Origin of the sequence: Paractinoplanes abujensis, assembly GCF_014204895.1 — a bacterium.
GTDB classification, from domain to species: domain Bacteria; phylum Actinomycetota; class Actinomycetes; order Mycobacteriales; family Micromonosporaceae; genus Actinoplanes; species Actinoplanes abujensis.
In genome coordinates this window covers 56,938-114,608 of the sequence record NZ_JACHMF010000001.1, presented here as the reverse complement: position 1 = coordinate 114,608, position 57,671 = coordinate 56,938, and the positions used below count along the sequence as shown (strand labels likewise).

The window sequence follows — 57,671 nt, the reverse complement described above, 5'->3', positions numbered from 1 at the left end:
GAGATTGTCCACGGAGGCGTGCGCGCGGGGCGGAAGCGATCCATTCGAGCTCATCCGCCACCCTTTCGACTCGATGCGATCGGTTCTAACAGAGCGCATTCACGCTTCACAAGAACGACCGCCCGGTTAGGAGGCGCTAGGGGTTCTGGCGACACCCGGGCGATAACCACACTATTTGCGAACAGGAATGCCTCGAGACGTCCCCAGAAAAGGCGGGCAGAATGTCGGCTCTGATCTTTCCCGGAATCGGCCCGATGCGCCTGGACGACTCGGCGCGTTACCTGACGACCCATCCGGTGGCCCGCGGGCTGGTGGCCGAGGCGGACCAGGTGCTGGGCTACCCCCTGATCGACCGGTACCGCGAGGCGGAGTCCCGCGGCGACGAGGGTGCCTTCCCCGAACCGGCCCGGATCACGTTCCTCACCGGCTGCGTGGCGCTGGCCCGCGGGGTGACCGAGGACGGTGAGCCGCCGGTCGCGTACGCGGGCGCCAGCCTGGGCGGCGTGGCCGCCGCGGTGCAGGCCGGGGCGCTGTCGTTCGCGGACGCCGTGCGGCTGACCGCCGAGTGGGGGCGCCGGGCGAACGCCTACTTCGCCCGCGAGCACCGCGACATCGTCACCCAGTCGTTCGCCCGGGTGCCGGCCGACCGGCTCGCCGAGATCCGCGCCGAACTCGACGCGCGAGGCGAATGGAACGAGGTGTCCTGCCAGGTCGATCACGACTTCTACCTGCTGTCGATCCGCGAGCACGGGCTGGACCAGCTGCAACGCCGGCTCCGAGCGGCCGGCGGCCTGCCCCTCTACGTCATGCGGCCACCGATGCACTCGCCGGCGTTCCAGGCGTTCCGCGACGAGATGGCGGCCGAGCCGGTGGCCGGCCTGACCTTCACCGACCCGCACACGCCGGTGGTGTCCGACCACGACGGGTCGCTGGTGACGACGGCGGACGGGATCCGGACCCTGCTGCTGGACGCGGCCACCCGGCCGGTGCGCTGGCCCGCGGTCGTCGACACGCTCCGCGGGCTCGGCGTCCGGCGGGTGATCGTCGCCGGGCAGGACCGGCTGTGGGGCCGGGTCGAGATCATGACGAACGCGTTCGAGGTGGTCGCCGTGAAGCCGGACACCGCGATGCGGCCGCGCCGCCGCTCGGTGATCGCCTGACGGGTCAGCGCATCGTGGACAGCGTGCTCCAGAGAACCTGCGGCGTGGCGAAGTTGTCGATGTGCAGCGCGTCGTCGACGAAGCGCACGTCGTACGTCCGCTCCAGCGAGGAGAGCAACTCGACCACGCCCAGCGAGTCGAGGCCGAAATCTCGCAGCTGGGTGTCGGCCGCGAGCACGTCGTCCGCCTCCATCAGTGAAAGATGCTTACGAAGCAATTGCTCGAACGGCTCGTCCCACATCGGAAATCCCCATTCCGGTTCTTTCGATTCGCACTGCTGCGGTCACCGTAATCGCTGTCCCGCACCTGCCAGCCACCCCTAGTCACCCCATTCATCGCGGAGGCCGGAATGACCGAGACACCCATCGCCGCACCCGGCCTGCACGAGCGGTTCCTCCGCGGCCTCGCCCGGTCGCCGCACCGGACCGCGCTGTGTGCGGACGGCGAGAGCCTGACGTACGAGGCGCTGCACGCGCTGGCCCTGCGCCGGGCCGGTGCGCTGGCCGCCGACGGCTCACCGGTGGTCGCCGTCCTGGCCGACAAGGGCGTGACCGCGTACGCCGGGATCCTGGCCGCCCTCTACGCCGGGGCGACGGTGGTGCCGTTGAACCCCCGCTTCCCCGCCGAACGTACCCGGTCGATGCTGAGCGCCGCCGGGGCCGGGGCGGTCGTCGCCGACGACACCGGCCGGGCGGCCCTGGCGCGGACCGAGCTGGACCTGCCGGTGCTGCCGGAAGGCGCCCCCCTGAACGCGCCGGCCGTGGTCCGCCCCTCCGATGTGGCCTACGTGCTGTTCACCTCCGGCTCGACCGGTCGCCCCAAAGGGGTTCCGGTGACCCACGCCGCCAACCAGCACTACTTCGGCCTGCTCGACGCGCGCTACGACTTCGCCCCGGACGACGTGTTCTCGCAGTATTTCGGGCTGAGCTTCGACTGCGCGATGTTCGAGCTGTTCTGCGCGTGGGGACACGGCGCGGCCGTCCATCCCGTTCCGCCGGCGGCGCACCGGGACCTGCCCGCGTTCGTCGCCGAGCGGCGGATGACGGTGTGGTTCTCGGTGCCCAGCGGCATCGCGCTCACCCGGCAGATGGGCGGCCTGCCGCCGGGCTCGATGCCGTCGCTGCGGTGGAGCTTCTTCGCCGGCGAGGCGCTGCTCTGCGCGGACGCCGCGGACTGGCAGGCCGCCGCACCCCGGTCGCAGGTCGAGAACCTCTACGGGCCGACCGAGCTGACCATCACCGTCTCCGGGCACCGCTGGTCGCCGGGCACGTCGGCGGCCCTGGCGGTCAACGGCGTGGTGCCGATCGGACGGATCCACGCCGGCCACGAGATCTTCCTCGACAGCGGCCGCGACGCGCAGGGCACCTCGGCCCGCGAAGGCGAACTGTGCGTCAGCGGACCCCAGCTGACCCCCGGCTACCTGGACCCGGAAGACGACGCCGGGCGCTTCTTCGAGCGGGACGGCCGCCGCTGGTACCGCACCGGTGACCGCGTACGGCTCCTCGACGACGGCGAGCTGCTCTACCTCGGCCGGATCGACTCCCAGGTACAGATCCAAGGCTTTCGCGTCGAACTGGCCGAGGTGGACCACGCCGTCCGGCAGTGCCCTGGAGTGACCAACGCGGCGACCGTGACCCGCCCGGCCCCGAGCGGTGGGCTGGAACTGCTCGTCTACTACACCGGTGACCGGGTGCACCCGGCCGTGCTGCGCCGCGAACTGTCCACGAGGCTGCCCGAGGCGATGCTGCCGAAGGCGTACCGGCATCTGCCCGAGTTCCCGCTGAACGCGAACCGCAAGATCGACCGCCGCAAACTGGCCGGCGAGGCCGCCCGGAACGGGTGAGGGGTCGTACCGCGATCATCCGATTGATTGATTTTGCGTCGAGCGCGATGGGCGATGTGGGACGGGTGGTACGAACGGGAAGCTTTTCCCATGACCACAACGAGAACACCCCGGACCACCCGCGGGCCGGTCATCGAAGTCAGCGAGCTCCGCAAAGCGTACGGCGGTCGGACCGTGGTCGACGGCGTCTCCTTCAGCGTCGAGGAGGGTGAAGTCTTCGGGATCCTCGGCCCGAACGGCGCCGGCAAGACCACCACCGTCGAGTGCATCGAAGGCCTGCGGGTGCCCGACTCCGGCCAGATCCGCGTAGCCGGGCTCGACCCGGTCGCCGATCACACCGAAGTCACTCACGTGCTGGGCGTTCAGCTGCAGGAGAGTGCCCTGCAGGCCAAGCTCACCGTGCGCGAGGCGCTGGAGCTGTACTCCTCCTTCTACACCCGTCCGCTCGACTGGCGGCCGCTGGCCGAGCGGCTCGGCCTGACGGCCAAGCTCACCACCCGGTTCGGCAAGCTGTCCGGCGGGCAGAAGCAGCGGCTCTTCATCGCGCTCGCGCTGATCGGCTCGCCGCGCGTCGTGGTGCTCGACGAGCTGACCACCGGGCTCGACCCGCGCGCCCGGCGTGACACCTGGTCGCTGATCGAAGACGTCCGTGACAGCGGCGTAGCCGTCCTCCTGGTCACCCACTTCATGGAGGAGGCGCAGCGGCTCTGCAACCGGATCGCCCTGGTCGACAAGGGGAAGATCAGCGCGCTGGACACCCCGGCCGGACTGATCGGCAAGTCGTCGACATCCACGGTCATCTCCTTCACGCCGTCGCAGCCGATCGACCAGGAGATCCTGGCCGCGCTGCCCGGGTTGGCGACGATCGAACGCCAGGACGCCCGGATCACGCTGCGCGGCACCGAGGAAACCGTCAACGCGGTCATCTCGCTGCTCGCCCAGGCCCACATCCTGACCCACCAGTTCCGGGTCACCGACGCCACGTTGGACGACGCCTTCCTCGATCTGACCAAGGCGTGACGACCACCCCGACTGGAGAATGACATGTCTGACCAGGTGACCACCATCGCGCCGCCCGCCCCGCCCGGCGGCCCCTCGGCCCGCTCCGCCGTCCTGCGCTCGGAGATCCGGCTGTACGGCCGGGACATCTCCAACGTGCTGCTGTCGATCGTCTTCCCGCCGCTACTGCTGGTGATCCTCGGTCTGGTGCCGTCGTTCCGCGAGGTCAACCCGGACCTCGACGGCCTGCGGGTCATCGACTTGTACGTGCCGGTGGTGGTGCTGATCTCGCTCATCACGGCGGCACTGCTGATCTTCCCACCGATCCTGACCAGCTACCGCGAGCTCGGCATCCTGCGGCGCATGTCGACCACCCCGGTCCGGCCGTCCACCCTGCTGTTCACGCAGATGTGGCTGAACGGCGTGATGGCGCTGGTCACCGCGGTGCTCTGCCTGATCGTGGGCTGGCTCGTGTTCGACGTGGCCCTGCCCCGCCAAGTCTTCGGCTACGTGCTGGCGCTGCTGCTGGCCGGGGCGGCCAGTCTCGCCATCGGCGCCCTGGTCGCCGCCGTGGCCAAGGCCGCCCGGCACGCCACCGGCATCGGCGTGGCGGTGTACTTCCCGGCACTGTTCTGCACCGGCCTGTGGATCCCGGTCCGGGCCATGCCGGAATCACTGGGCAACGTGGTCGAGTTCACCCCGTTCGGGGCCGCGGCCAACGCGCTCGGCCAGGCCGCGGCGGGCGACTGGCCCGACTGGAAGTTCCTGGCTGTGCTGGCCGTGTGGGCCGTGGTCACCTCGGCCGCCGCCATCCGCTGGTTCCGATGGGAGTAACAGGACGGTGATGCAGACTGAGGGCGTGACGAACCCAGGCACCAAGCTCGACCGCCGGTGGGAGCTCGCCCTCAGGTGGCACCCCTACTACCTGCTGGCCACCAGCGTCCTGCTGGCGTCGTCACAACTCGACCTGACCCCCGGTACGGACCAGCGCCTGATCACCGTCGCGGTGATCGTCGCGGCCGTCGTCCTGCAACTGTGGTGGGACCGGGCCCGTCGCTTCCGGACAGGCCCGGACACCGCCTCGGCCACCTACTTCGCGCTCCGCTGGCTGATCAGTGCGGTGCTCACCGCGCTGAACCCGTTCTTCGCGTTCTATGTGGCCACCGGCTACATAGACAACACCGTGCTGCTCCGCGGCCGGCGCTGGCAGGCGGCCGGCACCTTCGCGCACTCACTGCCGATGGCGGCCGCGCAAGCCGGCGGGCTGCCCTTCTCCGACACCGGCCAGTGGATCATCTTCTTCGGGTTGCTGCTGGCCAACAACGTGCTGCTGACGATGATCGCCCACTTCGTCCAGAACGAGGAGGAGCGCTCCGAGGCCCGGGCCGCCACCATCGCCGAACTGGAACGGGCCAACACCGCCCTGGAAGCGGCGATCGAGGAGAACGCCAGCCTGCACGCCCAACTGTTGCTGCAGGCCCGCGAGGCGGGTGTGCTCGAGGAACGCCGGCGATTGGCGGCGGAGATCCACGACACCATCGCCCAGGGCCTGACCGGCATCATCACCCAGCTGCAGGCGGTGATCGGCACGAGTGACCCGGTCGCGGCGCGGGAACACCACGACCGTGCCGCCGAACTGGCCCGGCACAGCCTCGGCGAGGCCCGCCGGTCGGTGCACAACCTGGCCCCGCTGAGCCTGGCCCACGACACCCTTCCGCAGGCCCTGCGCAGCACGGTCGTCCAATGGGCCGAACGCCACCACACCCGGGCCGAGTTCACCCTCACCGGCACGGTGCTGGACCTGCCCGACGAGACCGCCGCCGCCATCCTGCGGATCACCCAGGAAGCGTTGGCGAACGCGGCCAAACACGCCGGCGCGTCCCGGGTCGGAGTCACCCTGAGCTACATGAACGACGAAGTCACCCTCGACATCCGCGACGACGGCTCGGGTTTCGACCCGCAACGGCTGCCCCGGCGCGACTGGACCGGCGGCTTCGGGCTGGAAGGAATGCGGACGCGGGCCGAGCAGAACTCCGGCAGCCTCACCGTCGAATCCGAGCCCGGCTACGGCACGGCTGTCTCCGCCCGGCTGCCGGTGCGCCGGCAAGAGTAGGGCGAGTAGGGGGTGCCCCACCCGGTACCCCGGCGCGACGATCTCAGTCAATGCGGAACGGTCGTCGGCCCGACAAGGAGCAGCCTGCCATGGGACACCACTTCTCACTGATCCTGCACAGGGAAATCACCGAGCAGGAATGCGTCACCCTCAAGGAGAAGAGCGTCGCGAACATCTCCTTCGCCGGCGACGCCCTCCCCACCGATGCCGCCGTCTCCGTCACCCGGGTCACCTTCGACGACGACGTCACGCCGACTCTCGCCGAGGCCATCGAGGCGGGTTTCGAGGCGGTCAAGAACATCCCCGACATCTCCATCCCCGGTCTGAGCGTGCCGGCCCAGCCCCCGGCGGCTGAAGCCGACACCGACGAGGTGCCCGCCGAGGTCACCGAGGCGTCGCGCTCATGAGCCCGCGCCGCGAAGAACTCACCATCGACGGCCTCAAGCCCATCCCGGACGAGGTCCTGGTGGCCAACTACTCGCCGGAGATGCCGTCCGGGTACGAGGATCCCGCCGAGGAGCGCCGCTACCGCAAGGAACGACTCGTCGGCGCCCTGCGCCTGTTCGCCGAATACGGCTTCGACGAAGGCGTGGCCGGCCACATCAGCGCCCGCGACCCGGAGTTCCCGCACCTGTTCTGGGTCAACCCCTTCCTCATCCCGTTCGCCCACGTCAAGGTCAGCGACCTCTCGCTGGTGGACGAGGACGGCAACGTGCTGAAGGGCAAATATCCGATCGCCCGGGCCGCCTTCGTCATCCACGCCTGCATCCACAAGCACCGCCCGGATGTCGTCGGGGCGGCGCACGCGCACTCCATCTACGGCAAGGCGCTCTCCGCGACCGACCAGTTCATCGAGCCGCTCACGCAGGACGCCGCGGTCTTCTACAACGACCAGGCGTCGTTCGACGACTACACCGGCGTCGTGGTCGACCTCGACGAGGGCAACCGGCTGGCCACCACCCTGGGCGACAAGAAAGCCATCATCCTGCGCAACCACGGCCACCTCACGGTGGGCAAGTCCGTCGACTCCGCCGCCTACTGGTACATCACCATGGAGCGGTCCGCACAAGCCCAGCTCGCCGCGAAAGCGGCCGGCGAGGTGCACGAGATCAGCCCCGAGTACGCCAAGTTCACGTATGACCAGACGGGAATGGACGAAGCCGGTTGGTTCCAGTTCCAGCCGCTGTACGAGCGCATCGTGCGCGCCCAGCCCGACCTGCTCGACTGAGGAGGAGTACGCATGAGTATCTCCGAAGCCCGGCCCGAGTCAGAAGCCACCATCGCGGCGCTCATCGGCGGCCCCGAGTCATTGCCCGAACAGCAGCGCCGGGCCGTCGTCACCCCCGGACAGCTCAAGGTCAAGGTCCCCCACTACGGCGGCTACGAACACTTCGAACGCGACGACTCGCTGGCGGACGACCTCGGCGTCGCCTTCCGCTGGACCGGCCGGACCCGCGTCGCAGAGTAGCCAGAGTCTCCAGGGCGGCGCCCGCCGAAGGCGCCGCCCTACGCCACCGGCTTTCCGTGGTGGTCGTAACGCGCCACCATGGTGCGGACTGCGTCGTCCACCACCGTGACCACCTGTTCCGGGGTCACTGCCCATCCCGGGACCACCAGCCTCGGCCAGAACAGGTAGTTGGAGATCATCCCGAGGAACTGCGTGGCCGCCATTTGCGGGTCCGTGATGTCCGCCGTCCCCGCGTCGTGCTCGGCCACGAGGTAGGTCTGAACTTTCTCGAAGTACGGCAGCTTGCCCTCGGCGAAGTGCGTCTTCGCCAGCTCCGGGAAGCGGGGCAACTCGGCGATGACGATGCGGAACAGGTCCGCCATCCCCGGCCGGCCCAACAGCGCCGCATAGCGCTGTCCGAGCGTCGTCAAGCCGGCTGACAGGTCCCCCACGGACGGCACCTCGGAGTCATCACTGTCGGCCCAGGAGTCGATGACGATGGCGTCGAACAAGGCTGCCTTCGTCGGGAACTGTTTGAACAAGGTCGCTTTCGAGACGCCGGCTTCCTCGGCGATGCGCGCCAGTGACGCCCGGTCGTAGCCCAGCTCGAGGAACAGCTGCGTGGCGGCCTGCACGATGAGCCCGCGCTTCTGCTGGGCCACCCGCTGGTGGTAGGTCGTCATGCTGTCATCATAGTGAGGTGAGTGGGTTGACTCACCATAGCCGCTGACGTACCGTCCTCATGGTGAGTCGACCGACTCACCATGTGCTTCGCGGCCGGAGGACAGCATGTCCCGCTTCACTACTCAAACCGTCCTCGTCACCGGCGGTACCGGTGGGCAAGGAGCCAGCCACGTCCGCGCCTTCCACGCCGAGGGCGCCAACGTCGTCATCGGTGACATCGACGCCGAGCGCGGTGCTGCCCTCGCCGGCGAACTGGGCGACAAGGCGCTTTTCGTACGCCTCGACGTGGCCGACGAGAAGTCGTGGGCCGCAGCCGTCGCGGCGACCGAAGAAGCTTTCGGCGCGCTCACCGTGCTGGTCAACAACGCCGGAGTGCAGAACCCGCCGGCCCTCATCGAGTCGACCGACCGAGCCACGTGGGCCCGCATCCTCGACATCAACCTCACCGGCACGTTCCTCGGCATCAAGACCGCCGCACCGGCGCTGCGCCGAGCGGGCGGCGGGGCGATCGTCAACATCGCCTCCACCATGGGCACCGGCGGCACCGCCTTCTATGCGCCCTACGTCGCCAGCAAGTGGGCGGTCCGGGGGCTCACCCAGACCGCCGCCCTGGAACTGGGTCGCGACAACATCCGCGTCAACACCATCCACCCCGGTGTCGTCGCCACCGCTTTCATCACCGAACCCGCGGCCGGCGCCGACGCCCCGATCGCCGACTTCTACGACCCGGAGCCGTTCGCCGTCCCGCGGCTCGGGCAACCCGCCGACATCACAGCGACGCTGTTGTTCCTGGCCTCGCCCCACGCGGCCTTCATCACCGGCGCCGAGCACATCGTCGACGGCGGACTGCTCCTCGGCCCCGCCCTGAAGAACGAGGCCGCATGAGTTCGCTTTCCCACCTCCCGCCGGAGATCAGACGGGCCATCGAGATCACACCCGCGGCCGGCACCCGCGAACGGATCGTCGACATCACCACCACCGGGCGGCGTACCGGGCGACCACGCCGCATCGAGATCTTCTTCTACCGGGCTCGTAGCGCCACCTACCTCTGCAGCGGCGCGGGCGGCGGCCCCACCGGCTGGAACGCGAATCTCCGCGCGAACCCCGCCTTCACCTTCCACTTGAAGAACGGCATCAAGGCCGACCTGCCGGCGCACGCCACCACCGTCACCGACCCGGCCGAACGCGCGGCGGTCCTCGCCGCCATCGTCGACGACCTCAACCAGCCCCACGATCCCGGCACCATCCGGCCGACAAGCCTGGCGGACTGGGCGGACAGCAGGCTGATGCGCGTCCACTTCGACTGAGGTCGCACGGTGTCGCCGGCGCGTCTTATCACCCAGGCCGGCCGGTCAGGGACTGGTGCAGGAGATGCTTCCGGGCGCCGTGCCGCTGCTTCCGCCGGCCACGAACCCGAAACTGGTCGAGGCGCCGGCCCCCAGAGCCCCGTTGTACGCGGCGTTGCGGACGGTGACCGTGCCGCTGGTGCCGGTGTTGACGCCGTTCCAGACGTTGACCAGGCTCTGCCCGCCAGCCAGCGTCAGGCTCACGGTCCAGCCGCTGAGCGGGGCGGAGCCGTTGTTGGCTACCGTCACCTCGCCCTGGAAGCCACCGTCCCAGCTGCTGGTGGTGCGGTAGGTCGCGGTGCAGGCCCCCGGTTGCGGGGTGACCGGCGGCGTGCTCGGCGGCGGGCTGGTGGGTGTGCTCGGCGGCGTGGTGGTGCCGGGCACCGTGGTGGAGGCGGCGTTCAGGGCATTGAGGACGGCCGAGTATGCGGCCTTCGGATTACTGTTGCGGTCGAACAGCAGCGGGTTCTCGCTGCCCCGCCAGGAATCGCTGTCCCGGATGCCCCAGGTGGTGATGCCGACGCACCGCGGGACGTTCATGCAGGCCTGGGTGAGCCCCTGGTACTGACTGGCCGACGCATTGGTGACGTCGGCCTCGGTCAGGGCCACGTCCACGCCCAGCGCGGCGAAGCTCGACAGGGTCGTCTGGAAGTTGCCCGGCAGTGAGCTGCCGCCGGTGAAGTGGGTTTGCAGGCCCACGCAGTCGATCGGCACGCCCCGGGACTTGAAGTCGCGGATCATGTTGTAGACGCCCTGCGTCTTGGCGTACGTCCAGTTCTCGATGTTGTAGTCGTTGTAGCAGAGCTTGACCGACGGGTCGGCGGCGCGGGCGGCCCGGAAGGCCGCCTCGATCCAATCGTTGCCGGTGGCCTGCAGGTTGGAGTTGCGCCGGCTGCCGTTCTCGGCGAAGGCCTCGTTGACCACGTCCCAGTAGGCCAGTTTGCCCTTGTAGTGGGCCATCACACCGTTGATGTGGTCGATCATGGCCTGGCGCAGGGCGCTGCCGCTGAGACTGCTCCAGAACCGGGGTTGCTGCGCGTGCCAGGCCAGCGTGTGCCCGCGCAACCGCATGCCGTGCTGAACAGCCCAGTTGTAGATCGCGTCGCCCGCGGCGAAGCTGAACTGGCCGCGGCTGGGCTCGGTCGCGTCCGGCTTCATCTCGTTGACGGCCGTCATCATGTCGAACTCGCGGTTCGCAATCGTGAGGAAGCCCTGGTCGTTGAGGCGGTCCCGGCCCATGGCGGCGCCGAAATACCGGCCGCTCCGCTCGGCCGCCGCCTTCAGCGTCGTCCCGGGTGGGCCGGGGAGATCGGCGTGCGCGAGGGTGGCCACGGCGGCCGACGCCACCACGGTCACCACGGCGAGCGCGCCACCGGCCAACAGCCGGGCGGTCCCGCGGGTGCGGCGTCGAGGGTGGACGGGCACTTCGTTCATCTGTCAGCTTTCCTTTTCGAGGTGTGGTTGCCTCTGCCGGGCTCGGCCTCCGGGCGGCGCGGCGATCAGGCCACTGAGCAGTTGGCGCCGTTCAAGGTGAACGCGGTCGGGGCGGCGGCGTTGCCGGTGTGGCCGGCCTGGAAACCGATCGTCAGGGACGCGTTCGGTGCGAGATCGCCGTTGTAGGAGACGTTCCTGGCCGTCAGGTGACCCGAGCTGGGCGAGTAGGTGGCGTTCCAGCCGGAGGTGATGGTCTGGCCGCTCGGCAGCGTGAAGGCCAGCGACCAGCCGCTGATGGCCGTCGTACCGGTGTTGGTGATGGTGAGGTTGCTGGTCAGGCCGGTGTTCCAGGCGGTGACCGTGTCACTGACCCGGCAGCTGCCGGCGGGCGGCGGTGGCGTGGACGGGCCGGGCGTCGGCGGCTCGGACGTCGGCGGAGGCGACGTCGGCGTGCCGGCCTTGCTCACCCGGTAGACGACGGTGCCGTGGGACGGAACACTGGCCGAGATGGCACCGGTGGTGGTGCCGGTGGCGTTGCTCCAGACGTCGCGCAGCGTGAACGAGCTGCCCGGCAACCCGATCGCCGCGGCCGTGGTGCTGATCGTGGTGGCGCTGCCGCTCTGGTTGAACAACGCCACCGCGACGTCCCCGTTGGCCAGTTTCTTGGCCAGCACCCGCCGGGACCCGTCGTTGGACACCTGGGTCGCCTGCACCGCCAGGCTGTCCTGGTTGATCGCGATCAAGTTCGCGTTCTTGAGGATCGTCTGCGTCGCCGAGGACATCGACCGGATGTCGTTGCCCGCAATCAACGGCGAGGCCATCATCGCCCACAACGCGAAATGACTACGCTGCTCCGTGTCGGTCAGCCCGGTCCGGCCGACCTCCATCATGTCCGGGTCGTTGAACGCTCCCGGCCGGGCGTTGCCGGCCAGCGGCACAGTGATGTCGACGATGTTCCGGATGCCCATCGGATATCCATTGGTCTTCCCGGTGTCCCACTTGTTGGTGATGTCCTCCGTGGTGCGCCACAGGTTGGCCACATCGCCCCAGTTCCGCTGCGGACCCGTGCAGCAGTGGAAACTGTTCGGATTGATGCTGTACACGATCGGCCGGCCGGTCGCCGCCAACGCATCGCGCATCTTCGCGAACGTGGCCACCTGATCGTTGATCGTGCCGCTGCCCGAGCAGTAGTCGTACTTGAGGTAGTCCACCCCCCACGCGGCGAACTGCCGGGCGTCCTGCGCCTCGTGACCCTGACTGCCGGTCGACCCCGGATAACCACCCGTGCCCTGGGCGCACGTTTTGGTGCCCGGCACCTCGTACAGGCCGAACTTCAGCCCCTTGCCGTGCAAGTAGTCCCCCAGCGATTTCATCCCGCTCGGGAACCGCGACGGATCACCCTGCAAATTACCGGACGAATCCCGATTCGGATTGAACCAGCAGTCGTCCACCACGACGTACTTGTATCCGAGATCACTCAGGCCGGACGAAACAATGGCGTCCGCCATCTGCCGGATCAATGTCTCATTGATATTGCATCCGAACGTGTTCCAGCTGTTCCACCCCATCGGCGGCGTCCGCGCGACGCCGTTCTCCAGCGCCTGCGCAGGGGGCGCGGACAGGGCGAAGACAGCCACGGCGGCGACCAGGGAGCCGATCGCCGAGCCGGCGGCCCAAAACCGGCGACGGGTCCGAGAAGTCATGGGGTTTTCCTCCGTGTGAGAAGCAGGATTCCGCGCGCGTACGGGGTGGACGGAGCACATACGTACGCTCGGCTTCGGATCAGCCTCCGGGAGCGCTCCCATCGAGACACGTAAATATTGCCAAAAGATTTCCGGCATATCAAACCGTCGATTGAGGCCGCACGCGCGTAACACATTTTCGGCGAGCAGAATTGCCGCCATGTGGACGGCCCGCCTCCGGACGTGCCTCTGACGGCGCTCGCGGCAGCCCCGCGCCTGACGACGAACTTCATGAAAATTTGTACGAACTATCGGCGACGGGTTCGCGATCGAGCGCTAGTGTCACGTCCACTAGTCGGCGGGCTGACCGAAAGGTGTCGTCGTGACACAGGACTCTCCTCAGGTGGTAACCGATGTCCTCGTCGTCGGATCGGGCCCGGCCGGAGCGGCCACGGCGCTGTTCCTGGCCACTTACGGCACCCGGACCCTGCTGATCACCAAGTACGGCGCCCTGTCGGACACGCCGCGCGCGCACATCACCAACCAGCGGACCATGGAGACGTTGCGCGACATGGGCCTCGAGGACCAGCTGATGCGCGAGGCCACGCCCTGGGAGAACATGGGCAACACCACGTACTGCACAAGTTTGGCCGGCGAGGAGCTCGGCCGGGTGTCCTCATGGGGCACCGACACCGTCCGGCACGCCGACTACCTGCTGCAGAGCCCGTGCACCATGCTCGACGCCCCCCAGACCATCACCGAACCCGTGATGATGCGGGCTGCTCAGGCCCGTGGGGCCAAGGTCCGATTCGACAGTGAATACCTCTCCCACGTCCAGGACGCCGACGGCGTGACCACCACGGTCCGCGACCGGCTGACCGGCGGCGAATACACCGTCCGCTCGAAGTACTTGGTCGGTGCGGACGGCGCCCGCAGTAAGGTGGCCGCCGACCTCGGCCTGCCGTTCGAAGGCCCCGGCGCGGTCGGCGGCGCGCTGGGCATCATCTTCGAGGCCGACCTGAGCCGCTTCGTCGCCCACCGGCCGTCGGTCCTGTACTGGATGGTGCAGCCCGGTGCCGAGAAGGAGGGAGTCGGGCTCGGCGTCCTCCGGATGATCAAGCCGTGGACCGAGTGGATGCTGATGTGGGGCTACGAGGCCGCTGCCGGTCCGCCCCAGTTCACCGACGAGTTCGTCCGTGAGCTGGCGGTCAAGCTGGTCGGCACCGACGATTTCACCATGCGGGTGACGTCGACCTCGCCGTGGACCGTGAACCATCACTACGCCACCACGATCGCCGCCGGCCGGGTGTTCTGTGCCGGTGACGCGGTGCACCGGCACCCGCCGACCAACGGGCTGGGCTCCAACACCTCGATCCAGGACGCGTACAACCTGGCCTGGAAGCTGCACCACGTGGTCCAAGGCCGGGCCGAACCGGCGCTGCTCGACTCCTACGACGCCGAACGGGCACCGGTCGCCCGTCAGATCGTCGAACGGGCCAACCAGAGCATCGCCGATACCGGCCGCATCCTGACCGCGCTCGGCGTCGAGGACACCACCGACGGGGATGTGCTGGAGCGGCAGCTGGCCAAGCGCAAAGAGCCCGGCGCGGAAGGCGCGAAGCTCCGGCAGGCTTTGCGTGAGGCCATCGCCTACAAGTCGTACGAGTTCAACGCGCACGGCGTCGAACACAACCACCGGTACGCCTCGGCTGCGGTCGTCAAGGACGGCACCCCGATGCCGGAGTTCACCCGCGACCACGAGCTGTACGCTCAGCCGACCACCTGGCCGGGGGCCAAGCTGCCGCACACCTGGGTGACCCGCGCGGGCCACCGGGTGTCCACGCTGGATCTGGGTGGGCACGGGGCGTTCAGCGTGTGGACCGGCGTCGGTGGCCAGGCGTGGATCGACGCGGCGGCCGCACTCACCACGGAGACCGGTCTGCCCATCACCGTCGTCTCGATCGGGCCCGGCCAGGAGCTCGAGGACCCGTACGGAACGTGGGCCGAACTGTCGGAGATCGCCGACGACGGGGTCCTGCTGGTGCGGCCCGACCTCTATGTCGCAGCCCGGCACGCAGCCGGCCCACCGTCGGCGGCCGAGGCCGACCGCTGGCTCCGATCGGTCGTGGCCCAGGTCCTCGGCAAGACCGCCTGATCCACCACCGCGGCCTCGCTGGCGACGGCAGCATCGGCCGGTCCGTTTACCTCGCCGATTCGTCGGCCTCGGTACAACACAACCTCAAGACGCGGTCGCGCCCCACGAGCCCGGCCGAGCATCGATCTTTGCTGCCGATGTAATCCGCGGCACCCGCGCCGACAAGTACCCGCTGTCCAAGTGAGCTACTTGCGGAGGTGCCATGCAAGATCCCGAGGCACGGGTAACGGAACTCTTCCGGCGACATGCCGACGACATCCACGCGTACGCCTCGTGGCGGGTCGGCCGCCAGGACGCCCCAGACGTGGTGGGCGAGGTCTTCCTCGTCGCATGGCGGTCGCTCGACCGGATCCGTACGGGTGAGGAGCGGGCGTGGCTTTTCGGCGTCGCCCGCAAGGTGGTGCTGTCCCGGCACCGGCAGAGCGCCGCGTCGACGGCGGTCGAGGGTCGGATCGCCCGGGAGCCGGTCGGCGGCGGCCGGCTCGACGACGACGTCGCCCTGCGCGATCACGTACACCGGGCGCTGGCGGCACTGCGCGAGGCGGATCGCGAGGTGCTGATCACCGGGATCTGGTTCGACCTGAGCCCGGCTGAGGCCGCCAAAGTGCTGGGCATCTCACGGCCCACCTATCTGGTGCGCCTGCACCGCGCCCGCAATCGGTTCCGGGCGGCCTACGAATCGACCGCGCCCAAGCCCACCCGCAACCCGTTGGCAGTGTGAGGAGAACCCATGAACATCGACGAAATGGTCCGGGCGGCGCGCCCCGAGCCCCCCGCCGGATGGGCGCAGAGCAGCGGCGGCCAGCGCGTCCTGGACGACGTACTGAAGAACCGCCGCGTGGCGACGGTACGGTCGCGCCCCGCCACTCGCCGGCTGGTGCTGACCGGCCTGGCCCCGGCGGCCGCGGCCGCGGTGGCCGGCGTGCTGGTCCTCGGCCAGTCCGGTCCGCCGGCGCCCTCCCCGACCGGCCCGGACGGGGCCGCGCCGAAGACTGCCCGCGACCTCCTCCTGGTCGCCGCCGAGCGGTCCGCCGCCGCCGACGACGGGCGGTACTGGCTGGTCGTCCGGGAACACGGCGAGCTCCGTCAGCTCGGTCCCGCGAAACGGCCGTACCACATGCTGCTCCGTCTCCAGGACGAGCAGTGGCAGGCGACCCGGGCCGCCGACACCAGCCAGGTGTTCTTCCAGCGGCTCGCCGCCACCCCGGTCACCGCCGCGGACCGGGCCGCCTGGCAGGCCGACGGCTCCCCCACCCGGTGGACCGACGGGGGTGTGGCCGTCGAAGGCGCGGCCGGCCCGCGGACGCGCCGCGACATCGACCACCCGAACCGGAGCCGGACCTATCCGCTCGGCGGCACGTCACTGACCGCCGCGCAGCTCGAGGCTTTGCCGACCGATCCGGCGGCGCTGCGCAGGTGGCTGCTGAAGCTCTTCAAGGACGTCGGCATGGCCGAGCAGACCGACTACGCGCTCTTCTGGAGCGGGCGGCACCTCGCCTTCGACCTACCGGTCCCGCCCGGGGTGCGGGCCGCCGCGTACCGGATGCTCGCCGACGTCAAGGGTGTCACCCTGCTCGGTCCGGCCACCGACCGGCGGGGCCGCCCCGGCCTGGCGGTCGCCTGCACGCGCACCGGCGACAACGGCAAGGCCGGCCAGACCTCGCTGATCATCGACCCCCGCACCGGCCAGGCGCTGGCCGAGGAGGACCGGACGGCCGGCGAACTGACCCGCTACACGATCCTGCTGCGGACCGGCTACACCGACGAGGCACCGGTGCGGTAACCCGGAGTTGCGGGCCCCGTCGTGGGTTCCGGCGAGCCAAAGGTTCTTGCTCGCCATGGCATGCGCACTTCCGAGCCGGCGCACCGGAAACTCCTCAGCTGTCCGGCTGACGGGTTGCGGTGCCCGGATCGGTGCTCTGCTCGAGGGCCGTCCACCACTCCTCCAGCTCATCGACCCGGCTCTGGAGTGCGGCGTTCGCCGCCCGGGCCGTCGCCAGTTCCTCGGTCAGGGCACCGATCGGCCCGGAGGCGGTCAGGGCGTCGAGCCAACCCGCGACCAGCCGATCCTCAGCGGCGACCCGGCGGAGCGCGGAAGCGACCACCTCCGGTGACAACTCAGCCACGAACTCTCTCGGGAGCGTGAGCAGGCGAGCGACCTCGCCGAGGCTCCGCGCGGCGCTCATCTGGCGCCGAAGGCGCTCGGCGGACGGCACCGCCGGCTCGGCCGGTGTCGCAGCCGCGACCGGCTTGGCGGGAGAAGGAGCGGGCTTCGACACAGGCGCGGGCGTAGGTGCCGGCTCCGGGTCAGGCTCGGCCTCCGACGGGAGTTCGGGAAGGTCGTCTCCCACCCAGGTGTAGGCCAGAGTGTCGCCCTTCTGCCGTCGGACGACATTTGGCCACTTGGGCAGAACCGCCAGCGCGCGGGGCCCGTGCCGGGCCCAGGTCTCGTTCCGGAGACCGAGCTCGGCCAGACGCTCCCGGATCTCTCGCACCTTCAGCGGGACCGACGACTCGGCCAACAGGTGAAGAACCACCGCGAGGGGCTCTTGGGCGAAGACGGCGTGGAACAACCGGGAGTCGGACAGAGCCAGGAAACGCAGCGAACCCCTCGTCGCGACGTGAACGCCGGCGCCCCGTGGGACAAGCTCTTCCTCACCGGTGTCATCCCACTTGACCTGATAGTTCGTCCCGTCATCCGCGAGGATCGATCCGGCTCGGGTTCGGCGCACGCCGAACGAATCGGACACCCGGACAAGACCCTGATCTGCGCTCACGAATGCGACTGTAATGGTTGTCGTCCCGGCCGGGGCGCCGGCCGGAGCCAGCCCGTCCCCGGTGCTTCCTGGACGCGCCACAGGGTCACGCTGACGGAAGCCGGTCCCAGAACGCCGCCAGGGTCGCGGCACCGGCGAGCAGCACGTCGATCGAGACCCGTTCGTTGCTGTCGTGCCAGTGGTCCTCCGGCAGACCGGTGCCGAAGTACACCACCGGCGCGCCGACCCTCTCTGTGAGCCATACCGCCGGGCCACCGCCGGCGTTGCCCATCCGGCCCGCGGCACGCCCGAAGCCTTCCTGCATGGCCTCCGCCAGAACGGCGACCGCGGGCAGATCGTCAGGTGTGCGGTAGGGGTCCTGCGCGGTCTCCGGGGACACGGTGAGCCGGTGGTCGAACCGCTCACTGACGGTGCCGGCAACCCACTGCCGCAGTTGTTCCGCGATCTCGGCCCCGGTCTGATCGCAGACGTACCGGATGCTCAGATCCGCCGTGGCCAGCGACGGCACCGCCGCCCGCGACGGCCCGATCGGGTCACCGCTGATCATGCTGGTCACCTCGATCGCGGGACGCGTCCACAGCCGTTCCAGCACCGTGTACCCGGCCTCGCCGCCCACGCTGCGGGTCCGGGACCGCTCCAGCCAGTCGGCGTCGCTGTACGGCAACGCGGCCAGCTCGTCGCGGAACCGCTGCGACGGCTCGACCACACTGTCGTAGAAACCGGGCACGGCGATCCGGCCCTTGTCGTCGTGCAGCTGAGCGAGCAGCCGGCTCATCTCGAGCACCGGATTGGGTGCCGGCCCGGACACCGCCCCGCTGTGCACGTCCTGCAGGGGCCCCAGGATCTCCAGCTTCGCCAGCATCGTGCCGCGCATGCTGACGCACACCGCCGGATGATCGGCCCGCCACAGCAGTGTGTCCGAGAAGACGATCAGATCGGCGCCGACCCGCTCACGGTTGTCCTCCAGCAACTGCCGCAGGTGCGCCGAACCAGTCTCCTCCTCACCCTCCACCAGCACCTTGATATTCACAGCGGGATCGGCGCGGCCGGTAGCAGCCAGATGCGCCCGCACACCCCACACGTGCGCGAGAGCCTGGCCCTTGGCGTCCGACGCGCCACGCCCGTACAGGTATCCGTCACGGACCTTCGGGTCGAACGGCGCGGTCTCGTCCCACTCCTCGTCCTTCGCGGCACGTACGTCATGGTGGCTGTAGATCAGCACCGTGGGGGCATCCGGCGCGGCGCACCACTCGGCGTACACCGCAGGGCCGTCCTCGGTGTCCCACACCTCCACCGACGGAAAGCCCGTCTCACGCAACGCAGCCGCCAGCCAATTCGCCGACCGCTGCAGATCGACCAGATGCTCCGGCACTCCGGCGACCGACGGAATCCGGATCCACTCCGCCAGTTCGGCAACCACGGCATCCCGATGTTCCGCCAAGAAATCCCGCACAGTCGTGGTCACTGGTGATCCCCCATCCGCCCGCCTGGGCCACTGCGCCTACAGGCCACGATCGTCTGCCGTCCGCGCCCGGCTACCCCCCGACGAGAGCCCTTATGCATGCCCAGGTCGATCACATGGCGCGTCAGCCGATGGCGCGGATCCCAGGCTCACGATGAGGTGCCTCGCCCGGGGTCCGCGCGCAGCCTGGCCAGGGCGAGCTGGGCCTCCACTCGTGCGATCAGTTCCCGCGCGGTGAACGGCTTGACGATGTAGTCGTGCGCGCCGGCCGCCAGCCCGGCGACGGTCGAGCCCGGATCGGCCAGCGCGGTCAGCAAGATCACCGGCGTCGCGCGGTGCCGGGGGTCCGTACGGATCCGGGCAAGCAGGGCCAGCCCGTCCAGCTCGGGCATCATCACGTCGCTGAGCACGAGGTCGAAGCCCCGCTCGACGAGCGCGTCCAGCGCCTGCCGGCCGTCGGCGACCGCGGTCACCTCGTAGCGGTCGGAGAGGAGCCGCCGCACGTAGTCGCGCATGTCCGGGTTGTCGTCGACCAGCAACACCGTGGGTTTACGGCCGGGCAGTCCGGGTGCGGGCGGCGCGGCATCCTGGATGCCCGCCGGCAGGTCGTGCCCGTTGAGCCACAGCTCCGCCTCCTCCGCGAAGGCGCGCCGATGCTCGTTTCGGGCTTCCGGGTGATCGTCGGTGGTCGGGTCGGCCGGCCGCCGCTGGTTCAGCGGCAACCAGACGGTGAACCGACTGCCCACCCCGAGTGTGCTCCGCACCCGGACCGTGCCGCGATGCAGGCGGGCGAGCTGCTGCACCAGCGCCAACCCGAGCCCCGACCCTTCATGGCTGCGGGCTCGTGCCCCGCGGACCCGGTGGAAGCGGGTGAACAGCAGCGGCAGCTGGTCGTCGGCGATGCCGATGCCGGTGTCGGCGACCTCGAGCTCGACGTGATTCGGAAGTGGTCGCAGAGCGACGGTGATCGACCCGGTGAAGGTGTGCTTGAGCGCGTTGGAGATCAGGTTGAGGACGATGCGTTCCCACATCTCCGGGTCGACGGTTACCGTCCGCGGAAGCGGAGGACAGTCCACCACCAGCTCCAGTCCGGCCTTCTCGACCGCGGACCGGAACACCCCGGCAAGGTCGGTGGTGAGTGCGGCCAGGTCGACGTCCTCCAGCCGCAGCCGCCGGCGGCCCTGTTCGAGCTGCGCGAACTCCAGGAGGGTGTTGACGAGCCTGAGCAGGCGCAGCGCGTTGCGGTGCGCAACCCGGACCGCGGTGTGCACCTCGTCGGGCCGCAGGTCCGCGACCGGGGTGTCGAGCAGCTGCTCGAGCGGGCCGAGGGTCAAGGTCAACGGAGTGCGGAATTCGTGACTGACGCCGGCGAAGAACTCGGTCTTGTCCCGGTCCAACGCCGTGAGTGCGGCGATCCGCTCGCGGGCCTCCTGACGACGCCGGGCAGCGGTCAGGGACGCGCCCACCTGCTCGGCGACGAGCTCGAAGAACGATCGGTACGCCACGGCGAGCGGGATCCGGGCGCTGGCCCCGAGAACGACCACGGCCGCGGTGGAGCCGTCCGAGTGCCGGCCGGCCGGCAGCACGAGCGCCTTGGTGGGCTGTTCCGGATAGGGCCCGCACACGAGGCCGCGAAACCCGTCAGGCAGCCCGTCCACCACGCGGGGCTCGGCCCGCCGCACCACAGCGGAGATCGGCCATGCCGTCGCCTCGGACACCGACATCCGGCGCGGGGCGGCGACACTGCCCGGCTCCAGGCCGACTGCCGCCGCCAGGTGCAGCTCGGCACCGACGCGGTCCACCAGGTACAGCAGCGCGAACGGCACGTCCTCGGGGTCGTCGGCCAGCACCGCCGCGACCCGGTCGCACACCGCCGACTCCGCGTCCCCGTCGTCGAGACCGCCGGTCGCCAGCCGGTGCAGCACGCGCAGCCGTCGGCCGGCCTGCACCTGGTGCGTGGTGTCGACGACGGTGGCCAGCAGACCGACGATCTCCGATCCTTCGTAGAGGGGGCTGTAGCTGAAGGTGAAGAACGCCTCCTCCAGCTCGCCGTCGCGCATGTAGGGAGTGGGCTGGTCACGCTGGAGCAGGCCGCGCCCGGTGTCGCGGATCCGCTGGAACAGGGGGTCGTTCAGGTGTGCGGTCTCGGGGAAAGCTGACGCTGCAGAGCGGCCCAGCACCGTCGGGTGCTTGCCGCCGATGATGTCGCGGTAGGCGTCGTTGTAGAGCAGCACGAGGTCACGGCCCCACAACACGCACATGGCCAGGTCGCTGCCGAGTGCCATGGCCAGCGTCGAACGCAGCACCGGCGACCAGCGCTCGACCGGGCCCAGGGCCGAGCGCGCCCAGTCGGTCGCCGCCATCAGTGCGCCCATCTCGCCGCCCGCGGCGAACACCGCCTCGGCGGCCAGGAGCTCGGGAAGCGGCAGGGACCGGCCCAGCCCGATCACCCGGTCGAGCATTCCGGGAATCTCCGCGAGGGGCAGGACGAGGTCGGCGAGACCGGCCCGGACGACTGAACCCGGCATACCGCTCGCCGTCGCGGTCTCCTCGTCCTCGGCAACCACGGTGCCACCTGCGTCGCGCACCACCCGGGCCCCCGCGGTGCCGTCGCTGCCGGCCCCGGTGAGCACGACCGCCAGCAGATGGTGACCCAACGCGTCTGCGGCCGAGGAGAAAAGCTCATCAACCAGCCCGAGCGACGACCCGCCCTCGTGCCTGCGGACGGTGAAGGTGCCGTCCGGTTCCCACCGCACCAGTGACCGCGGCGGGCACAGGTGCACCACGTTCGGCTCGACCGGCCCGCCGTCCGTGGCCCACCTCACTGGCAGGCGAGACGTCCGGCCGAGCACCTTCTCGAGACGGGACACCGACGGGCCGATGTGGTGCGCGACGACGATCGGCACGCCGATCAGACGCTGCACACGCCCGAGCACCAACTGCAAGGCCTCGATCCCGCCGAGCGACGAGCCGACGACGACTCCCTGGTACCTACCCGCCATGCGCATCAGTCTGGACCACGCCCGCGGCCGCGCCGAACGCGCCGGCACCGACGGCTCGATCTACCCTCGGTGAATGGCCAATGACAACGGCGTTCCAGCCCGAACCTGGGACGAGCTCGTCCGGCAGGTGGGCGAGCCGAAGGACGTACTGGAGAGCCTCGACGAGCTGCCGCTGTTCTTCGCCGCTTGTGAAGGACCGGACCTGATCGTCGTGGCGACCAATGCCGCGTCCCGCGCTGCCTACGGGAAGCCGGAACCGGTCGGTAAACCGGTGGCGGATTTCGCCTTCACCATGGTCGGGCAGGAACTGCTGGAGAACTACTACCGGGTCTTCGCCGAGGGCAAGCCGTTCAACGCGTCCGCGTGGCGGTTGAACATCGACCCGTCCGATCCCGATTCGGAGATCTTCATCAACCTGGTCGTCAACCCCTGGCGCTATCCTGACGGCCGGATGCGAGGCATCATCACCTGGGGCTCCGACGTCACCGAGGAAGTCCTCGCCCAGCGCACCGCCGAGGCCAGGGCCGCCGGTGCCGAGCAGCGACTCGCCCGGGCCGAGCAGATCGTGCTGGACCTGCAGCGCAACCTGCTTCCCGATGCGCTGCCCGTGTTACCGCAAGCGCGGCTGGCCGCACAGTACGTTGTCGCGAGCACCGAACTGCAAGCCGGCGGGGACTGGTTCGACGCCGTCGCGGTCGGCTCGGGCAAGGTCGCGCTGGTCGTCGGCGACGTCGTCGGTCACGGCGCGGCCGCAGCGGCCGCGATGGCTCAGCTGCGAACCATCCTGCGCGAAGCTCTGCAATCCGGCCAAGGGCTCGCCGACGCGGTCGACCGGCTCGACCGGTTCGCCGCCACCGCCGCCTCCACCCGGGCCGCAACGGTCTGCGTCGCCGTGCTGGACCCCGCCGACGGCACTCTGACCTGGACCGCCCGGGCGCACCCCCCACCACTGATCTGCACCGCCGACCAGAGCGTCCGATACCTGCACGACGGTCACGGCGACCCCCTCGGCGTCGGCGGCTCGCCCACCATCGTCGCGACCACCACGCTCAGCCTCGGTGAAGTCCTGCTGCTCTACACCGACGGCTTGATCGAACGCCCCGGCGAGACCCTCGACGACGGACTCGCCCGGCTCGCCCGGGTGACCGCCGCCGCGGCCGGCACCCACGGGCGAACTGTCCCCACATCGCTACCGGACCGGCTGTGCAGCCTCACCGTGGAACGCATCACCCGCACCTCGTACACCGACGACGTCACCGTCCTGGCCGCGCACCGCCTACCCACTCCCACACCGCCGCTCGACTTCGACGTCCCGGCCCGGCCTGACGAACTACCCGGGCTCCGCGACGCCGTCGGCTCGTGGCTCGACGCGCTCGGCGGCCGGCCCGACGACCGCATGGCGCTCACCCTGGCCGCCTACGAAGCCGCCGCCAACGCCGTCGACCACGCGTACGACGAACTGATCGGCGACCGCCGTGACCCGGGCCGGATACGTCTTCACGTCACTCTGGACAACGACGGCCGCGTCACCGCCCAGGTCAGCGACGACGGCCACTGGCGAGCCCCGGGTGGCGGCGGTGGCGGCCGGGGCCTGGCCCTGATCCGCGCCTGCACCGATGACATGCAGCTCGACCGGCGCGACACCGGCACCACCGTCACCCTGCACCGCAGGATCGTGCACCCCACCGTGGTCGGGCGCACGGACACCACCCCACCCGGGCCCGGCCCCGCGCCGCACTCGTTCGACATCGCGATCACCCGCCGGGAACCGACGGTGCTCAGCGTCCGAGGGCCCATCGATGCCACCACCGTCCACCTTCTCCGCACCGCCGTCACCACGCAGGCAACCCAGAACGGCGTCCTCGATCTGACCGACGTCACCTTCCTCGCCAGCGCCGGAGTGCAGCTCCTGCACGAGCTGGCCGCCCGCGACGGCCTGCGCCTGGTCGCGCCGGCCACTAGCACCGCCCACCGAACACTGAGCCTTGTCGCACTTGAATCGCTGGTCATCGGCTCGGCTGACGGCTGACGTAACTGAGGATCATGGGTTCGGTCGGGTGGCGCGCGGAGCCGGTCGAGGATTTCGGCGAGGTCGGGTGTCACCTGGTAGGAGGCCACTCGCTTGTCGTTTCGAGTTGCCGGGCCACGCCAATGCTTGCGGCGGTTCCAGCCGCGTTCCACTTGGTCGCGGTGCTGGTAGCCCGCGGTGGTCCCCGACTGACCGGCCGTATCCGGTGGCTGCAGTGGAGCGCAGGGACAGCTCTCGCCGTAAATAGAGGACGCGCGGGCCGACGCGCCAAGACCCATGCGGGTGCGGGCTCGGGCCGCCGCCGCGGCGATACGCCGCCGGCGGGAGTCGGCACCCCGCCCGAGAGGTGAAGAGCAGCGGCCAGCGGTGGAGCGGCCCCCCATGCTGGGCCACCGGGCCCGACATACGCGGCAGCCCGGCGCGCTGAGCGCCGGGCTGCCGGGAGCAGAGGCCGGTGTGCAGGTCGTCTGAGCACACCGGCCCTCGATACAACGAGACGGCACTACCAGGCAACCGCATCGACGTCGGGTCGCCCGCCACCGAACAAGCTTCACCGCTGATTCCGCACACGCTGCCCACCCCTCGTACTGCCGCACCCGCCTCCCGCCGCCAGCGGCTACCCACCGGAAGAACCGCCGAACGGGTCGAAATCTGGATCCCGCGCACCGTCGATCGGCCGCTTAGGTTCTCCCCTACCGGGTATGCGCGGTCACGGTCCGTCGAGCAGGAGATGGGGATCAATGTCGACGTCGCCGCACCCGCAACGGATGTCACCCGGGCGCCACGGCCCGCTGGCCGAAGCCATCATCACCCTGGCGGAGACACCGGACCACGCTGCGGACATCGAGCAGCGCCTGACCGAGGTGGCCGCCCTGGCCGTCGACCGGGTCACCGCCGCCGACTACGCGTCGATCACGACGCTGCACGGGCGCGAATACACTACCCTCGCGGCCAGCAGCGACGTCGCCCTGGCCGTTGACGAGGCGCAGTTCGCCGACGGTGCCGGCCCCTGCCTCCAAGCGCTGACAACCGGCGAACCGGTCGGGGTGCCCGACATCGCGGCCACGATGGACTGGCCCGGCTTCCACCAGGTGGCGCCCGCTCTCGGCCTGCGGGCCTCGATCTCGATCCCGCTGTACAGCGGGCGGGGCACGACGATCGCCGTGCTGAACCTCTGCGGCCGCGACGATGCCACTATGAAGCCGCTGATCGCCGGGGTGGCGGAACTGTATGCCACTAGTCGTGGGCTTGGCCTGGAGGCCGGCAGCCCACCGGTGTCCGATGCCGGAGCCGAGGAGCTGCTGGCCGGATACGCCGGTGCCCTGGCCGTCCGGGCCACCATCCAGTTCGCCCTCGACATCCTGGCCGGCAGCGAAGCCGGCCGCACCGACGACGCCTACACCGAACTGTGCGCGCGAGCCGTCGAGAACGGAACGTCGCTGAGCGTCGCGGCGGCCCTCGTTCTCAAACGGTTCCTGTAACCGTGCGCGCACCGGGCGCTCGGCCAACCCGCCCGCAAGCATGGACCGTTCCCGGACGGGTATGCGCGGCGGACCGACCGGACGCCACCGTCCGATCGACGAGCGGAAGAACAGGGACATGAGCGTGAACCCGGAAGCTCTCGGCGATCCGCCGCAAGACGCCGATGAGTACCTGCAGGAAGCAAACGCCGATGACCCCCGGTCCGATCCGGGGCCGCCGGCCCGGGAGCCGGCCGGTCAGGAAGACGCCGATCAGACGCAGCGGCCAGCCGGGCCCGACCCTTTGTAGCCCGGGAAGCGCATCTCCGCTTTGCTGTCCGACAGAGCGCGTTCAGCAAGACGGCGCGCCCGGCCCGGGCAACCCCGCCCGCGAAAGCCACAGCGACCCGGCCGATCGGACCAGCGGACCGAGACGGCGAACCGGCACACATCAACAGCCGATGTCGGGGTAGGCGGGTGCCATGACGGAGTCTGAAGAAGTAATTCTGGTGGGCGGCCCGCACGACGGGGACGTCATCGACGGGGTGGACCGCGCCTTGGTGGAACTGGAGATCGACGGTCTCGTCCACCGCTACATCCGCACGGCCGCCACCCGCGAGTCCGGCGGCCAGACCTGGACGGTCTACAACTACGACGGTTCCGTGCGCCCGGTGATGGCCAGCGACGCTCACACGAAGCAGGAACACCAGGACACGCCGGATTCGTCAGCGCGGACCGGCGGAGTCCCCGGGCCGGCGGCCGATGCGGACGCCGACCCGTCGCGGAACATCGCGGCACCTGATCAGCGAACGCCCTGACCGATCGGCTCAGCGAAATCTTCGCTGACAGAGAGGCGTACCAATGCCCAGACCGATATCCGAACAAGTAGTAGTCATCACCGGCGCCTCGACCGGGATCGGCCGGGCCACCGCCTTCGCGTTCGCCGAGCGGGGAGCGAAGGTGGCCTGCGCCGCGCGCAATCAGGAAGCGCTCGACGTGCTGGCCGCGCAGATCCACCTCAAAGGCGGCACGGCAATCGCCGTGCCGACCGACGTCAGCGACCCGGTGGCGGTACGCGCCCTGGCCGATACCGCGGAACAGCACTTCGGCCGTCTCGACACGTGGGTGAACAACGCAGCGGTCAGCGTGTGGGGCCGCGTCGAGGACATCACCGACGCCGAGTTCGACCGCGTCATGCGCGTCAACTTCCTCGGCCAGGTGCATGGCGTACACGCCGCTATGCCGGCCCTGCGGCGCTCCGGCGGCGGGACGATCATCGGCGTCGCCTCCGTGGAGGGGGTACGGGCGGTTCCGCTGCACGGCCCGTACACGGCGAGCAAGTTCGCCCTGCGCGCGTTCTACGACTGTTTGCGGATGGAGATGGCGCAGGAGGGTACGCCGATCGCGGTCACGACTGTTCTGCCGGCGTCGATCGACACACCGTTCTTCGAGCACGCTCGCAGCAAGCTGGGCGCCATGGTCAAACCCCCACCCCCGGTGTACGCCCCGGAGCTCGTCGCCGACACCATCGTGTACGCGGCGACGCACCCGCGGCGGGAGATCCCGGTCGGCGGGGCGGCGGTGGGATTCCTCCTCGGGCAGCGCCTGTCGCCCGCCCTGACCGACGCACTGATGTCGATCCGCCGCCTCGGCGTGGAAACCCAGCGCACGAGCCGCCCGGACAACGGCACCGACAACGTGGACAACCCCATCGACGGCCCCGGTCAGGTACACGGCAGCTACCCCGGCCGGGTGCTGCGGCACAGTATGTTCACCCGCCTCCTGGGCCGGCGCACGCGCCCCGGCGAAGTGGTGACTTCCGTGCTGCGAAACCTGCGGCGAACACCTGACGAGTCTTCGCGCATCGAGCCAGTCACCGCGGCCCGGCAGACGGCAACCTGATCCGGACGGCTCCCACCGGCACCGTTCGCCCGCCGTACCAATGCCAAGTTTGTCAGCCTGGCGCCAGGGAAGCCACGACGCTCACCGGGACTGTCAAGAAGGCAGCGTCCCCGCCGCCGTATCGCAGCTTCGTGCTCGTCAATCGGTCCGGCTTGCGCAGCCCTCCGGACGCGTGGTTGTCCGCGGGCTGGGGTGCCCGGGCCAAAGATCAAAAGGGACACGGATGACCTCCTATGACATCTCCACCGCCGCCGACCCGGTTGCGTTGACGGCGGCCGCGCTCGTCTCGCTGCCGGAAGGCGTCGACGCTCCGGGTTACGACCGTGCCGCGCTGCGGTCCGGCGTCGTCCACTTCGGCGTCGGTGGTTTCCACCGCGCCCACCAGGCGGTGTACTTCGACGAACTCGCCCGCCGGGGCCTGGCCGACGGGTGGGGCCTGACCGGTGTGGGACTGCACCGGCCCGAGATGGGCGAGGTGATGCGCGCGCAGGACTGCCTCTACCTGGTCGTCGCTCGAGGCGCGCACGGCACCACCGCGCGGGTAGTCGGCGTGATGGGCACCTACCTGTTCGCACCCGACCAGCGCGAGGCCGTGCTCCAGACGCTGAGCGATCCGGCGACGAAGCTGGTCACCCTGACCATCACCGGTAGCGGCTACCTGCTGAACCCGGACGGGGACTTCTCCGACGACGACCCGCTGGTGGCGGCCGAGCTGGAGGACCCGGGACGGCCCGACACGGTTTTCGGCTACCTTGTCGAGGCACTCGACCGGCGCCGTGCGGCGGGGGTCGCGCCGTTCACCGTTCTGTCCTGCGACAACATTCCCAGCAATGGCACGGCGGCTCGCACCATGGTCGTGTCGTTCGCGCAGCTTCGCGATTCCGAGCTGGCGCGCTGGATCGAGGACAACGTGGCGTTCCCGGCCAGCATGGTCGACCGGATCACCCCGGAGACCACCCCGGAGGAACGTGACCGGATCGTACGGTCGCTCGGCGTCGACGATCGCTGGCCGGTCATCACCGAGCCGTTCAGCCAGTGGGTCATCGAAGACGTCTTCTGCAACGACCGGCCACCCTTGGACGAGGTCGGAGTGCAGTACGTGGCCGACGTCGCCCCGTACGAGCTGACCAAGAAGCGGCTGCTCAACGCCAGCCACTGCGCGCTGGGCTACCTCGGCTACCTGGCCGGGCACCGCACCACCGCGGAGGTGATGGCCGACCCCGCCTACGCCGCCTACATCGCGGCCCTGATCGACGAGGTGACGCCGTTGCTGCCGCGCGTCGACGGCATCGATCTCAGCGCGTACAAGAAATCGCTGCTGGAGCGGCTCGCGAACCCCGAGATGGCGGACCAGCTCAGCCGGCTCTGCCGACGCGGTTCGACCAAAGTGCCCTCCTATCTGCTGCCGTCGATCATCGAGACGCGGGCCGCGGGGCGGCCGGCGCCGATGCTGACCCTCGCCGTCGCCGGCTGGTTCCGCTACCTGCAGGGCCACGACTACGCCGGCGAACCGATCGACGTCGAAGGCCCTCGCCGGGACGAGTTCGTCGCGCTGGCCCGGCAGGAGGACGCCGATCCCCGGCCGTTGCTGACCGTACGTGACGTGTTCGGCGACCTGGCCGACGACGCGTCGTTCGTCCGTGACCTGCACGTCGCTTCCGAGGCGCTGCGAGCCGGTCCCCGGGACACCATCGAGACCTGGCTGGCCGTGAGCGGGGGCGCCCGATGACCGCTTGGCCGGACCCGGACCGCCTGCGCGTCCTGCTTCTGGACGCCGACGGCAACCTCTTCCCCTCGGAGGCACCGGCCTTCGACGCGTCCGCCGAGGTCACCAACCAGTTCCTCGCCTCGCTCGGGATCGAGGAGAGGTACACGCCGGAGTATCTGCTCGCCACCACCACCGGCAAGAATTTCCGGACGACCGCGGTCGACCTGGCCGCCGCGAACGGAGTGCAGGTGGCTCCCACCGTGCTGGACGACTGGGTGGCCGAGGAGAAGAAGGTGGTCAGCGCTCACCTGGGCCGGGTGCTGCGACCGGACCCGGCGGTTCTCGAACCGTTGCGCCGCCTCGCCGGTCACTACCGGCTGGCGGCAGTCAGCTCCAGTGCGCTGTCCCGGCTCGACGCGTCCTTCCGTGCCACCGGACTCGCCGACCTGATCCCGTCCGAGTGCCGGTACAGCGCGGAGGACTCGCTCCCGACGCCGACCAGCAAACCCGACCCGGCGGTCTACCTGCACGCCGCCGAGCAACTGGGGGTACCGGTCGGGCAAGCCCTGGCCGTCGAGGACTCCGTGCCCGGCGCCCAGTCCGCCGTCGCGGCCGGTATCGCCACGGCCGGCAACCTGACCTTCGTACCGGTACCCGAGCGCGACGAGCGCCGGCAAGCCCTCACCGGGGCCGGCGCCGAGGTCGTCATCGAGTCGTGGGACGAACTGTCCGCACTCCTTCTCGACACCAGGATCCGGTCATGACCACCGGCCGGCCGCTGTTCAGCGAGCTCGTGGCCGCGGCTCGGCGGATGACCGCCGGGCCGCGGCAGCTCCTCGGCCTGACCGGGGCGCCGGGCGCCGGTAAATCGACCCTCGCCGCCCGGATCGTCGACGCGCTCACCCCCGCCGCGGTGCTGGTGCCGATGGACGGCTTCCACCTGGCCAACGCCCAACTGCAGCGCCTGCACCGTGCGGACCGCAAGGGCGCCCTCGACACCTTCGACGTGGACGGCTACCTCGCCCTGCTGGGACGGCTGCGCGACAACGGACCGGCCACCGTCTACGCGCCCCGCTTCGACCGCAACCTCGACGAACCGGTGGCCGCAGCGATCCGGGTCGACCACGAGGTCCCGTTGGTGGTCACTGAAGGCAACTATCTGCTGGCTCGCGACGGCGGGTGGGAACGCGTGCGGCCGATGCTCGACCAGGTGTGGTACGTCGAGGTGGACGACCAGACCCGGGTCGAACGGTTGATCCGGCGGCACGTCTCGTACGGCAAACCGCCGGACGCCGCCCGCGCCTGGGTGTCACGCTCCGACGAGGCCAACGCCCGTCTCGTCGCCTCCACCCGCGACCGAGCCGATCTGATCGTCACCGCGACAGCTGAGCTGACCGCATGAAGAAGAGCCGTGCGGGTACGCGCGCGGCATGACGCATCAGGGGAATCGCGACGGTGAACTGCCCATCGACCCGGCGGCCAAGCAGGAGGAAGGCGCACCGCTCACCCAGGTGGAGACCGACCGCCGGGTGCCCGGCATGCCGGACAGCGACATCGTCACCGAGTCGGACGGCTCCGGTATGGCGGGCGGCGCCTCCGGAAGCAGCGGGGGCGGCTCCAGCATGCCAGGGCATCCCGACGCCGCCCGCTGACCGGATGGTGCTCGCGCCGGCGCTCATCGGTCGGGTCCAGCCGTCTGAGACAGCCACGCCGACGCCTGTCGGACAATGTCGCCGGGCACCTCGTGACCCGCCATGGAACTCCTGGTAGGTGACGTCGTAGCCCGATCGGCGCAACCGGCTGACCAGGGGCCGGCTTGTGGTTCACCGAGGTTCGGCATGCGCTCCCTCGATCATCGGCCGACCGTTTCCCGTACCCCTTCTTCGATTCTCTCCAGCGATGCGCATGCCTCGGCCTCCGTGGCCTCGTCTTCGACGTTTCAGGATCACGACGCGGCGAGCTCGGTCCTCGTCACCTCGCGGAGGCGGTCGGCCAGGGCGTCGCGCAACTCGCCGGCACCGGCGCCGGTCAAGGCGGAAACCCGCAAGGCATCCGGGTACGCCCGGCGCAGGGCGGCCACCGTCTCCGGCGACGCGATGTCGATCTTGTTGAGCACGAGCAGCTCCGGTACCTCCCCCGCGCCGATCTCCCGCAGCACCTCACGGACGGTCGCGATCTGACCGAGCGCATCAGCCGCCGACGCATCGACGACGTGCAGCGCCAGATCGGCCCGGGTGACCTCCTCCAACGTCGACCGGAACGCCTCGACGAGCTGATGCGGCAGGTTCCGCACGAAGCCCACCGTGTCGGTGAGCGTGAACCGGAGCCCCTGGGCGGTCACCCGGCGCACCGTCGGGTCCAGGGTGGCGAACAGGACGTCCCGCGCCGGCGCATCCGCGCCGGAGAGCCGGTTCAGCAACGCCGACTTGCCCGCGTTGGTGTAGCCGGTGATCGCCACCGAGGGCACCTGGTTACGGGTACGTCGCTGCTGCGTGCGGTCCCGCCGCCGGCCCAACTCGGCCACCCGCTCGCGCAGACCGGCCGCCCGCCGGCGCAAACGGCGGCGCTGAATCTCCAGCCGCATCTCACCGGGACCACGCACACCCATGCCGGCCCCGCCGACCACCCGCCCACCACCGACCCGCGACATCGTGCGCCCGGCCCCCTGCAACCGCGGAAGTTGATAGGCGATCTGCGCCAGCTCCACCTGCAACCGGCCCTCACTCGTGCGGGCGTGCCCGGCGAAGATGTCCAGGATCAAGGCAGTACGGTCCACCACGGGCACACCCACCGCGTCTTGCAGGTTCCGCGCCTGACCCGGGGTCAGTTCACCGTCGGCGATCACTACCTGGCCGCGGCACCGCTCGACCGCCGCGGCCACCTCGGCCGCCTTGCCCGAACCGACGTAGGTCGCCGGATCCGGCCGGTCGCGGCCCTGCACGAGGGTGTCCACCACGACCAAGCCGTCGGTGTCGGCCAGCCGCTCCAACTCGCGCAACGAGGTCGGCGTACCCGGCGCGCCGTCGTCGGCCCGATCGTCCTGGACGACAGCGATCAACACCGCACGAGGTGGTTCGTCCGGGGTGTCCGAGCTCTGCGATCCGAGCAGCCACGCGCCTGCCATGACGTCCTCCGTTCGTCAAAATGTGCGCGATGGGCTACCCACCTGGGGTGCCCCTATGCAACAGATGGTCAGCCCCGTCAACCAGCTCTGCGCAACCCAACCGGTTCACGCCGAGGTCGGTCTTCCGGTTTCCTTACGCACTGGCTCCGCACCGCACAGGCACCAGGTCCGGCAGCCCATGTCCCTCGGCCGGGGCCGACACCGACCAAACGATTAACGCTCCGCACGCAGCCCCGCCACCGAGGCCTTGTTCTGGGCGCCGACCGGCCAAGCCAAGTCGCCGGCCCTGGTCGGTGCGCACCGCCTCGTTGTCGTAGAACCCGACCACCAGACACCGATCCGTGCCGGCCGCCCAGTGCTCCGCGCGAACGTACGCGTGGATGGTCGCCCGATCGCCTTCGATCGCGATGACGTGCCCAGTGATCGCGTGATGCGTGGCTACGTGTGACGCGTCCCAGGTTGCGGCGTTTCTGCAGCTCACGTTAGGGGAAACGTCCCTGCCGTCCCGGGTGTGGCCGCATGCCTGTCGCGGTCCCGGTGGCGTTGCGATGCTCGGCCGGCAACGTCGTTCGAGACACCGGAGGAGCCATGCAGAAGAAGCGACTGCTCATGAAGATCGGCGCGGGAGTGTCGGCCGCCGTGGGCGCGGCGGCGGTGGGGGTCGTGGGGACGGCCGGGCCGGCCGCGGCGGGCGGCTGCGCCAACCACGTTCCGTACTGCGGCGGCACCGTCACCAATCTGGCCAGCTCGTCGATCGCGATCACGAACTGCTGGAACGGCACAATCGGCGCCGCCTTCATTTATCGCGAGACACTGACCTGCGCTTCGAACGGCTGGACGGCCAGCAACTGGAACGCGCACACGACGATCGGGCCCCGCTCCGACTCGTCGAGCAGTTACTACTACTACGACACGGACGGCTTCCGGGTGCTTCGGGGATGCCGCGTGGTGGCCCGCTGGAACGGCGGCGGCGAGACCGTCTACAACCGGCAGGGCTCGAGCACCAGCATGTGGGTGAAGGTGGGCGACGGCTCGTTCGTCTCCATCGTGAGTTACACGTGCTGATCTGACAATTTCCCGACCGCTTCCGTGTGACAGCTGTCGATACCATGACCCCCGTCGCGACCGACGGGGGGGGCGGGGGTCATGGCGCGGAACGAAGCCCAGGCGGAGCTCGGCGTGCTGCTGACCGGGCTGAAGGACCGCAGCGGGTGCAGCTATCAGGGCCTCGGCCGCCGGGTGAACCTGAGCAAGTCGGCCGTTCACCGCTATTGCACCGGTTCCTCGGTGCCGGCCGACTTCGCCACCGTAGAACGGATCGCGCGGGCCACCCGAGCCGACCGCAGCGAGATCGATCGGCTCTACCAAGCCTGGTCACGGGCTGTTTCCACCACGCCGCCGCCCGAGCCCACGCCCACGCCTACGCCGCCGCCGATGATCGCGGCCGGGCCACCGATCGCGCGTCCCCGCCGGCCCTTCGCCGCCGCCTACGCCACCGGCCTGCTCATCGTGGTCTTCGCGGTGCTCAACGGCCTGCCGGTGCTGACCGGCGCGAGGGCCACGACCGAGCCGGACAACCGGCGCCTCCAGTGGATCAGCGGGCCGACCTGGACGCTGCCGGCCGAGCCGGTGGACGAGACGCTCTTCGGCGTCACCATCAACAGCACCACCGGCGCCATGCCCGGCTTCGACGTCGGCGCGGTGCGTCTGTGGGACAGCGGAACCGTGTGGGCCGCCCTGCAACCCCGGCGCGGCGTGTTCGACTGGAAGCTGCTCGACGGGCACGTCCGGGGCGCCGAGCAGGCCGGTCTGCCCGTGCTGTTCGTGATCGGCGGCACGCCGGGCTGGGCCGCGCCGGCCGCGCCGCGAGCCCCCTATCCCGAGGACGCCCGCGCCGCGCCGCCCGACGACTTGGCGCACTGGGACGCTTTCATCCGTGCGCTGGCCCGGCGGTACGCGGGCCGGATCGAGGCGTACGAGCTCTGGAACCTGGCCAATGACGCGCGCTTCTTCAACGGCGACGTCACCACCCTGGTCGAGATGACCCGCCGGGCCGCCCGCATCATCGACGTGGCAGACCCTGGCGCGCTGGTGGTCTGCCCGGGCATGGGAAACCTGTGGACGCCCGAGGGGCGCGAGGTGCTGCGCCGCTTCGCCGAGCTGCGCGGGTACGACCACTGCGACGTCGCCGGCATCAAGCTGCACCAGCGCAGCGCCGCCGACCCGCCCGAAACGATGCTCGAGCTGACCGGCGTCGTGGACCGCATCCTGCACGGTGCGGGCGTGCACCCGCGGGTCTGGAACACCGGAACGATGTATTCGATCCCGCTGCAGGGACGGCTCGACGAGATGACCGCCCGCAACCACGCGGTGCGCTTCTTCCTGGTCGGGTTGCTGGCCCGGGAGACATACCTGGAACGCATGTATTTCTACAACTGGGGCGGCACCAAGGTACCCATCGTCCTGCAAGCCGACGGAGGCACGCCGACCCCGGCGGCCCGAGCGGTGGAACGGCTGCAGCGCTGGCTGGCCGGCGCCGAGGTGCACGCCTGCGGTCACGGCGAGGCCATGAACCTGCCGGCCCAGGCCTGGCAATGCGACTTCACCGTGCCCGACGGGAACCGCCGCACGGCGGCGAGCATCGCCTGGACTCACAACGGCACGGCGACCATAACCACCGGTTCGGAGGTGGCGTCGGTGCACCGCCTGGACGGGACGTCGGCGCCGGTGCGGCCGGGCTCGGCCCTGGCCCTGACCGAGGAGCCGGTCCTGCTAAGAGATAGTTGACGATACATACGCCGGTTTGATATTCACCGCGCCGTAGAGTTCGACCAGGTCCCTGGACAGCGGAGCCGCCGACGCTCCGTCAAAGCGCGTGTAAGCGGCCATGCCATCAAATGCTAGAGGACCACCAGGTCAGTGAGTTCACAGAAGATCGACCGGCGGTGCTCCTTGGCCGATACCACTTCGACGACCTGCCTCGCGAGCGTACGCAACAGTTCGTCGTGCTGCTCCAGGTGCTCGAGGCCGCGACCGACCAACCCTTGCGACGTACGCGCCCGAGAAGCTCCGACGGGACGATCGCGACGCAAAGTGGGGGTAAAGCGGGGGTGCATTCCTGAAAGCAAAACGGTGACCTGCGTTTCCACAGGTCACCAGCTTATTTTGGTCGGGCTGACAGGATTTGAACCTGCGACCCCTTGACCCCCAGGCCGTTGGAGTTTGTGTTTCCGCACGTCAAGCGCGATGCGCCCCGTGCACCCGCATGTTAAGTGCGCACCTCCAGGCACTGGCGTGCATAGCGTGTGGTCCCTAAGTGGTCCCCGGCGGTCCTTGGCACCGCCAAACCCGCTTGAGTGACAGTTGCGGGGTCGTCCGCCACTCATCTGTCCAGCTGAAGCCGGTCGAGTGACAGGGGTGACAGCGGTGACACACCCTATCGGCGCTGCGCAAGACGTGCTGCCGGCGGCTACTGTGCAGGCCTCGGGAGGTAGAGGAGGTTCAAGCGATGCCCGGCGAAGCTGAAATGTGGCTTGAATACTGGAAAGATCAGCGCGCACAATCACGGCAAAGCGAACTCCAACGAGCAACCATATCTAACCTAGTTCTCATCGTAGCAACCGCCCTTATAGCAGTAACAGTGCAACGTGGAATTACGAGAGGTACGGTCGCATTAACCATTCCACTTACAGTGCTCGGCGTATTTGGCATGATTGTAACCGCCAAATATCGGGAACGGTTCGAATACCACATCACCCGAGCCCGTGCGATAATGGAATCATTCGTCAGTGAATCGAACGTCGCCATCCTGTCGGATTCGGTACGTCGGCACAACGAAAGGTTCCCAGTTCTCCGCAGAGTGCGAACGTACGTGCTCTGGATCAGCTTTCACGGTCTGATAGCGGTGGGAGGCATGATCCTCACTATGATCGCGCTCATCCGCTGAATCTGCTGGACGTAGCATCGCACTCCCCGGACTCGTGCGGATCTTGGCTAGACCCTCCCGACCCCCAGGCCGTTGGAGTATGCATCTGCGCACTTCACAAGCGATGTGGATCGTGCGTCCGCGAGTCAAGGACGCGTGGCTGCGCATAGGTGTGCATGACGTGCGGTCCCCAAATGGTCCCCGGAACCGGTCTGACGACGCCGAGACGCACATCGATCAGCGAAGAGTCGGACTGGCTACTTTCGGCGCCAGACAGCGTGATGCAGGACACCTGCGACTGTCGCGGCGAGAACCGACACGACGGAACCAATAATGCCTACCTTGCCGTCAGCACCGAATATTGAAGTTGTGACTATAGCCAATGCTGTGGCGCCACTAAGGATGACGCCTGCCAACGACAGCGGCCTCATCTGATCCTTACCACAACGGGATGATGCCTTCCGGTCGGCCGGCTCAGGTTCATCGCCTGACATAGCCGTGTGGAAAATCAAGCACGCTCTTCAGTCTTGCCGGACGACTGCTCCAACTGAAGTTCACGTTTCCTCTGCTCCTCTCGGAGGCGCTCGACGTTCCTGGCGAACCGGCGAAGACGCGAAGCTTCGTCAGTGTCATTCTCGTAGTCGTCAAGGCGAAACTGAGAGGCGTTGTAGTTCCGTTCGATCTCGTCTGCCGTCGACTGCAGGTTGTAGCTACGCTCCCGAAACTTGAAGTAAGCCGCAAGTCCGGCAGTTACGCTGACCGTTGTAGTGAGTGCGGTCGCCACCCAACCAAGAGGGTGCCCCTCAGCAAGCAATGCCGTTGTGGTTGAAGCAGCGATTGATCCGACGATTACGACCGCTTGGTTGAAGTTGTGAATTCGGCGATTTCGACCCGCTCGGGTTCGGAACTGATTGACCACGTCCTGGGAGGCTTCGCGATATATCCGAAGCGATTGCACAGACTCTAGCTCAATTTTTGTCGCTGCAGTTTGTCGATCGTGTCCCAGGTTGCGCACGTCGAGATCCAGGCCGACTATGTCGCGGCGGAATCTGACGAGCTGCCTACCCCCAACAACACATAGGATCAACAGCGCCAGCAAACCGACATAACGCGTTAATACAGGCTGATCTCGCCACAGGCCGATAGCTACGGAATATGCTAGCAGGAACGCTAGCGTTGCGCCACACAGCAGAATCAGCCAGTAAGCCGTACGGGTCGATTTAGCCTGCCTCAATCTATCTGAGGCTAGCTCGTAATCCTTGGTAACTGCCTTATAGCTCTCTTGGGCATCCACGGAAGACTGTTCCCCTGGACTGCTCATTCCGCTCCGTAATCAAAAAGATACTTTCAGCTAACAAGCGAATCTTCATTCGGTCCTGAAAGGCCGTCCAGAACTTTGTCGCATTGACGTCTGTTACTTGCCAAAGGGGCAAGTCTATGAGTCGAGGTGACGGACCGGCTTCACCAGCAGCCTCGGCCCATGGCGTCCATTCGCGATCACCACTTACGCTTGACCAGCGGTCAAGGTGCAGTACCGCGCGGAGCGCTTGACCCCCGTAGTCCACAAGACACGCGGAAGGCCGGCCCTCAGAACCGGACCGGCCTTCTGACCTGCATCTTCGCACTGTCGGGCTGACAGGATTTGAACCTGCGACCCCTTGGCCCCCAGGCCGTTGGAGTAGACGTTTCCGCACGTCACGCGCGATGCGAGCCACCGGCTAACGTGACCCGACGGGCGGTCAGTGCTTCAACGCGCATGACGTGTGGTCCCCAGATGGCCCCGGACGGCACAGGACCCATGCGTAGACGCGCAACAGGACGTGAGGACTCTTGAGGTCGTCGAGCAGTGCTGCTGGGAGCCCTGGGCCCGTGCGATTGGTGACCACAGCGCCGACCTTCTTGGAATTTAGCCTCTCCGGCGAGACTCCCACTCATTCTTCCAAACCAGTGCTCGGAATTCGGGGAAACGCAATTTGACAAACGGATCAACTACACCCGGCGCATACTTCTTCAACTTGCCAGCAACATGCGCGAACTGCTCTGGCTCAGCGGCCGAAGCAAACGCAACGCTCGCTCGCAAATGCGCGCCTACAATGTTTTGAGTCCAAGTATCTTCGTGCGCTTGGATTGGGTCATCGAGCCCATCAACCAGACGAAGCCTCGTCGAGGCTACTATTTCGTGCAGTCGGCCATAGATGCGAGGATACGAACCACGCGTCGCGCCGAGAACGATTAGTAGCCCTCCTGGCGTTAGAGACTGTGCGAGATCCTTAAGCTCCGCCTCAAAGTTGGTCGGCATCGAGGTATTCGTTAAGAAGTTGCAGAGAACTATGATGTCGTAGCGAGAAGGAACGTTGACGCCTTCTTCCATCGCAAATTTTCGGGCCCACTCAGAGGATATGTCCTCTCCAGCGCGTTCGAACTCGTTCTCAATCATCCAGGCTTTCTCCCGTATCGCATCTTGATACTGGGAAGCGACTGAGAAACCAGCAAGGTCGTTATATGTAATTCTGAAAGGCACCGCCGACACGGAATGCGTAGGGTCTCGCATCATGAGCATTTCGGAAACTTCATGTAGCAGGGAGGACCATGCCGCTCCGCGGTCAATAGAATGCGGCACAGCCACCGGCGATATCGCCGGTGCGCCCTCAATCGATGTAAGCCAAGCCCGCAGATCGTCATAAAAATCAGAGATCGCGAAGAGCGCAGGGGCCGGACCAGCGCCGACCTCAAGAACTGATACACCGTTGCGTCGCATTGGAATATGACCGTAAAGCCAGAGGCGATCCAATACCTGTGCTACTCGGCCGTACCTATCGGCCAAATGCCACATCGCGTACGGAACGGTATGAGCCTCCGACTCAAAGCGGAGCGAGTCGCAACTTTCTAATACAGTTGCGAGTTCGCGCACAATCTGGGCAGCGGTGGGCGACCAGAGTAGACGTTGACGAAAAAGATCATTTGTGACCCCGGTCAGACGCAGTAGGCGGGGGCGGTACAACGACGTTGTCGACGTACGCCATTCCTGCCACGCTGCAACATGTTCCCGCTGCCACCGACCTGCGCGCCATGGGCGGCCCGAATCCTCCGACATCGGCATAGTATGCCTCCGAAGCCGCGGTCCGGCACCTGACATCAGAGTCGGATCGATGCGACAGAGGCCTTAGCATCTAGGCAAAGGGTGGGCCCCGCGCCTTGGTCACCGCGTCGTCGTCACATCTCCACTTCGTACGACCTCGTCTAACTGCCGGCCAGGCCCGAGGCCATATCGCTCCTCCCTAGCCATTGACTACATCGGCAAGGGCAGTCGCCATTTCCTCTATTGTCATGACGGCTGAATTGAGTGCCAGAATACCGCCGAGCATCGGCGCCTGCCGTTCGACCTCATCCTTAGAGATGTGATGCCAAATCGGAAGTACTTTGTCCTCCCCAGCGCTGATTTTCTTACCGAACAGCCCGTCTAGCGCCTCAGCAACGCGAGCCTCGGCCCGCGCTTCCTCGTGGTGGCCGCGTACGGAGTAGGCCAGGGCGAGATCGTAACGGAGGCCGGCCGCCGCCCGCGTGAAGGTCGGATCGAGGCGCTTCACGGCGTCGGTAGGTTCCTGCACGGCCTCCACCTTGCCGAGTCGAGCGAGGCAGTGCCCTCGCCGACGGGCGAGGTGAACATCATTGAGGAACAGGTACGGAAGGCCGTCGTCTGAGTCGTGACCGGACAGCGTGCGGCCAGCTTGATCGAGAGCGGCCTGCGCCGGACCGGCGGCGCCGGATGCGGCTAGCGCCTTGGCCTCGGCAGCCCAGAGCCACGACTGAAGCATCGCCGGTACTTGACCGCCGGCCCCCGTTCGCGCGTGCTGGATCAGCGATACGGCCTGTTGGGGTCGGTCGAGGTCGAGCAGCGCATATGCCTGCTGCGCCGTGACGTGCGCGACGATCGATGGACTCCCGCTCTCCCGCGCCGCCGACTTCGCGGTTTCATGCAGCGACCAAGCCTTATGGGAGTCGCCCAGATCAAGGGCCTGCCAGCCTGCCAACGCTGACGCCTCAGCGACCGCGGCGGCCAGCGCTTCGCGATGCGGCCCGGGCAGGGCATACCGCCAGAGGTCCGTCATCTGCGCAACGTGCGCCTCACTCTGCTGCAAAAGTCGCCCTGCTCCTAGCTGGCGGTCGATCGCCCTATAGGAGTCCGTTTGCGCTTCTAGCAGCGTCACCAGCGGGCTATCCAGGGACTCGGCGGCGCTGAGGCGTGCAGCCAAGTCCGCGTTGTCGTTGACCGGCGCGGGCGGCACAGTGCTCGGTTTACCAGCGGCGAACGGCACACCGAAGACCTCCGCGAAGAGGTCCGCGTACTCCTGGGAGAGACCGCGTCGCCCGTGTACCCATTCACGGATCATCCGCTTCAGGCTTGTGTCGTCCGGCAAGAGCCCACGGTTCATCCGACGCGCGGCGCCTCGCAGCTCCAGCATGAGCCGAGCACGGTTCGTCCATCCGCGCTGCTCGCATAGCCGCGGAAGGTCGGTATCCCCGTGCCGTGCCCGACGCCGATCCGCTGCTGTCCGCGGCGCTCGCCCTCGCCGGCGAGGGCCTGCCCGTCTTCCTGCTCGGCCGTACCAAACGTCCCGTGGCCAACTGCCGTGACTGCTCTACCGACGACCCCGACCACGACCGGGTTGGGTGCGGGCACCTGACCTGCCACGGCTTTTACGCCGCCACCACCGACCCTCACCGGATCCGCGCCATGCACGCGATCGTCCGAGGCGGACTGTTGGCCCTCCGTACGGGCGCCGCCTCCGGGCTGGCGGTGATCGACATCGACCCGCGCAACGGCGGCGCACTGGTGCCCGAGTTAATGGCGCCGACTCGATGCGTGGCCACCGGCTCGGGTGGCTGGCACCTGTACTACCGCGACCCCGGCGGGCCGCTTGTCAAGAACCTCGATCACCGCGGACATCCCGGTATCGACGTCAAGGCTGACGGCGGGTACGTCGTAGCCCCGCCCTCGATCCACCCGGGCACCCGGCGCCCGTACCGGCTGCTCGGGGACCGGCCGGTGATTGAGATGAGCCCGCCGCTGATCGCCGCGTGCCGGCCGCCGGAGGCGCCGCCGGCTGTGAGCCCCCCGGCCACCCTGACCCCGGCCACCAGCGGCGGGCTCATCTCAGACCTCGCCGCCCTGCTCGCCGCACACCTACGCGCCGTCGACCGCGCCCCGACCGGTCGGCGCCGGGTCACCCTCTACGGCGCCGCGCGGGGTTGCCCGCATGGTCGCCGCCGGCGTCATCAGCGAGGCCGACGCATGGGCCGCGCTCTACGCCGCCGGCCAGCGCGCCGAACAGTCCCACTACAACATCACCACCGCGGTCACCGGCGGATTCCGCGCCCAGGCGGTACCGATCGAAGGGGTAGCCGCATGACCGAACCCGACCCGACCACCGACGGAGCGGCCATCCTCGACCGCCTCCACCAGGTCATCACCAAATACCTGATCATGCCGAACCCGGAAACACTCGACGCCACCGTGCTGTGGATCGCCGCCACCCACGCACAAGACGCGTGGACCCACGCACCCCGCCTTGTGATCAAGGCCCCGGAGAAGCGGTGCGGCAAGTCCCGGCTGCTCGACGTCGTCGATGGCACCTGCTACCGGCCCCTGATGACGGTCAACGCCTCCACCGCGGCGATCTTCCGCTCGATCACCGAGACCGACCCGCCCACGATCCTGCTCGACGAAGCCGACACGATCTTCGGCGGCAAACAGGCCGAGGCCAACGAGGACCTTCGCGGCCTGCTCATCGCCGGCCACCAGCGCGGCCGGCCGACGATCCGGTGGAACCACCAGACCCGCGAGCTGGAAAAGATCCCCACCTTCTGCATGGCCGCCCTGGCCGGGATCGGGTCGATGCCCGACACGATCGAGGACCGGGCCGTGATCGTGAAGATGCGCCGCCGCACCGCCGCGGAGAAGGTCGCCCCGTTCCGGTCCAAGCGCGACGGCCCGGTCCTGCGGCGCCTCGCCTCCGATCTGGCCTCATGGCTGCGGCCGAACCTGACCGAGCTGGAGAACGCCGAACCCGAGATGCCGCTGGAGGACCGGGCCGCCGACACGTGGGAGCCGCTGATCGCGGTCGCCGACCTCGCCGGCGCCAACTGGCCCGACCGCGCCCGCCGCGCCGCGCAAGCGCTCAACGCCACCCGCGAGGGCGACGCCAAATACTCCGACCGCCTCCGGGTCCTGATCGACTGCCGCACCGTGTTCGCCGGCTTCGAGGGCATGCCGAGCACGGTGCTGCTGGAGCGGCTCAAGGCGTTACCCGAGGGGCCGTGGGCCGAGTACAACGGCGTCGGCCTGACCGCGATGAAGCTCGGCGTGCTGCTCAAGGAGTATGAGATCGCCTCGGAGAACATCACGTTCGAGCCGCCCACCGGCCGGGTCAAAGGCTTCCACCGAACCGCGTTCGAGGACGCCTGGCGGCGCTACTGCCCGCCCGAGGAGAAACCCGCTCCCGAGCCCTACAAGCCGTACCCGGACCCCCAAAACTCCAGCTCAGACAACGTACGGCTTTTCCAGCACCGTACGGCTTAAGCCGTACACCGGTCGCCGCCTACCAGTCGCGTACGGCTTAGCCGTACGCGGCCCTTGCAAGCCGTACACGGTGTGAGCTGCGGAAACGGAGATCGCGTACGGCTTGTACGGCTTGACCCCTTCACCAGCACCCCGGCAAGCCGTACGCGCACCAAGCCGTACGCGATCTCCGCAGAACCGCATCACCGCAGGTCAAGGCCAGTCCGTGCACAATCCACCCTGGCGGCTAAGCCGTACCGGACGGCCTCGCGTACGGCTTAGCCGTACGCGGCCCCTGCAAGCCGTACGCAGTCTGAGCTGCGGAAACGAAGGTCGCGTACGGCTTGTACGGCTTGACCCCTCCACCAGCACCCCCGACAAGCCGTACGGACGGGGGTCCAACGATCGAGCCCGAAGCCGGGCCGCTGAGATTCACCCTGCCGAACTGGCGTATCCAACCACCCTAGGAACGCTCAGATCTTGGCTCCACAACGTTCTCAGCGGGCGGCTCAGACGCCCGCTGAGACGGATTCACTCCCACGTCCAATTGAACTACCCCATACGCAGAACGGACGCGAGGGCCGTTCTGCGCGGCCCAGACCCGCTCTCCACGGAGGCACTCACCATGCGACTCAGGCTGTTAAATGGCGCCGAGCCTGCCGCCCCGACCGACGCCGAACTGATCACTACGGAAGAGTTGGCGAAGATGCTGCGAGTCGACCCGTCGAGCATCCGACGATCCTAGTGACGGCACTGTTAGCCGCCTGCTTCGCAGTTACCTGCTCGCGGGCGAAGTAGGCAGCACTCTCCTTGGCCGCCCTCCAGATGAAGCGGTACATTTGGCCGATCGAGTACCACTTGAGAGCGCGCCGGAATACGTCGTCCGTCTTCTGCCCCGGCGTGAATGCTAGGCCGTGGCGATCGAGCATATAGACCAGGTACGCCTTACACTCTGCCACCGCCACATCGAACCAGAAGGCAGAGAACTGATCAGTCCAATGGTCAGACCAGTTTTCGCGAGGCGAAACGCTTGCGAAATTACTTATATAGGTGGCAACGCGCAGGTTGAGCGGTCCAGCGCCTCGAATGTAGTACGGGGCGCGCATGGTATAAATCTCGTCGCCGAGGGACCCGTCTTCTTTCCGAGTGAAGGAGTCTGAGGTTGACGACGGGTGCACCCGCAACAGCCCTTGGTCGATCAACGAGCTAACTAACGACGCGTCATATTCAAACTTGGACTTAGTTGGTCATCGCGGGCGACAACCGGCGTAGTAATACCTTCGGTGACTTCTTCCGCGTCCTCAAGCAGCGCGGCAAGGGCGAAGGCTGCCGGCATATCTAGATCTTCCGCACGTATTGACGACTCGTCGTCCCTGACTTGGTGCCGCCGCCGGATAGCGGCCACCAGCTCTGCGTCCGCTCGCTCGCGTGCTTCCGCCAGCCGTCGTCGCTCGCCCTGAATGCACGATTCACACCGACCAGGCGTATAGCGTGTACCCGACGTCCATTGTGCACGAGAACGGTAAATAAAGCCTCGCTCGCATCCACTACAGCAACGTTGAAGTGATCGGGCGAAACACGCTTTACTAACGATCTTGCTGATTCTATGCGAAGGCTCGCCAAAGAGGTCCGCTAGATGCTTGACCGTGTGGGTGAACGCACCATCGTCGGTAGTGCTCCAATACATCAAGCAAATCTCGGCCAGGTGCTCATGGTTCGGGTCGACCTCGACCTCGAACTCCGGCACGCACCCTCCTGGCCCCGTAGCGGACTACCGCTCAGCGACCGTCGGACGGTCCTGGTCCCCAAGTGGTCCCCACCGAAGCCAGGGCCGGATCCTCATGTAACCGAAGACCCGGCACCTGACCTCGTGTAATACCTCGGTCGGGCTGACAGGATTTGAACCTGCGACCCCTTGACCCCCAGTCGCGTCACAATTCGGTTAAGCACTGCCAGCAGGTGCCTTTAAATACTCAGATTAGGACAGAACGGCACCGCAGTGCCACCAACTTTCGCCCAATACCGGAGAATCTGATCATCACTGTAACCAGGGGTGTGACCACAGCCAGTCAAGTGCGGCGCCTGTCGTACACGCCGACAGAACTGCACGCGCTTCACGTGATCAGGAGGAGAACAGATCTTCAAGCATGGCTTGCGACCTGGGCGAAAGGCCTTCGTCAGGGAAGAACTGAACACATATATCGAGCGCTGCCTTGAGCGTCGATATACCGATGATCGACGCGAGTGCGCGAAGGTCGTCCTCATCGCGGCTACGGGCCGCGAATGCCTTCATTGCAAATACGTGTTCGGGCGACGCTGCCATCACTCGAATTCCGGGGTGGTCGAATACCTCACGCTTTCCTGCGTCATTCTGCGTCGAGACGTACGCGCTGGCCTGCTCGTTGAGCCACCAAGGCGGTAATCCCAACGTGTCTGCCACGTTGCGGGCTTCCTCCAGGACGACGCCATGCGGTACGAACGTAGCGTCTACGTCTCTGGTCACGCGGTTGGCGTCGTATGCCAATGCCATCGCTGCGCCGCCGACGATGAACAGGTCGGCCACGACACCTCGGCGGACCAAACGATCGCCCAGCGCTGAGAAAGCGCGCTCGAGTTCGGCTCTGCCGAGAAGTCCATCATCAGTCATGCGGCATCCAGGTCACGTACGGACAGGTAGACGCCATGCTTGCGAAAGGCTGCTGGCGCCCAGACGAGCGCCTCCATCCGCTTCGACGGCAACGAGGACGGAAACCACGGCGTCGCAAGCACACGAGACCTGGCCCATTCAGGTGGCGATCGGTCAAGTTTCGCGGCAAGGTGCTCCGCCAACGCACCGAGCAGAACGTCCCACCGCGCGTCACCTGTCAAGGGCGGCTCGTGGACGAGTAGCTCAGCCTGCTTGTCGGCCGACTCCCACCGATATTCCTCAAGAAACTCCCAGACATGTTTCCATCGGACCTTGGAGTCAAGCTGGCGAGATAGGTGGCCGGCCAGGTCTACCAGGGTCATGGGTTGATAGGCCATGATCGACTACTTCACCTCCCGTTTCGGTTCGACCTTGATCCTACGAGCTCCAGCTATTCGGGGACGATCAACCCAGCCACTTGGTAGGCCTGCCCCAGGGCGGAACACGCTGCCGTACTCGACACGGCAACCACTTCCGGCGCCATCATGAACCGCCACATGACCTGCTGGTACGTCCGGCGGGGGCCTACTCCACCCCGTCGAGGCACGAGTGGCCGACATCTGCCCTACCGTCTGAGAGGTGATGGACGACCTCGTCGCGGGTACCAGTGCCGCGCCGCACGACTGGGCGGCTGGGCGACGGCCGGCTCATCCACGACTAGCCGTACCGCCTGCGCCGTGAGGGAACTGGCGCGGTCCAGTAACGGCGGACATACGCGACGGCTGCAACCTGAGCACCGATGAGCCAACCGGGGAGAGGAAGCGTCCTGGCGAGGGCCGGCGCCTGGTCGTGCGTAGCGCTGGATCACGGGTTGGGCGCTGACGGCGGCACGGCGATGAATCGCCGGGTCGCGATAGCGCAGGCATGGTTCTATCTGGTCAGGGTGTTGTGGCCGCTGGTGCACTTCCGATCGTTCGGTACGTCAGGGGTCCCCACCGCGACCGCTTCCAAAGCTAAACCGCCGGAGCTTGTTCGCCGCGGTGGGCCTCGACCCTGGTGGTCCCCGACCGAGGTGGATAGTGGCCGTGCCCACTGCCGCCGCGGCGCTGATAACTGGACTCGCTTACCTGCCCGGGCTACGCGAGATCCTCGTCGCTGAGGCGTGTGCGGAAGCGGCGGCCCCAGAGTCCTCGTGGCATGATCAGTCAAGGCCTGTCGACCCCCGGCCAGCTCTCCGCACTTGATTCACCTTGCAGCAGGTGCCAACGTGGACGGAAGACGTTCCGCCGCCCTCGACCGGGGGTGCCACGGCGACGGCACTTGACGATGCGCTAACCGACTCGGGGGAAAGTTGACCTCATCGCATGCCTCCAGGCCCATCACGAGCTCGTCATCAGCGCCGCGCCAAGTAAGACTCATCGAAACAGCATTGCGCCGTGAGTTTGAGGGCCTAATCGATATCTCGGACATCACTAACCCGGACCCCGGGGAGCAGGCTCGCAACTTCGCATCCCGCGCACTGGCCGCCATGCTCGTCCAGCAGAGGTCTGGTTGCGAGGCAGCAGAGGCAGCAAATTTGGTGGTCGACGGACGCGATGACTACGGCATCGACGCCGTGGCTATCGGTCAAGCCAATCCGCAGCTGTGGCTGATCCAGACGAAGTGGAATCGGAACGGCCAGGCGAGTATAGGAGTAGCCGATGCATTAAAGATGATAGAAGGGCTGGAAAAACTAGACCACCAGGACTACAGCCCGCTAAACGCCAAGCTGCAGGCACTGGCACCACGTATTAAGGGAGTGCTCGACCAAGAAGACGCGCGCATCACTCTTCTCATCGGACTGATGGGGGTCCAGAGCCTATCCACAGATGTCACACGACGTCTGGACGAGGCATGCGCACGGTTCAACGGCTTCGGACCGATGCTCGACTACGAGGTCTGCTTGGCGCCGGAGATTTGGGGCATCGTGCAGGCCGGCATCACACCGCCCAAGGTCGACCTTACGGTGAAGATGCAGGAGTGGTTCCGCAGGGCTTACCCGTTCGATTCCTACTCAGGTAGCGTTCCGGTAGGTGAAGTAGCCGACTGGCTCGACGAACACGGCGATCGGCTATTTGAGGGGAACATTCGCAAGTCTCTTGGCATAACGCGCGTAAACCAATCGGTTGTCGAGACCCTGCAGGTTGAACCCAGCCGCTTCTTCTACTACAACAACGGCATCACCATTCTCTGCAGAGGCATCGAAGCCACGCCATTCGCGCGAACCTCTCCGCACGGCCCTATCAGCCTCAAGCTGACCGATGCCAGCGTAGTCAACGGGGCACAGACCGTATCCGCGGCCCTGGAGGCGATGAAGCGCGATCCAGCGACTCTGGAAGCTGCTTTCGTGACGGTCAAAGTTATCGCCACGGGCAGAGGCGCGGACGACATAGCCAACCAGATCACCAAGGCCACCAACACGCAGAACCACGTCGAACGACGTGACTATGTCGCACTGGACCCCGTGCAATCCAATATCAGGGATGACTTCGCGCTGACCTTGCAGAAGACATACACGATCAAGCGGGGCGAGATCGAACCTCCGCCCGAGGCGGGTTGCTCTGTCGTTCATGCGGCGATCGCTCTGGCATGCGCTCATCACAATTCCGAATTGGCCGTCCGAGCAAAGCGTGATCCGGACCTGCTCTGGGAAGAGGGCCCGGCCGGCGCATACCGGCTGCTGTTCCACCCTCAGCCCTCTGCACTTCAGATCTGGCGGTCCGTACTGCTTCTCCGCGCTGTTCGGACCACGTTGCACGAGTGCCGGGCGCAATGGGAAGGTCGCGCGGGTTCAATTGCTGAGCATGGCGAGTTCCTTATCGCTCACCTCGTCTTCCAGGAGCTGGGACGCGACGGCGTCGACAATCCCGAGTTCGAGTGGGAGGACGTGTTGGCACAGGCTCCGGAAGCCACTCAGAACGCGGTCCGCCGACTCGTGAACGCGGTCGATTCGCATTATGGAACGACCTCTTTCATCACAAGCACACTGGGAAACCCCGAGCGCTTCAGCTTTCTTGCGCAAGAGATCCTGGCCGACGGCCGGGCCGGTAAGCCGGTTCCGGCACTCCCGGACAGCTACATCCCTCGGGCGCCACGGCAACGTACGCGGCGCCCTAATACGGTATCGATTTTGGTGGATGCCGGGCGCATCAAAGAAGGCACGCCTCTGGAATTCCGGCCGATCGGCGGACCGGAAAGGCAAGCCATTCAGTCGTGGCTGGAGGGAGATTCACGCCGGACTCAGGCGACGTGGGTGAACCATCGCACAAAACCGCTCCTGTGGGCAGTGGACGGGCAGCGTTACTCCCCGACCGGCCTGGTCCAGCGGATCTGGGCGACAGCTGGATGGAAAAATGCGCCGATCGCCGTTCAGGGTACCGCGCAGTGGTTTCTTCCCGGCGAGGGTTCATTAGTGGGGCTGGCGGAGGCGATACTGCGAGCAGAAGAGCAGCAACCCGAGGCCAACTAAGGAACCTCGATTCCCTGGACGAACCGGAACGCCGCTGCCGATAAGCGCATTCAGAACGGCGCCATTCATCACGTCATCCCGCACAGATGGCGCATCGATAAAGGATCGATACTTGGCGCCAGCAAGAGATTCGGGTGTAATGCGCCCGAACTATCCCGATTCTCCTTCAGAAAGAGCTATGGGCAAGACCGTGCGACGTGACGCGTCGAAAGGCGCGTTTCAGAACTCGGTCGACCAGTCCGCGTGGCAGAGGTGCCGTCACCCCGGACGAGGACGAGTCTTAAGGCAACGAAGCCGCTTGAGTCCGGGACTGGTGATGCATCGCCGTAGGCTCCAGCGACCCACCGCCGACTGCCTGGTTACCGGCCACCCGCCAAGGCAACTCGTGACAAGTGATCGCGGACCGCTTGTACGTCCTCGATATCGGACGGCTCCGATCCCGGTTGCGCCTGCATGTCCCTCAGCAGCGAATCAAGGACTTCCAACGCCTCGCGGAAATGCCCGCGGCCGCCTTCGATCAGGGCAACCTGATGGCGCAACGGGTAGCTCGCCGGCCCAGGATCGTCGGCCGCCAAGCTCCTGAGGGTTCGGAGCGCCTCCGTCGCCTCCCCGAGCTCGGCCTGGCACGTCGCGACCTGCTGCCGGCACTCCCGGATCAGCTCGTGGTCCGGCCCGTATCGCGCCCTCAGGTCGGTGATGAGCTGCTCGATCACGGGTAGAGCGGTGCGGTAATCTCCGGCCAGCACCAGCATGCCCGCGTAGTCGAGGCGTGCTTCGAGCACTTCAGGTGACCGCTGCCCGTAGATCGGCGCCACGTACCGCAGCATCGTCGCCAAGGCGTCGGCTGCCTGACCGAAACGTTCGTCGTCCGCCAGGGCGAGAGCCTGGTCGCGTACGTCCTGCAGCTCGTCCAGGCTCGGAACGCTGGACGGACCGGACGCCGCGTTCTGCGGCCGCGTCGTCGGCGCAGTGTCTCGCGGTAACGGCCCGAAGGGGAACCGATACGGCGACGTCGGATCCGCACCACCCGGCGCGACCCCCCGCTGCCCCGCCGGCACGTCGCCGGCCGCCCACTGCAAAAGTCGGGCATAGACGGCTGCCGCGGATTCTGGGCGTTTTAGAGGGTCTTTGGCCAGCAGGGCGACGACGAGGTCGTCCAGCTGAGACGGCACGTCATCACGGCCGTCGGCCGGGTGCGGGATCGGCGCCTCGAGATGGTGGTGCAGCATGCCGAGAGGGTTGTCAGCCTGGTATGGCGGATTGCCGGCCAGGAGCTCGAAGAGGATGCAACCGAGGGCGTACAGGTCGGCCCGCGGGCCGACCGAGGACATGCCGAGCGCTTGTTCGGGCGCCATGTACGTGGGCGTGCCGAGCAGGTCGCCCGTGACGGTGAGCCGTGGCATGTCGGCGTCGAGGACGGCCGCGACGCCGAAGTCGAGCACCTTGACCAGGCCGCCCGGGCCGAGGATCAGGTTGTTGGGCTTAAGGTCGCGGTGCACCAGCGAGGCGGCGTGCGCGGCGGCCAGCACCGAGCAGATCTGGGCACCGATAGCCGCGACCCAGGGCACCGGCAGAGGGCCCGTCTCGTCCATCAGGTAGCTCAGGAGAGTGCCCGGCACGAGTTGCATGACGATGAACAGCTCGTCGCCGAAAACCCCGGTGTCATGCACCGTGGGCACGCCGGGATGATCGAGTCGCGCCGTGACGCGGGCCTCGCGCCGGAAGCGGTCGGCGACCGCGTGACGGTCCGCCTCGTTCACAAGGCCAGGCTTGAGAAACTTGACCGCGACCGGGCGGTCGAGCCGCTCGTCGTAGCCGGCCCAGACCTGCCCCATGCCGCCGCTGCCGATCGGCTGTGTGAGCTCGTACCGATCGGCTATCCGCGTCCCCGCCTGCAGCACTTTTCCCCCGTCAGGTGAGGCCGTGCTTGCGACGAATCAACTTGTACGCCTGGCTGCGGCCCAACTGGTTCATACGCTGACGCAACAGGTCATCGTCCAAATAGCGCTGCATCAGTTTGCCGTTGTCGTCATGCCGATTCAAGATGACCGACTCGATGTGCCGGTCGAAGACAACCCCGAAGTTGCCCTCGTCGTTGACGAGCGCCGCGGCCTCCACCGTGGGGTCCTCGGCCATCGCGACGATCTGCTGCTCGTACCATATCTTGTCGGCGTCGCCGAGACCGAGCCCGAACCGGTCGTTGAGCTCCTCGATGAGCTCGGAGAGAGCGACCTTGTCCGGGTCGTTCTGCGGGCCGGCGCCACCGCCGGTGAAGCCCGGCAGCATCTGCTCCCCTTCGGCCTCCAGCGACGCGTCGTGCTCTCCGGTCTTGCTGACCCGTAGGTGGGTGAGCTGGACCTCGCCGATGTCTACCGAGGCGTCCTGCCGGCGCGGCAACCGATTCAGCAGCGCCCGCCCGTACAGGTAGAGCCGCTCAAGATGTTCGTCGTGATAGGGCACGACCTGGCTGAGGAATGCGTACATCCGCGTGTAGTCGCGCAGGGCGGCCCGGAAGGCATCGGCCGCCTCCGGGTCGTCGGCGGCCAGGGCGACGTAGCGGTCCCGCGCCGGGTCGGTGAAGCGGTAGAGCGCCGCATGCGCCTTCTGCAGTGCGGCGTCGGTCTTCGCCTTGCCTTCGGCGGCCAGCAGGGCTTCGACGTACGCCTGCATCTCCGACTCCACGAGCAAGGCGTACGACATCACGGAGTTCTCGGCCGTGTAAAGCAGGTTCGGATCCGTCGGCATCGTCGCGGCGGTCTCGAAGTACGGCTTGAACTGCTCGGTGATGTCGGTGGCCTCGTTGACGAAGTCCAGCACGAACACGTCGTCCTGCATCTTGAGCGGGTGCGTCCGGTTGAGCCGGGACAGCGTCTGCACCGCGGCCACACCCTTGAGCGACTTGTCGACGTACATCGTGGTGAGCAGCGGCTGGTCGAAGCCGGTCTGGTACTTCTCGGCTACCACGAGGATCTTGTACTCGACCGGCTGCTTGGCCTTCGGCGTGCCGGCGTGCTTGTCGTCCGCGGCCGTGTAGCCGAACTTCTCCGGGAGCTCGCTCTCGCCGAAGCCGTTCAGCTTGGCCTCGGTCATCTCGATGCCGTCGAGCTGCAGATCGCCGGAGAAGGCCACCAGCGGATCGCATCCGGCGTACTCGTTGGTCGCGATGTACTTCTTGATGGCCGTGTAAAGCTTGGCCGCCGCCTCCCGCGACCCGGTCACCACCATCGCCTTGGCCCGGCCACCCACCCGCGGCGCGGTGTGCCGGCGGAAGTGCTCGACGATGATCTCGGCCTTCTGCGCCATCATCGTCGGGTGCAGCACCGCGAACCGGGCCAGCTGCGACGCCGCCTGCTTCGGGTCGACCTCCGGGTCCTCCGGATTCTGGTTGGCGAGCTTCCAGTACGACTTGTAGGTCACGTACTGCCGCAGCACGTCGAGGATGAAGCCCTCCTCGATCGCCTGCCGCATCGAGTACGTGTGAAACGGGTGCATGTTCCCGTCCGTGCCCAGCGTCCCGAACAGCTCCAGGGTCTTCGGCTTCGGCGTCGCCGTGAACGCGAAGTACGACAACGTCTCGTGCCGTCCCCGCGCCAGTGCCGACGCGGTGAGCAGGTCGCCGTCGTCGTCGATGTCGTCGCTACCCTTGCGCAGCAGCACCTTCTTCAGCGAGGCGGCGTTGTCGCCGGACTGCGACGAGTGCGCTTCGTCGACGATCACCGCGAATCGCTTACCGCGGAGCCCGTCAACCTTCTCGAGGATGAAGCCGAACTTCTGCATCGTGCTGATGACGACCTTGGCGGCCTCACCGGTCAGCGCGGCGGCGAGCTGATTGGAGTCCTTGTCGATCCGCTGCACCACACCGGGCACATGCTCGAACTGGAAAACCGTGTCCTGCAGCTGCCGGTCCAGCACCACCCGGTCGGTGATGATGATGACCTTGTCGAAGACCGGCTCGTTCGCCTTGATGTTCTTGTCGGGGATCGCCTGGGTCGTATGCAGGCTAGACAACCGGTGTGCCAACCAGGCGATGGTGTTCGACTTGCCGGAGCCGGCCGAGTGCATGACCAGGTAATTGTCGCCGGACCCGTGCGCGGCGGCGTGGTCGGTGAGCGTGGTGACGGCGTGCCACTGGTGGTAGCGCGGGAAGATCAGCGCCCGCGACTCCTTGTTCGTGTGCAGGAACCGCCGCATCAGGTCCATCCAGGTGTCCGGATGCCAGATCTGCTCCCACAAGTAAGCGGTCCGGTAGTCGTCGGCCGACGGGTTGCCCGCACCACCTGACACTCCGGGCCCTTCGGAGCCGGTGTTGAACGGCAGGAAGCGGGTGCTGTCCCCAGCCAGCTTCGTGGTCACGAAGACAAGGTCAGGGTCAACGGCGAAGTGCACAAGGATACGCCGGGAGAAGAGGAGCTCCCTCGGGTCCCGGTCCTTGCGGTACTGCTCCTTGGCATCCTCGACGGTCTGGTTCGTCAGCGGGTTCTTGAGCTCCGCCGTGGCGAGGGGGATGCCGTTCACGAAGAGGACGAGGTCGAGGCTCTTCTTCGGGTCTTGGGCCGAGTAGTGCAGCTGCCGGGTCACGCTGAGCCGATTGGCCCGGTACAGCTTTGTCGCGTCATCGGTGATCGAGTGCGCCGGCTTGAAGTACGCCAGCTGAAACTGGATGCCCTTGTCCTTGATGCCGCGCCGCAACACGTCGAGCGGCCCACGCTCGTCTATCTGCTTGGCGAGGTACTCCGCGAAGTGCCGCTGCGTCTCGGCGACGTCGTTGCCGTGATAGGCGACGAGCTTCAGCCAGGCCTCGTTCTGCGTGGCCCCAACAAACGCGAACAGCTCCGACGTATCGAGCCCCAGGCTCCGGTCGTAGTTGGTCCGGATCCCTTGCGGCCAGCCGCTACCGAGCAACGACTGCTCGATGGCCGCCTCGAACGCACCCTCCCCGTAAACCTTCACATCAACCCACTCCCCGCGCCGCAGTCACATCGATCTGCCCGGTAACCGTCGCCGTAATCAACGCCTGCCGCCGCTCGGCCAGGAGGCTCAACCTTCTCGTAAGAGCCGCACACATACTCGACTGATTTTCGCGTTCCGTGTCAATTGCAGCGACGATGTGGCGCTGCTCACGTATTCTAGGGGCTGGAATCCGAAGGCTTCGGATCACGTCTTGACTGATATTCGGTTGTCCACCGCCGGAGGCGAGGCCGATGATTTCCTGCCGCTGCGACAGGAACCAGTAGAAGGCGTATTTGCTGTCGATTACCGGCGACTCCGCAAGTACGCAGCACGCCTGATTGACGCACGCCCGCATGCCGAGAATGCCGAGGCGGCCGATGGTCGCTCCATACATCGCCACGACAAGGGACCCCGGTGCGTAGGTCTTGAGCGCGGAGAAGTCGCGTAAGGCAAGCTGAGTCACAGATCGCTTCACGTCAACCACTGGCCCGTCGCGCAGGTCACCTGTGTTGACCCAGGGAGAGCCGTCGCCGAAGTAGTCGGCGTTGCTTGACGTAGGTGTCGTTCCACTGCCTGTTCGGAAAACACGCCCGACTCGATGCAGACGCCAATCTTTGTGCATATGGGGCATCCACGAAACTCCAGTCCGCCTCGAGTCGGGTTCGCCGGTGCCAGTGGTCATGACGCGAGCGAACTCGATCCCGCGCTCCTCAATAGCCGATAGTTGCCGTGCCGTCAAAGAAGACAAACGATCGATTGAGGATGTAGCAGCGTCGAGGAAGTCGGCGATGCGCCGCTGCTCCTCCATCGACGGGGCTGGCATTCTCAGCTCCTCGATGTCGGGCATGTAGATCGTCTTGTGCGTTGAGCCAGCCGCAACTCGCCGAAGATCTGGTGCCATCGCACGCAGGACGTAAAGGAGATATTTCGGGTGAAGCCGTTCCCCGCAGGTCCAGGTAGCGAAATCCTGACTCGTGGCCATATCCCGAGCCATGATGCCGGAGAAACCCACGGAGGCGGTGCGAGATAGCATTACTGTCCCCGCAGGATGCAATACTGCGGCCGAGTTGACCAGACCAAGTTTGCTGATCATGTCCTTGGTCTCGTGCACGTAGTCGACCGTGCCACCGCGAAGCTGCCAGACATCGGCCAGCGTCATCCAAGGCGTATCGCAGTCCTCCCAATACTCTGGGTGTTGACGGCTTGGTGTGTGCCCCGTTCCGAGCCTGGCAAGGTATCGGATCGGGACGGTGGGCCAGCGCGAGTTGGTCAGCCAAGGCGCCACCCGATTCATTTCGTCACCTCGCCGAGCAGCGCCTGGATTTCCGCCTCGAGTGACTTGATTTCGGCGTCGATTTCGGCGAGCGGGCGGGGCGGCTGGTAGACGTAGAAGTAGCGGGTGAAGGGGATCTCGTAACCGATCTTCGTTTTTGGCTCGTCGATCCAGGCATTCGGGACGTGCGGGAGGACTTCGCGCTTCAGGTAGTCGTGGATGTCCTCGTTCAGCGGGACGTTCTCGTTGTCGCGCAGGTCGGCGTCCGGCAGCGGCTTGCCCTTGCGGTCGGTCTGCACCTCGCCTTCCGTGTCGTTGACCGAGAACGCATCCCACACGGCCTTCTCCACATTGGCCGGCAGTTTGCCCAGTTCTGCCAGCTTAATCGCGAACTCTGAGCGGCTTGTCGCGGACGTCCCAATCATCGACTTTGCCGAGACCAGCAGGGAGTCGCTCTCGTCATACTTGATGACAGCCTTGGCGGCGGCGAGCAGGTCGACGGTCTCGTCGGTGATCTCGAAGCGCAAGCGCAGCGGGCGCTCGACGGTAATGCGCTGGTAGCCGAAGTCGGTGGTCTGGAAGACCTTCACGTTGCTGTGCAGCTCGTGCGGCGGATCGTCGGCGATGGCGAGCGCATCGACGTAGGCGCGGGTGAGAGCGACGATGTGGTCGTCGTTAAGCATCTTGCGCTTGTCGCCGAGGCTCTTGCGCATCTTGACCCAGTAGTCGCGGCCGTCGAGCAGCACCACCTTCTTGCGCCGAGAAGGGGTCTTGCGGTTCGTGAGAATCCAGAAGTAGGTGCTGATACCGGTGTTGTAGAAGAGCTGATCCGGCAAGGCGACGATGCCCTCAAGCAGATCGTTCTCCAGTATCCAGCGGCGGATCTCCGACTCTCCCGAGCCGGCCGCACCCGTGAACAGTGGCGATCCGTTGAAGACGATCGCCAGGCGGCTGCCGCCGTCCTCGGGGCGCTTCATCTTCGAAATCATGTGTTGGAGGAAGAGCAGCGACCCGTCGTTGATCCGGGGAAGGCCGGCGCCGAAACGGCCCGCGTGGCCACGTGCCGCCTCGTCCTTGATGAACTTCTCGACCTTCTTCCACTCCACGCCGAACGGCGGGTTGGCGAGCATGTAGTCAAACTTCTCGCCGTCGTGGCCGTCCTGGCTGAACGAGTTGCCAAACGCGATCTTGTTTGGGTCGCCGCCCTTCATCATCATGTCCGAGCGGCAGATCGCGTACGTCTCGCCGTTGAGCTCCTGGCCGTACACCTCGACCGTCGCGTGCGAGTTGTGCGCCTCGATGTGGTCCTGCGCCTCGCTCAGCATGCCGCCGGTGCCGCAGGCGGGGTCGTAGATCTTCCGGACGATGCCGGGCGTGATCAGATCTTCCTCGTCCGGCGCCAGCAGCAGGTTGACCATCAGCTTGATGACCTCACGCGGGGTGAAGTGCTCACCGGCGGTCTCGTTGCTGATCTCGGAGAACTTCCGGACGAGTTCCTCGAAGAGGTAGCCCATCTGGTGGTTGCTGACAACCTCAGGCCGCAGGTCGATCTCGACGAACTTGCTGACCACCTGGTAGAGCAGCCCGGCCTCGTCGAGCCGGGTGATCTGCGCGTCGAAGCCGTACTTGTCGAGCACGTCGACCGCGCCGGGTGAGAAGCCACCGATGTAGGACCGCAGGTTCGTGGCCACATTGTCCTGGTCGGCAGTCAGGGAGCGGAAGTTGAGCGGGCTGATGTTGTAGAAGCCCAGACCCGCCACCTTACGCAGCACCGGATCCACGTTCTTGACGCCGGCCGCGGAGAGCGACTCGTAGCGGGCGAGCACCTCGTCCTTGGTCGGCTCGAGGACCCAGTCGAGGCGACGCAGCACGGTCAGCGGCAGGATGACCCGGCCGTACTCGGACTGCTTGTAGTCGCCGCGCAGCAGGTCGGCGACCGACCAGATGAAGTTCGCCAGTTTCTGGTGATCGGTACTCACCCGTGGGTCCTTCCTCAGTTCTTCTCGGTGGGACGCAGCTTGCCAAACGCCAGACCTTCGACGGTCAGCCGAGTCATCTCGACCGAAAGGTCCGTTACCTGCCTGGCCATTCGGTTCAACTGGTATAGGCGCTCGAACGCTGCGCCGTGGCGGGACTGCTCTGCTATCGGGATTCGGGGCACCTGAGCCTTCCTGATGTCGAGGCGCAGGGTGCCGGAGAGGCTGCTGGCCTGGCGTTCGTTCGCGGCGGTGCGAAGGTGGGCAGCGAGGAACCAGGGGTCCAGCACCTGCGGGTCGCAGCGTAGGAGGTAGAGGTTGCGGCCGAGCAGGATCTCGGCATCCCCGGCTTCGACAACCGTAGTGGCGAGATGGCGAGCCACCAGCGGGACGACGACGTCGCCGGCCTTGAGCGGGATGCGCTGGCTCAGCCGTTCGTCGCTTCGTTGCGCACTTCTCTGCCCCGTGACGTCTTGCGCGGTGAGCACGCGCGCGTCGGCCGGTTCGCCGTCGTCGCCGCGGATGGG

The 57,671-nt window shown here is 67.4% G+C and carries 47 protein-coding genes (2 of these 47 only partly in view); 26 read left to right on the top strand and 21 right to left on the bottom strand.

Going from position 1 to position 57,671, the window contains the following annotated elements; translation table 11 throughout:
* Positions 1-12 carry the 5' portion of an amino acid adenylation domain-containing protein gene (locus BKA14_RS00505; protein WP_311776096.1) on the bottom strand. Its footprint begins 1,530 nt before the window's first position, so the window shows 12 of its 1,542 coding nt (coding positions 1-12); the start codon lies at positions 10-12; its stop codon lies off the left edge, out of view.
* 209 nt (positions 13-221) lie between these two features.
* Between BKA14_RS00505 and BKA14_RS00500 the strand changes: the two genes are divergently transcribed.
* Positions 222-1,160, top strand: a complete 939-nt coding sequence (locus tag BKA14_RS00500) for an ACP S-malonyltransferase (protein ID WP_184948987.1) — start codon at positions 222-224, stop codon at positions 1,158-1,160.
* A gap of 4 nt (positions 1,161-1,164) precedes the next feature.
* Here the strand turns inward: BKA14_RS00500 and BKA14_RS00495 are convergent, their stop codons facing one another.
* The gene (locus BKA14_RS00495) at positions 1,165-1,353 is read right to left on the bottom strand and encodes an acyl carrier protein (RefSeq protein ID WP_239093672.1); all 189 of its coding nucleotides are present in this window, start codon (positions 1,351-1,353) and stop codon (positions 1,165-1,167) included.
* 156 nt (positions 1,354-1,509) lie between these two features.
* Here BKA14_RS00495 and BKA14_RS00490 point away from each other — a divergent pair, with 156 nt between their 5' ends.
* From BKA14_RS00490 to BKA14_RS00460, 7 genes are all read left to right on the top strand, one after another.
* The gene (locus tag BKA14_RS00490; protein ID WP_184948985.1) at positions 1,510-3,003 is read left to right on the top strand and encodes an AMP-binding protein; all 1,494 of its coding nucleotides are present in this window, start codon (positions 1,510-1,512) and stop codon (positions 3,001-3,003) included.
* A gap of 90 nt (positions 3,004-3,093) precedes the next feature.
* A complete protein-coding gene (locus BKA14_RS00485) occupies positions 3,094-4,023 on the top strand; it encodes an ABC transporter ATP-binding protein (protein ID WP_184948984.1) in 930 nt (309 codons plus the stop codon).
* A 24-nt stretch (positions 4,024-4,047) separates the two neighbouring features.
* The gene (locus BKA14_RS00480) at positions 4,048-4,836 is read left to right on the top strand and encodes an ABC transporter permease (RefSeq protein WP_184948983.1); all 789 of its coding nucleotides are present in this window, start codon (positions 4,048-4,050) and stop codon (positions 4,834-4,836) included.
* A gap of 25 nt (positions 4,837-4,861) precedes the next feature.
* Positions 4,862-6,115: a sensor histidine kinase gene (locus BKA14_RS00475; protein ID WP_239093674.1), complete on the top strand. Its 1,254-nt coding sequence runs from the start codon at positions 4,862-4,864 to the stop codon at positions 6,113-6,115.
* A gap of 89 nt (positions 6,116-6,204) precedes the next feature.
* Positions 6,205-6,522, top strand: coding sequence for a hypothetical protein (locus tag BKA14_RS00470; protein ID WP_184948981.1), 318 nt, complete (start codon positions 6,205-6,207; stop codon positions 6,520-6,522).
* Positions 6,519-7,343: a class II aldolase/adducin family protein gene (locus BKA14_RS00465; protein WP_184948980.1), complete on the top strand. Its 825-nt coding sequence runs from the start codon at positions 6,519-6,521 to the stop codon at positions 7,341-7,343. The genes BKA14_RS00470 and BKA14_RS00465 overlap by 4 nt, the downstream gene beginning before the upstream one ends.
* A 12-nt stretch (positions 7,344-7,355) precedes the next feature.
* Positions 7,356-7,583, top strand: a complete 228-nt coding sequence (locus tag BKA14_RS00460; RefSeq protein ID WP_184948979.1) for a DUF5988 family protein — start codon at positions 7,356-7,358, stop codon at positions 7,581-7,583.
* A 38-nt stretch (positions 7,584-7,621) separates the two neighbouring features.
* On the opposite strand, the gene BKA14_RS00455 is transcribed toward BKA14_RS00460, so the two are convergent.
* A complete protein-coding gene (locus BKA14_RS00455; RefSeq protein WP_184948978.1) occupies positions 7,622-8,245 on the bottom strand; it encodes a TetR/AcrR family transcriptional regulator in 624 nt (207 codons plus the stop codon).
* A 106-nt stretch (positions 8,246-8,351) separates the two neighbouring features.
* Between BKA14_RS00455 and BKA14_RS00450 the strand changes: the two genes are divergently transcribed.
* Positions 8,352-9,131 (top strand): SDR family NAD(P)-dependent oxidoreductase, encoded by a 780-nt coding sequence (locus tag BKA14_RS00450; RefSeq protein WP_184948977.1) that lies wholly within the window; start codon positions 8,352-8,354, stop codon positions 9,129-9,131.
* Positions 9,128-9,553, top strand: a complete 426-nt coding sequence (locus tag BKA14_RS00445) for a nitroreductase/quinone reductase family protein (protein WP_184948976.1) — start codon at positions 9,128-9,130, stop codon at positions 9,551-9,553. The genes BKA14_RS00450 and BKA14_RS00445 overlap by 4 nt, the downstream gene beginning before the upstream one ends.
* A gap of 45 nt (positions 9,554-9,598) precedes the next feature.
* Here BKA14_RS00445 and BKA14_RS00440 read toward each other — a convergent pair whose 3' ends face one another.
* Together BKA14_RS00440 and BKA14_RS00435 are read right to left on the bottom strand one after the other, a co-directional pair.
* Positions 9,599-11,026, bottom strand: coding sequence for a glycoside hydrolase family 10 protein (locus tag BKA14_RS00440; protein ID WP_184948975.1), 1,428 nt, complete (start codon positions 11,024-11,026; stop codon positions 9,599-9,601).
* A gap of 65 nt (positions 11,027-11,091) precedes the next feature.
* The gene (locus BKA14_RS00435; protein WP_184948974.1) at positions 11,092-12,729 is read right to left on the bottom strand and encodes a cellulose binding domain-containing protein; all 1,638 of its coding nucleotides are present in this window, start codon (positions 12,727-12,729) and stop codon (positions 11,092-11,094) included.
* 361 nt (positions 12,730-13,090) lie between these two features.
* Here BKA14_RS00435 and BKA14_RS00430 point away from each other — a divergent pair, with 361 nt between their 5' ends.
* From BKA14_RS00430 to BKA14_RS00420, 3 genes are all read left to right on the top strand, one after another.
* A complete protein-coding gene (locus tag BKA14_RS00430) occupies positions 13,091-14,863 on the top strand; it encodes an FAD-dependent oxidoreductase (protein WP_239093677.1) in 1,773 nt (590 codons plus the stop codon).
* 202 nt (positions 14,864-15,065) lie between these two features.
* A complete protein-coding gene (locus tag BKA14_RS00425; RefSeq protein ID WP_184948973.1) occupies positions 15,066-15,584 on the top strand; it encodes an RNA polymerase sigma factor in 519 nt (172 codons plus the stop codon).
* 9 nt (positions 15,585-15,593) lie between these two features.
* Positions 15,594-16,646, top strand: a complete 1,053-nt coding sequence (locus BKA14_RS00420) for a CU044_5270 family protein (RefSeq protein WP_184948972.1) — start codon at positions 15,594-15,596, stop codon at positions 16,644-16,646.
* A gap of 94 nt (positions 16,647-16,740) precedes the next feature.
* Here BKA14_RS00420 and BKA14_RS00415 read toward each other — a convergent pair whose 3' ends face one another.
* From BKA14_RS00415 to BKA14_RS00405, 3 genes are all read right to left on the bottom strand, one after another.
* The gene (locus BKA14_RS00415) at positions 16,741-17,640 is read right to left on the bottom strand and encodes a hypothetical protein (protein WP_184948971.1); all 900 of its coding nucleotides are present in this window, start codon (positions 17,638-17,640) and stop codon (positions 16,741-16,743) included.
* Positions 17,641-17,725: 85 nt separating this feature from the next.
* Positions 17,726-19,105, bottom strand: a complete 1,380-nt coding sequence (locus BKA14_RS00410; protein ID WP_239093679.1) for a M20/M25/M40 family metallo-hydrolase — start codon at positions 19,103-19,105, stop codon at positions 17,726-17,728.
* Between the two features lie 146 nt (positions 19,106-19,251).
* Positions 19,252-22,104, bottom strand: coding sequence for a chemotaxis protein CheB (locus BKA14_RS00405; protein ID WP_184948970.1), 2,853 nt, complete (start codon positions 22,102-22,104; stop codon positions 19,252-19,254).
* Positions 22,105-22,177: 73 nt separating this feature from the next.
* Here BKA14_RS00405 and BKA14_RS00400 point away from each other — a divergent pair, with 73 nt between their 5' ends.
* From BKA14_RS00400 to BKA14_RS00360, 9 genes are all read left to right on the top strand, one after another.
* A complete protein-coding gene (locus tag BKA14_RS00400) occupies positions 22,178-24,133 on the top strand; it encodes a SpoIIE family protein phosphatase (protein WP_184948969.1) in 1,956 nt (651 codons plus the stop codon).
* Between the two features lie 740 nt (positions 24,134-24,873).
* Positions 24,874-25,614 carry a GAF domain-containing protein gene (locus BKA14_RS00395; RefSeq protein ID WP_184948968.1) on the top strand — a complete coding sequence of 247 codons (741 nt, stop codon included), beginning with the start codon at positions 24,874-24,876 and terminating at the stop codon, positions 25,612-25,614.
* 118 nt (positions 25,615-25,732) lie between these two features.
* The gene (locus tag BKA14_RS00390; protein ID WP_184948967.1) at positions 25,733-25,903 is read left to right on the top strand and encodes a hypothetical protein; all 171 of its coding nucleotides are present in this window, start codon (positions 25,733-25,735) and stop codon (positions 25,901-25,903) included.
* A 172-nt stretch (positions 25,904-26,075) separates the two neighbouring features.
* A complete protein-coding gene (locus BKA14_RS00385; protein WP_184948966.1) occupies positions 26,076-26,411 on the top strand; it encodes a hypothetical protein in 336 nt (111 codons plus the stop codon).
* A gap of 43 nt (positions 26,412-26,454) precedes the next feature.
* The gene (locus BKA14_RS00380; protein ID WP_184948965.1) at positions 26,455-27,495 is read left to right on the top strand and encodes an SDR family oxidoreductase; all 1,041 of its coding nucleotides are present in this window, start codon (positions 26,455-26,457) and stop codon (positions 27,493-27,495) included.
* Positions 27,496-27,718: 223 nt separating this feature from the next.
* Positions 27,719-29,224 carry a mannitol dehydrogenase family protein gene (locus BKA14_RS00375; RefSeq protein ID WP_184948964.1) on the top strand — a complete coding sequence of 502 codons (1,506 nt, stop codon included), beginning with the start codon at positions 27,719-27,721 and terminating at the stop codon, positions 29,222-29,224.
* Positions 29,221-29,967 carry an HAD family hydrolase gene (locus BKA14_RS00370; protein ID WP_184948963.1) on the top strand — a complete coding sequence of 249 codons (747 nt, stop codon included), beginning with the start codon at positions 29,221-29,223 and terminating at the stop codon, positions 29,965-29,967. The genes BKA14_RS00375 and BKA14_RS00370 overlap by 4 nt, the downstream gene beginning before the upstream one ends.
* Positions 29,964-30,605, top strand: a complete 642-nt coding sequence (locus BKA14_RS00365) for a nucleoside/nucleotide kinase family protein (protein WP_184948962.1) — start codon at positions 29,964-29,966, stop codon at positions 30,603-30,605. The genes BKA14_RS00370 and BKA14_RS00365 overlap by 4 nt, the downstream gene beginning before the upstream one ends.
* Before the next feature lie 28 nt (positions 30,606-30,633).
* Entirely contained in the window at positions 30,634-30,855 is a 222-nt protein-coding gene (locus BKA14_RS00360; protein ID WP_184948961.1) for a preprotein translocase YidC, read from the top strand.
* A 293-nt stretch (positions 30,856-31,148) separates the two neighbouring features.
* Here the strand turns inward: BKA14_RS00360 and hflX are convergent, their stop codons facing one another.
* Together hflX and BKA14_RS00350 are read right to left on the bottom strand one after the other, a co-directional pair.
* Positions 31,149-32,327 carry a GTPase HflX gene (hflX, locus tag BKA14_RS00355; RefSeq protein ID WP_184948960.1) on the bottom strand — a complete coding sequence of 393 codons (1,179 nt, stop codon included), beginning with the start codon at positions 32,325-32,327 and terminating at the stop codon, positions 31,149-31,151.
* 133 nt (positions 32,328-32,460) lie between these two features.
* Positions 32,461-32,808 (bottom strand): nuclear transport factor 2 family protein, encoded by a 348-nt coding sequence (locus tag BKA14_RS00350; protein WP_239093681.1) that lies wholly within the window; start codon positions 32,806-32,808, stop codon positions 32,461-32,463.
* A gap of 107 nt (positions 32,809-32,915) precedes the next feature.
* Here BKA14_RS00350 and BKA14_RS00345 point away from each other — a divergent pair, with 107 nt between their 5' ends.
* Entirely contained in the window at positions 32,916-33,392 is a 477-nt protein-coding gene (locus BKA14_RS00345) for a hypothetical protein (RefSeq protein ID WP_184948959.1), read from the top strand.
* A gap of 81 nt (positions 33,393-33,473) precedes the next feature.
* On the top strand, positions 33,474-35,114 hold the full coding sequence (locus BKA14_RS00340) for a helix-turn-helix domain-containing protein (RefSeq protein ID WP_184948958.1): 1,641 nt from the start codon (positions 33,474-33,476) through the stop codon (positions 35,112-35,114).
* 1,646 nt (positions 35,115-36,760) lie between these two features.
* Here BKA14_RS00340 and BKA14_RS00335 read toward each other — a convergent pair.
* The 3 genes from BKA14_RS00335 to BKA14_RS00325 all read right to left on the bottom strand — a co-directional run bounded on the left by BKA14_RS00335 (position 36,761) and on the right by BKA14_RS00325 (position 40,715).
* Positions 36,761-37,546: a DUF4231 domain-containing protein gene (locus BKA14_RS00335; RefSeq protein ID WP_184948957.1), complete on the bottom strand. Its 786-nt coding sequence runs from the start codon at positions 37,544-37,546 to the stop codon at positions 36,761-36,763.
* Positions 37,547-38,158: 612 nt separating this feature from the next.
* Positions 38,159-39,010: a hypothetical protein gene (locus tag BKA14_RS00330; protein WP_184948956.1), complete on the bottom strand. Its 852-nt coding sequence runs from the start codon at positions 39,008-39,010 to the stop codon at positions 38,159-38,161.
* A gap of 520 nt (positions 39,011-39,530) precedes the next feature.
* Positions 39,531-40,715: an NsdA family TPR-like regulatory protein gene (locus BKA14_RS00325; RefSeq protein WP_184948955.1), complete on the bottom strand. Its 1,185-nt coding sequence runs from the start codon at positions 40,713-40,715 to the stop codon at positions 39,531-39,533.
* Positions 40,716-40,780: 65 nt separating this feature from the next.
* On the opposite strand from BKA14_RS00325, the gene BKA14_RS45650 reads away from it, so the two are divergent.
* Complete coding sequence (locus tag BKA14_RS45650) at positions 40,781-42,832, top strand: DUF3631 domain-containing protein (RefSeq protein ID WP_438861866.1); 2,052 nt, start codon at positions 40,781-40,783, stop codon at positions 42,830-42,832.
* 1,189 nt (positions 42,833-44,021) lie between these two features.
* Here BKA14_RS45650 and BKA14_RS00310 read toward each other — a convergent pair.
* The 3 genes from BKA14_RS00310 to BKA14_RS00300 form a co-directional block, all read right to left on the bottom strand.
* Positions 44,022-44,558 carry a hypothetical protein gene (locus tag BKA14_RS00310; protein WP_184948953.1) on the bottom strand — a complete coding sequence of 179 codons (537 nt, stop codon included), beginning with the start codon at positions 44,556-44,558 and terminating at the stop codon, positions 44,022-44,024.
* A 375-nt stretch (positions 44,559-44,933) separates the two neighbouring features.
* The gene (locus BKA14_RS00305) at positions 44,934-45,458 is read right to left on the bottom strand and encodes a DUF6036 family nucleotidyltransferase (RefSeq protein WP_184948952.1); all 525 of its coding nucleotides are present in this window, start codon (positions 45,456-45,458) and stop codon (positions 44,934-44,936) included.
* Positions 45,455-45,835, bottom strand: coding sequence for a hypothetical protein (locus BKA14_RS00300; RefSeq protein ID WP_184948951.1), 381 nt, complete (start codon positions 45,833-45,835; stop codon positions 45,455-45,457). Before BKA14_RS00300 ends, BKA14_RS00305 begins: the two co-directional genes overlap by 4 nt.
* 1,181 nt (positions 45,836-47,016) lie before the next feature.
* On the opposite strand from BKA14_RS00300, the gene BKA14_RS00295 reads away from it, so the two are divergent.
* The gene (locus BKA14_RS00295) at positions 47,017-48,945 is read left to right on the top strand and encodes an AIPR family protein (protein WP_239093723.1); all 1,929 of its coding nucleotides are present in this window, start codon (positions 47,017-47,019) and stop codon (positions 48,943-48,945) included.
* Between the two features lie 359 nt (positions 48,946-49,304).
* Here BKA14_RS00295 and BKA14_RS00290 read toward each other — a convergent pair whose 3' ends face one another.
* The 5 genes in view from BKA14_RS00290 to BKA14_RS00270 are tightly spaced (at most 14 nt apart) and all read right to left on the bottom strand, a layout consistent with a single transcriptional unit that may run on beyond the window.
* The gene (locus BKA14_RS00290; protein WP_239093684.1) at positions 49,305-50,846 is read right to left on the bottom strand and encodes a serine/threonine-protein kinase; all 1,542 of its coding nucleotides are present in this window, start codon (positions 50,844-50,846) and stop codon (positions 49,305-49,307) included.
* A gap of 10 nt (positions 50,847-50,856) precedes the next feature.
* Positions 50,857-53,895 carry a type I restriction endonuclease subunit R gene (locus BKA14_RS00285; RefSeq protein WP_184948949.1) on the bottom strand — a complete coding sequence of 1,013 codons (3,039 nt, stop codon included), beginning with the start codon at positions 53,893-53,895 and terminating at the stop codon, positions 50,857-50,859.
* A gap of 1 nt (position 53,896) precedes the next feature.
* Entirely contained in the window at positions 53,897-55,189 is a 1,293-nt protein-coding gene (locus BKA14_RS00280) for a restriction endonuclease subunit S (protein ID WP_184948948.1), read from the bottom strand.
* Positions 55,186-57,147 carry a type I restriction-modification system subunit M gene (locus tag BKA14_RS00275; RefSeq protein ID WP_184948947.1) on the bottom strand — a complete coding sequence of 654 codons (1,962 nt, stop codon included), beginning with the start codon at positions 57,145-57,147 and terminating at the stop codon, positions 55,186-55,188. The genes BKA14_RS00280 and BKA14_RS00275 overlap by 4 nt, the downstream gene beginning before the upstream one ends.
* A 14-nt stretch (positions 57,148-57,161) precedes the next feature.
* Positions 57,162-57,671: the 3' end of an N-6 DNA methylase gene (locus BKA14_RS00270; RefSeq protein WP_184948946.1), read on the bottom strand. The gene runs 1,392 nt beyond the window's last position; the window shows 510 of its 1,902 coding nt (coding positions 1,393-1,902); its start codon lies beyond the right edge, outside the window; the stop codon is at positions 57,162-57,164.

Bases quoted from the DNA above. Each gene is read 5' to 3' on its own strand.
- BKA14_RS00370 (WP_184948963.1), top strand. From the start codon at position 29,221: ATGACCGCTTGGCCGGACCCGGACCGCCTGCGCGTCCTGCTTCTGGAC.
- BKA14_RS00435 (WP_184948974.1), bottom strand. From the start codon at position 12,729: ATGACTTCTCGGACCCGTCGCCGGTTTTGGGCCGCCGGCTCGGCGATC.
- BKA14_RS00345 (WP_184948959.1), top strand. From the start codon at position 32,916: ATGCAGAAGAAGCGACTGCTCATGAAGATCGGCGCGGGAGTGTCGGCC.
- BKA14_RS00325 (WP_184948955.1), bottom strand. From the start codon at position 40,715: ATGCTGGAGCTGCGAGGCGCCGCGCGTCGGATGAACCGTGGGCTCTTG.
- hflX (WP_184948960.1), bottom strand. From the start codon at position 32,327: ATGGCAGGCGCGTGGCTGCTCGGATCGCAGAGCTCGGACACCCCGGAC.
- BKA14_RS00390 (WP_184948967.1), top strand. From the start codon at position 25,733: ATGAGCGTGAACCCGGAAGCTCTCGGCGATCCGCCGCAAGACGCCGAT.
- BKA14_RS00305 (WP_184948952.1), bottom strand. From the start codon at position 45,458: ATGACTGATGATGGACTTCTCGGCAGAGCCGAACTCGAGCGCGCTTTC.
- BKA14_RS00405 (WP_184948970.1), bottom strand. From the start codon at position 22,104: ATGGCGGGTAGGTACCAGGGAGTCGTCGTCGGCTCGTCGCTCGGCGGG.
- BKA14_RS00330 (WP_184948956.1), bottom strand. From the start codon at position 39,010: ATGCGACGCAACGGTGTATCAGTTCTTGAGGTCGGCGCTGGTCCGGCC.
- BKA14_RS00380 (WP_184948965.1), top strand. From the start codon at position 26,455: ATGCCCAGACCGATATCCGAACAAGTAGTAGTCATCACCGGCGCCTCG.
- BKA14_RS00470 (WP_184948981.1), top strand. From the start codon at position 6,205: ATGGGACACCACTTCTCACTGATCCTGCACAGGGAAATCACCGAGCAG.
- BKA14_RS00480 (WP_184948983.1), top strand. From the start codon at position 4,048: ATGTCTGACCAGGTGACCACCATCGCGCCGCCCGCCCCGCCCGGCGGC.
- BKA14_RS00395 (WP_184948968.1), top strand. From the start codon at position 24,874: ATGTCGACGTCGCCGCACCCGCAACGGATGTCACCCGGGCGCCACGGC.
- BKA14_RS00425 (WP_184948973.1), top strand. From the start codon at position 15,066: ATGCAAGATCCCGAGGCACGGGTAACGGAACTCTTCCGGCGACATGCC.
- BKA14_RS00455 (WP_184948978.1), bottom strand. From the start codon at position 8,245: ATGACGACCTACCACCAGCGGGTGGCCCAGCAGAAGCGCGGGCTCATC.
- BKA14_RS00340 (WP_184948958.1), top strand. From the start codon at position 33,474: ATGGCGCGGAACGAAGCCCAGGCGGAGCTCGGCGTGCTGCTGACCGGG.
- BKA14_RS00450 (WP_184948977.1), top strand. From the start codon at position 8,352: ATGTCCCGCTTCACTACTCAAACCGTCCTCGTCACCGGCGGTACCGGT.
- BKA14_RS00485 (WP_184948984.1), top strand. From the start codon at position 3,094: ATGACCACAACGAGAACACCCCGGACCACCCGCGGGCCGGTCATCGAA.
- BKA14_RS00440 (WP_184948975.1), bottom strand. From the start codon at position 11,026: ATGAACGAAGTGCCCGTCCACCCTCGACGCCGCACCCGCGGGACCGCC.
- BKA14_RS00360 (WP_184948961.1), top strand. From the start codon at position 30,634: ATGACGCATCAGGGGAATCGCGACGGTGAACTGCCCATCGACCCGGCG.
- BKA14_RS00400 (WP_184948969.1), top strand. From the start codon at position 22,178: ATGGCCAATGACAACGGCGTTCCAGCCCGAACCTGGGACGAGCTCGTC.
- BKA14_RS00385 (WP_184948966.1), top strand. From the start codon at position 26,076: ATGACGGAGTCTGAAGAAGTAATTCTGGTGGGCGGCCCGCACGACGGG.
- BKA14_RS00465 (WP_184948980.1), top strand. From the start codon at position 6,519: ATGAGCCCGCGCCGCGAAGAACTCACCATCGACGGCCTCAAGCCCATC.
- BKA14_RS00490 (WP_184948985.1), top strand. From the start codon at position 1,510: ATGACCGAGACACCCATCGCCGCACCCGGCCTGCACGAGCGGTTCCTC.
- BKA14_RS00495 (WP_239093672.1), bottom strand. From the start codon at position 1,353: ATGGAGGCGGACGACGTGCTCGCGGCCGACACCCAGCTGCGAGATTTC.
- BKA14_RS00280 (WP_184948948.1), bottom strand. From the start codon at position 55,189: ATGAATCGGGTGGCGCCTTGGCTGACCAACTCGCGCTGGCCCACCGTC.
- BKA14_RS00300 (WP_184948951.1), bottom strand. From the start codon at position 45,835: ATGGCCTATCAACCCATGACCCTGGTAGACCTGGCCGGCCACCTATCT.
- BKA14_RS00420 (WP_184948972.1), top strand. From the start codon at position 15,594: ATGAACATCGACGAAATGGTCCGGGCGGCGCGCCCCGAGCCCCCCGCC.
- BKA14_RS00500 (WP_184948987.1), top strand. From the start codon at position 222: ATGTCGGCTCTGATCTTTCCCGGAATCGGCCCGATGCGCCTGGACGAC.
- BKA14_RS00365 (WP_184948962.1), top strand. From the start codon at position 29,964: ATGACCACCGGCCGGCCGCTGTTCAGCGAGCTCGTGGCCGCGGCTCGG.
- BKA14_RS00445 (WP_184948976.1), top strand. From the start codon at position 9,128: ATGAGTTCGCTTTCCCACCTCCCGCCGGAGATCAGACGGGCCATCGAG.
- BKA14_RS00460 (WP_184948979.1), top strand. From the start codon at position 7,356: ATGAGTATCTCCGAAGCCCGGCCCGAGTCAGAAGCCACCATCGCGGCG.
- BKA14_RS00375 (WP_184948964.1), top strand. From the start codon at position 27,719: ATGACCTCCTATGACATCTCCACCGCCGCCGACCCGGTTGCGTTGACG.